At 70.4% G+C, this 56,413-nt stretch carries 50 protein-coding genes and 7 pseudogenes (1 of these 57 cut by a window edge); 19 read left to right on the forward strand and 38 right to left on the reverse strand.

Features of this window, described 5'->3' with window-relative positions:
* A partial coding sequence (locus AB0N06_RS10270) for a hypothetical protein (RefSeq protein WP_366134261.1) occupies positions 1 to 262 on the reverse strand: 262 nt, incomplete at its 3' end.
* A gap of 94 nt (positions 263 to 356) precedes the next feature.
* On the opposite strand from AB0N06_RS10270, the gene AB0N06_RS10275 reads away from it, so the two are divergent.
* A complete protein-coding gene (locus AB0N06_RS10275) occupies positions 357 to 818 on the forward strand; it encodes a universal stress protein (RefSeq protein ID WP_366134263.1) in 462 nt (153 codons plus the stop codon).
* A gap of 40 nt (positions 819 to 858) precedes the next feature.
* On the opposite strand, the gene AB0N06_RS10280 is transcribed toward AB0N06_RS10275, so the two are convergent.
* Complete coding sequence (locus AB0N06_RS10280) at positions 859 to 1,731, reverse strand: hypothetical protein (protein ID WP_366134264.1); 873 nt, start codon at positions 1,729 to 1,731, stop codon at positions 859 to 861.
* Here AB0N06_RS10280 and AB0N06_RS10285 point away from each other — a divergent pair.
* Both AB0N06_RS10285 and AB0N06_RS10290 read left to right on the forward strand, forming a co-directional pair.
* Positions 1,717 to 4,326: a glycoside hydrolase domain-containing protein gene (locus AB0N06_RS10285; protein WP_366134352.1), complete on the forward strand. Its 2,610-nt coding sequence runs from the start codon at positions 1,717 to 1,719 to the stop codon at positions 4,324 to 4,326. The two genes, AB0N06_RS10280 and AB0N06_RS10285, sit on opposite strands and share 15 nt — an antisense overlap.
* 244 nt (positions 4,327 to 4,570) lie before the next feature.
* Entirely contained in the window at positions 4,571 to 5,137 is a 567-nt protein-coding gene (locus tag AB0N06_RS10290; protein ID WP_366134265.1) for a sigma-70 family RNA polymerase sigma factor, read from the forward strand.
* On the opposite strand, the gene AB0N06_RS10295 is transcribed toward AB0N06_RS10290, so the two are convergent.
* Entirely contained in the window at positions 5,071 to 5,268 is a 198-nt protein-coding gene (locus AB0N06_RS10295) for a zf-HC2 domain-containing protein (protein ID WP_366134266.1), read from the reverse strand. The genes AB0N06_RS10290 and AB0N06_RS10295 overlap by 67 nt on opposite strands.
* A 124-nt stretch (positions 5,269 to 5,392) precedes the next feature.
* On the opposite strand from AB0N06_RS10295, the gene AB0N06_RS10300 reads away from it, so the two are divergent.
* Complete coding sequence (locus AB0N06_RS10300) at positions 5,393 to 5,929, forward strand: hypothetical protein (protein WP_366134267.1); 537 nt, start codon at positions 5,393 to 5,395, stop codon at positions 5,927 to 5,929.
* A gap of 22 nt (positions 5,930 to 5,951) precedes the next feature.
* Here the strand turns inward: AB0N06_RS10300 and AB0N06_RS10305 are convergent, their stop codons facing one another.
* From AB0N06_RS10305 to AB0N06_RS10365, 13 genes and pseudogenes are all read right to left on the reverse strand, one after another.
* Positions 5,952 to 7,142, reverse strand: a complete 1,191-nt coding sequence (locus tag AB0N06_RS10305; protein ID WP_366134268.1) for a histidine kinase — start codon at positions 7,140 to 7,142, stop codon at positions 5,952 to 5,954.
* Positions 7,139 to 8,620, reverse strand: a complete 1,482-nt coding sequence (locus AB0N06_RS10310; protein ID WP_366134269.1) for a cation acetate symporter — start codon at positions 8,618 to 8,620, stop codon at positions 7,139 to 7,141. Before AB0N06_RS10310 ends, AB0N06_RS10305 begins: the two co-directional genes overlap by 4 nt.
* Entirely contained in the window at positions 8,617 to 8,979 is a 363-nt protein-coding gene (locus AB0N06_RS10315) for a hypothetical protein (RefSeq protein ID WP_366134270.1), read from the reverse strand. The genes AB0N06_RS10310 and AB0N06_RS10315 overlap by 4 nt, the downstream gene beginning before the upstream one ends.
* 63 nt (positions 8,980 to 9,042) lie before the next feature.
* A complete protein-coding gene (locus AB0N06_RS10320; RefSeq protein WP_366134271.1) occupies positions 9,043 to 9,795 on the reverse strand; it encodes a LytTR family DNA-binding domain-containing protein in 753 nt (250 codons plus the stop codon).
* Positions 9,796 to 10,045: 250 nt separating this feature from the next.
* A complete protein-coding gene (locus AB0N06_RS10325; protein WP_366134272.1) occupies positions 10,046 to 10,906 on the reverse strand; it encodes a DNA-formamidopyrimidine glycosylase family protein in 861 nt (286 codons plus the stop codon).
* Between the two features lie 42 nt (positions 10,907 to 10,948).
* Entirely contained in the window at positions 10,949 to 11,803 is an 855-nt protein-coding gene (locus tag AB0N06_RS10330; RefSeq protein ID WP_366134273.1) for an amidohydrolase family protein, read from the reverse strand.
* A gap of 1 nt (position 11,804) precedes the next feature.
* Positions 11,805 to 12,116, reverse strand: a complete 312-nt coding sequence (locus AB0N06_RS10335; RefSeq protein ID WP_366134274.1) for an L-rhamnose mutarotase — start codon at positions 12,114 to 12,116, stop codon at positions 11,805 to 11,807.
* Positions 12,113 to 13,102 (reverse strand): aldo/keto reductase, encoded by a 990-nt coding sequence (locus AB0N06_RS10340; protein WP_366134275.1) that lies wholly within the window; start codon positions 13,100 to 13,102, stop codon positions 12,113 to 12,115. Before AB0N06_RS10340 ends, AB0N06_RS10335 begins: the two co-directional genes overlap by 4 nt.
* A 121-nt stretch (positions 13,103 to 13,223) precedes the next feature.
* Positions 13,224 to 14,633 carry a wax ester/triacylglycerol synthase family O-acyltransferase gene (locus AB0N06_RS10345; protein ID WP_366134276.1) on the reverse strand — a complete coding sequence of 470 codons (1,410 nt, stop codon included), beginning with the start codon at positions 14,631 to 14,633 and terminating at the stop codon, positions 13,224 to 13,226.
* Between the two features lie 143 nt (positions 14,634 to 14,776).
* Positions 14,777 to 15,049: pseudogene (locus AB0N06_RS10350) on the reverse strand (ATP-binding protein); the annotation flags it as partial.
* Between the two features lie 76 nt (positions 15,050 to 15,125).
* A complete protein-coding gene (locus tag AB0N06_RS10355) occupies positions 15,126 to 15,839 on the reverse strand; it encodes an FAD:protein FMN transferase (protein WP_366134353.1) in 714 nt (237 codons plus the stop codon).
* A 34-nt stretch (positions 15,840 to 15,873) separates the two neighbouring features.
* The gene (locus AB0N06_RS10360) at positions 15,874 to 16,302 is read right to left on the reverse strand and encodes an FMN-binding protein (protein WP_366134277.1); all 429 of its coding nucleotides are present in this window, start codon (positions 16,300 to 16,302) and stop codon (positions 15,874 to 15,876) included.
* Positions 16,303 to 16,325: 23 nt separating this feature from the next.
* Entirely contained in the window at positions 16,326 to 17,678 is a 1,353-nt protein-coding gene (locus AB0N06_RS10365; RefSeq protein ID WP_366134278.1) for a ferric reductase-like transmembrane domain-containing protein, read from the reverse strand.
* A gap of 197 nt (positions 17,679 to 17,875) precedes the next feature.
* Here AB0N06_RS10365 and AB0N06_RS10370 point away from each other — a divergent pair, with 197 nt between their 5' ends.
* Together AB0N06_RS10370 and AB0N06_RS10375 are read left to right on the forward strand one after the other, a co-directional pair.
* The gene (locus AB0N06_RS10370; RefSeq protein WP_366134279.1) at positions 17,876 to 18,610 is read left to right on the forward strand and encodes a response regulator transcription factor; all 735 of its coding nucleotides are present in this window, start codon (positions 17,876 to 17,878) and stop codon (positions 18,608 to 18,610) included.
* Complete coding sequence (locus AB0N06_RS10375; RefSeq protein ID WP_366134280.1) at positions 18,607 to 20,031, forward strand: HAMP domain-containing sensor histidine kinase; 1,425 nt, start codon at positions 18,607 to 18,609, stop codon at positions 20,029 to 20,031. Before AB0N06_RS10370 ends, AB0N06_RS10375 begins: the two co-directional genes overlap by 4 nt.
* Positions 20,032 to 20,054: 23 nt before the next feature.
* Here AB0N06_RS10375 and AB0N06_RS10380 read toward each other — a convergent pair whose 3' ends face one another.
* Positions 20,055 to 20,507, reverse strand: coding sequence for a hypothetical protein (locus AB0N06_RS10380; protein ID WP_366134281.1), 453 nt, complete (start codon positions 20,505 to 20,507; stop codon positions 20,055 to 20,057).
* A gap of 124 nt (positions 20,508 to 20,631) precedes the next feature.
* Between AB0N06_RS10380 and AB0N06_RS10385 the strand changes: the two are divergent.
* From AB0N06_RS10385 to AB0N06_RS10395, 3 genes and pseudogenes are all read left to right on the forward strand, one after another.
* Positions 20,632 to 20,814: pseudogene (locus AB0N06_RS10385) on the forward strand (YndJ family transporter); the annotation flags it as partial.
* Positions 20,815 to 20,944: 130 nt separating this feature from the next.
* On the forward strand, positions 20,945 to 21,454 hold the full coding sequence (locus tag AB0N06_RS10390; protein WP_366134282.1) for a DUF1990 domain-containing protein: 510 nt from the start codon (positions 20,945 to 20,947) through the stop codon (positions 21,452 to 21,454).
* 28 nt (positions 21,455 to 21,482) lie between these two features.
* Positions 21,483 to 22,919, forward strand: coding sequence for a lipase maturation factor family protein (locus tag AB0N06_RS10395; RefSeq protein WP_366134283.1), 1,437 nt, complete (start codon positions 21,483 to 21,485; stop codon positions 22,917 to 22,919).
* 153 nt (positions 22,920 to 23,072) lie between these two features.
* Here AB0N06_RS10395 and AB0N06_RS10400 read toward each other — a convergent pair whose 3' ends face one another.
* The 3 genes from AB0N06_RS10400 to AB0N06_RS10410 form a co-directional block, all read right to left on the reverse strand.
* On the reverse strand, positions 23,073 to 23,246 hold the full coding sequence (locus tag AB0N06_RS10400; protein ID WP_266978285.1) for a hypothetical protein: 174 nt from the start codon (positions 23,244 to 23,246) through the stop codon (positions 23,073 to 23,075).
* Positions 23,247 to 23,522: 276 nt separating this feature from the next.
* Positions 23,523 to 25,007: an SDR family NAD(P)-dependent oxidoreductase gene (locus tag AB0N06_RS10405; RefSeq protein ID WP_358861322.1), complete on the reverse strand. Its 1,485-nt coding sequence runs from the start codon at positions 25,005 to 25,007 to the stop codon at positions 23,523 to 23,525.
* 280 nt (positions 25,008 to 25,287) lie between these two features.
* Positions 25,288 to 26,022 carry a (2Fe-2S)-binding protein gene (locus AB0N06_RS10410; protein ID WP_366134284.1) on the reverse strand — a complete coding sequence of 245 codons (735 nt, stop codon included), beginning with the start codon at positions 26,020 to 26,022 and terminating at the stop codon, positions 25,288 to 25,290.
* Positions 26,023 to 26,231: 209 nt separating this feature from the next.
* Between AB0N06_RS10410 and AB0N06_RS10415 the strand changes: the two genes are divergently transcribed.
* Entirely contained in the window at positions 26,232 to 27,491 is a 1,260-nt protein-coding gene (locus AB0N06_RS10415) for a DMT family transporter (protein ID WP_366134285.1), read from the forward strand.
* Here AB0N06_RS10415 and AB0N06_RS10420 read toward each other — a convergent pair.
* Positions 27,461 to 28,762, reverse strand: a complete 1,302-nt coding sequence (locus tag AB0N06_RS10420; protein WP_366134286.1) for a transglycosylase family protein — start codon at positions 28,760 to 28,762, stop codon at positions 27,461 to 27,463. The genes AB0N06_RS10415 and AB0N06_RS10420 overlap by 31 nt on opposite strands.
* 581 nt (positions 28,763 to 29,343) lie before the next feature.
* Here AB0N06_RS10420 and gndA point away from each other — a divergent pair.
* The 5 genes from gndA to AB0N06_RS10445 all read left to right on the forward strand — a co-directional run bounded on the left by gndA (position 29,344) and on the right by AB0N06_RS10445 (position 36,064).
* Positions 29,344 to 30,786, forward strand: coding sequence for an NADP-dependent phosphogluconate dehydrogenase (gene gndA / locus AB0N06_RS10425; protein ID WP_366134287.1), 1,443 nt, complete (start codon positions 29,344 to 29,346; stop codon positions 30,784 to 30,786).
* Between the two features lie 146 nt (positions 30,787 to 30,932).
* The gene (locus tag AB0N06_RS10430) at positions 30,933 to 32,006 is read left to right on the forward strand and encodes a Dyp-type peroxidase (RefSeq protein WP_366134288.1); all 1,074 of its coding nucleotides are present in this window, start codon (positions 30,933 to 30,935) and stop codon (positions 32,004 to 32,006) included.
* Positions 32,006 to 32,803: a family 1 encapsulin nanocompartment shell protein gene (locus AB0N06_RS10435; protein ID WP_366134289.1), complete on the forward strand. Its 798-nt coding sequence runs from the start codon at positions 32,006 to 32,008 to the stop codon at positions 32,801 to 32,803. Before AB0N06_RS10430 ends, AB0N06_RS10435 begins: the two co-directional genes overlap by 1 nt.
* Before the next feature lie 125 nt (positions 32,804 to 32,928).
* A complete protein-coding gene (locus AB0N06_RS10440) occupies positions 32,929 to 34,575 on the forward strand; it encodes a helix-turn-helix domain-containing protein (RefSeq protein WP_366134290.1) in 1,647 nt (548 codons plus the stop codon).
* Positions 34,576 to 34,681: 106 nt separating this feature from the next.
* The gene (locus tag AB0N06_RS10445; protein WP_366134291.1) at positions 34,682 to 36,064 is read left to right on the forward strand and encodes a diaminopimelate decarboxylase; all 1,383 of its coding nucleotides are present in this window, start codon (positions 34,682 to 34,684) and stop codon (positions 36,062 to 36,064) included.
* Positions 36,065 to 36,428: 364 nt separating this feature from the next.
* On the opposite strand, the pseudogene AB0N06_RS10450 reads toward AB0N06_RS10445, so the two are convergent.
* The 8 genes and pseudogenes from AB0N06_RS10450 to AB0N06_RS10485 form a co-directional block, all read right to left on the reverse strand.
* Positions 36,429 to 36,725: pseudogene (locus tag AB0N06_RS10450) on the reverse strand (arylsulfatase); the annotation flags it as partial.
* Between the two features lie 39 nt (positions 36,726 to 36,764).
* On the reverse strand, positions 36,765 to 37,190 hold the full coding sequence (gene panD / locus AB0N06_RS10455; protein WP_366134292.1) for an aspartate 1-decarboxylase: 426 nt from the start codon (positions 37,188 to 37,190) through the stop codon (positions 36,765 to 36,767).
* Between the two features lie 255 nt (positions 37,191 to 37,445).
* Complete coding sequence (locus tag AB0N06_RS10460; RefSeq protein WP_366134293.1) at positions 37,446 to 37,886, reverse strand: hypothetical protein; 441 nt, start codon at positions 37,884 to 37,886, stop codon at positions 37,446 to 37,448.
* Positions 37,887 to 37,905: 19 nt separating this feature from the next.
* On the reverse strand, positions 37,906 to 38,436 hold the full coding sequence (locus AB0N06_RS10465) for a protease inhibitor I42 family protein (RefSeq protein ID WP_366134294.1): 531 nt from the start codon (positions 38,434 to 38,436) through the stop codon (positions 37,906 to 37,908).
* The gene (locus AB0N06_RS10470; RefSeq protein ID WP_366134295.1) at positions 38,408 to 39,991 is read right to left on the reverse strand and encodes a peptidoglycan-binding protein; all 1,584 of its coding nucleotides are present in this window, start codon (positions 39,989 to 39,991) and stop codon (positions 38,408 to 38,410) included. Before AB0N06_RS10470 ends, AB0N06_RS10465 begins: the two co-directional genes overlap by 29 nt.
* An 11-nt stretch (positions 39,992 to 40,002) precedes the next feature.
* Positions 40,003 to 40,374 carry a hypothetical protein gene (locus AB0N06_RS10475; protein WP_366134296.1) on the reverse strand — a complete coding sequence of 124 codons (372 nt, stop codon included), beginning with the start codon at positions 40,372 to 40,374 and terminating at the stop codon, positions 40,003 to 40,005.
* A gap of 133 nt (positions 40,375 to 40,507) precedes the next feature.
* Positions 40,508 to 40,810 (reverse strand): annotated as a pseudogene (locus AB0N06_RS10480) (aldehyde dehydrogenase family protein); the annotation flags it as partial.
* A 114-nt stretch (positions 40,811 to 40,924) separates the two neighbouring features.
* Positions 40,925 to 42,076 carry a hypothetical protein gene (locus tag AB0N06_RS10485; protein ID WP_366134297.1) on the reverse strand — a complete coding sequence of 384 codons (1,152 nt, stop codon included), beginning with the start codon at positions 42,074 to 42,076 and terminating at the stop codon, positions 40,925 to 40,927.
* 9 nt (positions 42,077 to 42,085) lie between these two features.
* On the opposite strand from AB0N06_RS10485, the gene AB0N06_RS10490 reads away from it, so the two are divergent.
* Positions 42,086 to 42,382: a LuxR C-terminal-related transcriptional regulator gene (locus AB0N06_RS10490; RefSeq protein ID WP_366134298.1), complete on the forward strand. Its 297-nt coding sequence runs from the start codon at positions 42,086 to 42,088 to the stop codon at positions 42,380 to 42,382.
* A gap of 99 nt (positions 42,383 to 42,481) precedes the next feature.
* Positions 42,482 to 42,628, forward strand: a pseudogene (locus tag AB0N06_RS10495) (transposase family protein); the annotation flags it as partial.
* A 107-nt stretch (positions 42,629 to 42,735) separates the two neighbouring features.
* On the opposite strand, the gene AB0N06_RS10500 reads toward AB0N06_RS10495, so the two are convergent.
* Positions 42,736 to 43,155 carry a hotdog domain-containing protein gene (locus tag AB0N06_RS10500; RefSeq protein ID WP_366134299.1) on the reverse strand — a complete coding sequence of 140 codons (420 nt, stop codon included), beginning with the start codon at positions 43,153 to 43,155 and terminating at the stop codon, positions 42,736 to 42,738.
* A gap of 179 nt (positions 43,156 to 43,334) precedes the next feature.
* Positions 43,335 to 43,502, reverse strand: coding sequence for a hypothetical protein (locus AB0N06_RS10505; protein WP_366134300.1), 168 nt, complete (start codon positions 43,500 to 43,502; stop codon positions 43,335 to 43,337).
* Between the two features lie 50 nt (positions 43,503 to 43,552).
* Between AB0N06_RS10505 and AB0N06_RS10510 the strand changes: the two are divergent.
* Positions 43,553 to 43,666 (forward strand): annotated as a pseudogene (locus AB0N06_RS10510) (acyl-CoA dehydrogenase family protein); the annotation flags it as partial.
* Here the strand turns inward: AB0N06_RS10510 and AB0N06_RS10515 are convergent.
* Both AB0N06_RS10515 and AB0N06_RS10520 read right to left on the reverse strand, forming a co-directional pair.
* A complete protein-coding gene (locus tag AB0N06_RS10515; protein WP_366134301.1) occupies positions 43,662 to 44,180 on the reverse strand; it encodes a hypothetical protein in 519 nt (172 codons plus the stop codon). The pseudogene AB0N06_RS10510 and the gene AB0N06_RS10515 overlap by 5 nt on opposite strands.
* Positions 44,177 to 45,313 carry a sugar-binding domain-containing protein gene (locus tag AB0N06_RS10520; RefSeq protein ID WP_366134302.1) on the reverse strand — a complete coding sequence of 379 codons (1,137 nt, stop codon included), beginning with the start codon at positions 45,311 to 45,313 and terminating at the stop codon, positions 44,177 to 44,179. Before AB0N06_RS10520 ends, AB0N06_RS10515 begins: the two co-directional genes overlap by 4 nt.
* 516 nt (positions 45,314 to 45,829) lie before the next feature.
* Between AB0N06_RS10520 and AB0N06_RS10525 the strand changes: the two genes are divergently transcribed.
* Positions 45,830 to 48,226: a ricin-type beta-trefoil lectin domain protein gene (locus AB0N06_RS10525; RefSeq protein WP_366134303.1), complete on the forward strand. Its 2,397-nt coding sequence runs from the start codon at positions 45,830 to 45,832 to the stop codon at positions 48,224 to 48,226.
* A gap of 259 nt (positions 48,227 to 48,485) precedes the next feature.
* Here AB0N06_RS10525 and AB0N06_RS10530 read toward each other — a convergent pair whose 3' ends face one another.
* The 5 genes and pseudogenes from AB0N06_RS10530 to AB0N06_RS10550 all read right to left on the reverse strand — a co-directional run.
* Positions 48,486 to 50,879: a beta-N-acetylglucosaminidase domain-containing protein gene (locus AB0N06_RS10530; RefSeq protein WP_366134304.1), complete on the reverse strand. Its 2,394-nt coding sequence runs from the start codon at positions 50,877 to 50,879 to the stop codon at positions 48,486 to 48,488.
* A 114-nt stretch (positions 50,880 to 50,993) separates the two neighbouring features.
* A complete protein-coding gene (locus AB0N06_RS10535; RefSeq protein WP_366134305.1) occupies positions 50,994 to 53,294 on the reverse strand; it encodes a discoidin domain-containing protein in 2,301 nt (766 codons plus the stop codon).
* Between the two features lie 143 nt (positions 53,295 to 53,437).
* Positions 53,438 to 53,971: pseudogene (locus AB0N06_RS10540) on the reverse strand (IS200/IS605 family accessory protein TnpB-related protein); the annotation flags it as partial.
* Positions 53,972 to 54,256: 285 nt separating this feature from the next.
* The gene (locus tag AB0N06_RS10545; RefSeq protein ID WP_366134306.1) at positions 54,257 to 54,961 is read right to left on the reverse strand and encodes a hypothetical protein; all 705 of its coding nucleotides are present in this window, start codon (positions 54,959 to 54,961) and stop codon (positions 54,257 to 54,259) included.
* Between the two features lie 23 nt (positions 54,962 to 54,984).
* Positions 54,985 to 56,413 carry the 3' portion of a cytochrome bc complex cytochrome b subunit gene (locus AB0N06_RS10550; protein ID WP_366134307.1) on the reverse strand. It continues 263 nt past the right edge of the window, so the window shows 1,429 of its 1,692 coding nt (coding positions 264-1,692); its start codon lies off the right edge, out of view; it ends in the stop codon at positions 54,985 to 54,987.

Below are 56,413 nucleotides of genomic sequence, written 5' to 3' on the forward strand. Positions count from 1 at the left end.
TCACGGGGATCGTCGCGTCGGCCTCTCCCGATCCGCCCTCGCTGCCACCCCCCTCAGGCGTGCTCGCCTGCTTCCCCACCGACGCCACCTTGGACCCGGGGCGACGGGCGTACCGGGCCGGTGGCCGCGTTCGGCCGACCGGATCACGTTCGAGACCTGCTGACCCGGAGGGCCGGTCAGCCGCCGCACGGTCACCGGCGGCGCGGTGCCAAGATCCGGCAGCCTTCTCGACGACACCGGGTGCGAAGGGGGGTGCACCCATTTCGGGGATCACATCTGCGACAACCGGCGGCTCAGGTCAGGGCGGCGGGCAGCCCGGACCTGGTGCGGCGACGGAAGCGGCTAACCTCACTGCCGTGACAGACCAGCAGCCTCACCAGTTCGAACGTGGCACAGACGGTCCGAAAGTGATCGTCGCGGGCCTCGACGGGTCCGATTCCTCGATGCGCGCCGCCGCGTACGCCGCCGGGCTGGCCCGTCGGCAGAACGCCTTGCTCGCTCTCGTCTATGTCCAGCCGGTGATGCCCCCGGGTGCCGCGCTCGGCGCACCGGTCGCCGACACGACCGGCGAGGTCGCAGAGGGCCTGGTCAATGAGATCAGGGCGGCCACGGAGCGGCTCAAGGACATATGGGATGTGCGCTGGGAGTTCCACACCTTCCGCGGTGATGCGTACAACGGTCTGGTCACCGCGGCAGACGAGCTGAAGGCGGATGCCATCGTGGTGGGCGCGTCGGAGTCGGCGGGACACCGGTTCATCGGATCGGTGGCGATCCGGCTGGTGAAGGCGGGGCGCTGGCCCGTCACTGTCGTTCCGTGAACGGTGGGCAGCGTCGGGACGGGCCCCGCCTCCGGGTCCGTCAGGTGTTCTTCTCGATGGACTTCTGGAACTCACGGGCCATCCGGTCCAGGCCCTGGGAGCGCCACTCGGTCCAGAACGGCTTCCACTCGCCGGTCTTCCTGCGGCCGCTGACGATGTCGTTGACCAGGTCCGTGGCCTCGGTCGACATGCGCCCGTAGTGCTCGGTGTACGCGTCGGAGTAGTGGCCCACCGTCGGGTTGGCAATGGCGGTCTCGGTGAGCTTCTGCTCGACGGCGTAGATGTCCTTCACGTCCTGCGGGCCATGGGATCCGGCGAACGCGGAGGGCAGCAGTGCGAACGGGGCGGTCGTCGCGGTGGCCAGTCCGCTGTAGAACCCCTCGACCTGTTGCTTCCCCCGGTCGGTGCGCTGTGGGAAGCCTTGCTTGTCGTAGGTGAAGTCGGCGCCCTCGGTACCGAATTCCAGCAGTTCGCGCTCCTTGGTGCCGAAGGGCGCGGCGAGGTAGTCGAGGACGCCGAGCAGCATCCGTACCCGCTCCTCGCTGCCCTTCTTGATGGCGGTGTAGCCGATGGTGCCCAGGTGGTAGTGGTGGTTGGGCTGCCGGCCGCCCGCTGCGAACGGGATCAGGATCTCGGCGGCGAGCGAGGGGTCGTCGGTACGGAGTTTGGCACGGGCGCCGGACGGGTTGGCATGCACCGTGGCCCCGATGGATCCCTGGGCCATCTTCAGATAGGCGTCGGCCATCTTCGGGTCACCCGGGTAGAAGACCCCGGCCTTCTTGAGCTTCAGTACGAAGTCCAGCGCCGCCAGGTACTCGTCGGTCTCCTGCCAGAAGGTGAGTGAGCCGTCCTTGTTCTGCCGCCACTTGTTCGGGGCTCCGAAGCACTGGCTCTCTATCTGCCGTACGCGCACACGGGCCGTCCCTACTATCCACAGGCCGCCTACCGGCATCCGACGCCGACCGCGGACCCCGACTGGGTGCACCGTTGCGGGCTGCACCGGCCGGACGGGGTCTGGGCGTCGCTGCCGCGCGCGGAGGCGTTCCGGTACGAGGCCGTGAGCGCCGTCGACTCCTTCGCCCCGCTGGGGTTCGCGGCCACGGCCGACGAGTGTGCGGCGCTGACCGCGGCGCATCCGGACGAGCCGTTCCTGCTGTTCGGCGAGGACCGCGACCATCCGCTGGGCCGGTACGACCGGCTGCCCGCCCCCTGGGCCCACGCCGTGCCGTCCGCCCCGTTCACGGGTGCGGCGTCACGCGGTGAGTTCTACGTGCTGCAGGCGGGGGTGTACGCGGTGGAGGCGCTGACGGAGCTCCGTACCGAGGTCCGCGGGCTGCCGTTCCCGGTCCGGTCGCTCAGTGCGGGCGGCACCGACGCACGCGGGGAGCCGTTCGAGAACCGGATCGATGTCGGCAGGGGGCACGTCCACGCGCTCTGGTTCGGCCTGGACATCCCGGAGGCCGAACCCGGCACGTACGAGGGCGAGATCGCCGTTCGCGCCCACGGCACCGGGGAGCGGGTGCTGCCGCTGCGGATCACCGTCGGTCCGCAGACCGTTGCCGACCACGGCGCCGGGGACCCCGCCCGGCTGGCCCGGCTGCGCTGGCTGGACTCGACGCTCGGCCAGGACGACGAGACCGTCCCGCCGTTCACCCCGGTGAAGGCGGCCGGGCACCGCCTGGAAATCCTCGGCCGGGCGGTGGAGATCGGCCCCGCCGGGTTGCCGCAGCGGCTCACCTCCTCGTTCACCTCCGGGGTGACGGGCACGGACGGTCCGGAACGCGATCTGCTCTCCGAACCGGTCGCTTTCACGGTCGGCCACCCGCTCGACCACGGTCCGCTGAGGCTCGACCGGACCGGACCGGCGCGCGTCCGCTGGTCCTGCGAGGCCACCGGCCCGGGTCTCCGGCTGCGCACCGAGGGAGCGTTGGAGGCCGACGGCTTCCTCGTCGTACGGACGACGGTCGAAGCAGTCGACGAGCTCGCCCTCGACGTGCGCCTGGACATGCCGGTCCGGGCGGAGATCGCCCGGTACGCGATGGGCCTCGGGCTGCCGGGGCAGGTCTGCCCGGAGAGGTACGACTGGCAGTGGGACACCCCCGCCCACAACCAGGACGCGCTCTGGCTCGGCTCCCCCGCGGCGGGTGTCCAGCTCTCGCTGCGCGACGAGCACTACGCACGGCCACTGAACACCAACTACTACCGCGAGAAGCCCCTGGTCACGCCTCGCTCCTGGGCCGGCGACGGCAGCGGCGGGGTCCGGCTGCGCACCGAGGACGGGGTGCGGACGGTGAGCGCGTACAGCGGTCCGCTCCGGATGGCCGCCGGGGAGAGCCGCTGCTTCGAACTGCGGCTGCTGCTCACCCCGTTCAAACCGATCAAGCCCGGACTCCAGCTCGCCGAGCGCTACTTCCACGCGTACGCCACCCCCGCCGAGGTCGCCGCGTACGGTGCGAACGTCGTCAACATCCACCACGCGACGCCGCCCAACCCGTACATCAACGACCCGCTGCTGGCCGCCGATGTACTGCGGGACTACACCACCGAGGCACACCGGCTCGGCATCCGCGTCAAGGTGTACGACACCGTGCGTGAACTGACCCGGCACAACCCGGAGCTGCCCGCCCTCGCCTCCCTGGGCAGCGAGGTCCTGGCGCCGGGGCCCGGCGGCGGACACGCCTGGCTGCGCGAGCATCTGGGCACGGACTACGTCCCCGGCTGGGTGGCGCCCGACGTCACCGATGTGGCTGTCGTGACCTCGGGCGACTCGCGCTGGCACAACTCCTATGTGTGCGGCATCGACCGGCTCCGCCGCCGGATCGGGGTCGACGGACTCTACCTCGACGACGTGGCGTACGACCGGACCACCATGAAGCGGGTCCGCAAGACACTGGCCCGGTCCGGCGACACCGCGCCGCTGATCGATCTGCACTCCTGCAACCAGTACCGGGAGCCGGACGGCTTCGCGTCCAGCGCCAATCTGTACGCGGAGCTGATGCCGTACACCGACCGGCTCTGGCTGGGTGAGCTGTTCGACTACGAGGGGACCGACCCCGCGTACTGGCTGGTGGAGCTCTCCGGGATTCCGTTCGGGCTGATGGGCGAGATGCTGGAGGGTGGCGGCAACCCGTGGCGGGGCCTGGTCTTCGGGATGACCGCGCGCGCCCCGATGACCGATGTCCGGCCACTGTGGCGGGCCTTCGACGCGCTGCGACTACCCGAGGCCGGGTTCACGGGATGGTGGGCGGACGAGCCGCCCGTGGCGACCGGCCGGGCCGATGTCCTCGCCTCCAGCTGGCAGGGACCCGGCGGGACGGCGACCGCGATCGCTTCGTGGGCGGCGACTCCGGTGGAGTGCGTGCTGACCAGCTCCGGCGACCCGGTCGCGGCGTACGCACCCGCGATCGAGGGCTTCCAGCCGGAACGCTCGTTCGCGGCGGGCGAGCCCGTCCCGGTCGCGCCGGGCCGGGGGTGGCTGCTGTCCGTACGGCCGTCCGCGCCCCGCTGATCGCCGCCGACCCCGCACTCGGCCACCCGCACGCCCGGCCGAGTGCGGGGTCGCACGCGCCGCACGACGCCCGCTCGTGTCCGTTCACCGTCCGGCCGACCGTTCACCGCACCATTCGCCGCTCCGTGCGACCGCTCGTCGCACGCCTCGGTGCATCTTCTGTTCGTCGCGGCGCCGATGCGTTCGTATACGGCGCAGGCAGCGGCGAGGCAGCAGGGGCCTCCGCGGGAAAGGGGCGTTCACGATGACCACGACGACCGATGAGCGGGCCCTCGCGGAGTTGCAGCGCGAACACGGTCCCGCGCTCCTCCACTTCCTGCTCGGTCTGACCTTCGGCGACCGGCAGCGCGCCGAGGATCTTCTCCAGGAGACGCTGGTACGCGCCTGGCAGCACCCCGAGGCGTTCGACAGTCCGCATGAATCGATGCGGCCCTGGCTCTTCACGGTCGCCCGGCGGCTGGCGATCGACGCGCGCAGGTCCCGCCAGGCCCGGCCGACCGAGGTCAGCGACCTCGTACTGGAGAGCGCCCCGGCGCGGGTGGACACGGCGGAGGCGACCGTCGCCGCGCTCGATGTCCGCGAGGCGGTGCGGACGCTCAGCCCGGAGCACCGTGCGGTGCTGGTCCAGATCTACTTCCGCGGGCTGAGCGTGGGCGAGACGGCGCAGGTGCTGGGCATACCGGCGGGGACGGTCAAGTCCCGTTCCTACTATGCGCTGCGCCTGCTCTCCCGCAACCTGCCCGGCTACTCCAGCAGGTCCTCCTCGCTCAGCAGGCCGAGCAGCGACACCGTCTCCGCGACCTCCACATAGTCGGCGGCGCATCCGTCGCAGTCCTGCAGATGCCGCGAGACGCGCCGGGCCTCCCCGTCGGTGAGCGCATCGAGCACATACGCGCCGAGCAATTGCCGCATGTGCGGTCCCTCCCCGGGATCGGCGGTCATCGCAACCTCATGTCTGTGACGGATCGGGTCGGACGGATCCTGCCCTTCTGGCCACGCGGGGCGCGCTCCCCCGGTTCAATGCTGCGTGTGGCCCGGTGCCGAGATGAGGAAGAGGCGAGACGGGATGCGTCCGGAACATACGGATGGAACCAGCGGGGGCGGGCTGCTGGTCCCGATGGCCTGGATGTACGCCGAGTACATCGCCGATGAACTGCTGCGGACCGGCGATCTGATGGAGCCGTCGACGCTGGAGTACCGCGCGGGGCGCGAGGCGCTCGCCCTGACCATCTTCCTCTCCGACGGGGCGGTGGCCGATGCGCTGCCCGCGACCCGGATGGACGAGCTGCGGCTGCTGACGGCGTACGGGAGCGCCTGGCGCCGCTGGGTCTGCGAACGGCTCGGCACGGCGGCGACCCCGGTCCCCTCGCCGGACGGCGGCCGGAGTGTTCCGGATCCCGATCTGGCGCTGGCCCGTCGTGCATGGCGGTGGCTGGACGAGACCGAGCTGCTCGCGGCCGATCTCGACGCGATAGGACCGCCGCCGTGGGGGCCGCCCGGCACCGAGGGCGACGAGCAGTGGGCGCAGGCATCGGCCCAGGTGTGGACGCCCGCCTGGCAGCTGGGGCTGCCACTGGGGCATCTGGCGATCCATCTGCACTGAGCACGGCGGGTGCCTTCGCTCCTCACGAGCCGTGCACCCCGGCACGGTATTTCGGCAGCCGCACCGTGATCTTCATCCCGGCGCCGATGCCCGTCTCGATGACGAGCCCGTAGTCGTCGCCGTACACCTGGCGTAGCCGCTCGTCGACGTTGAGCAGTCCGATGCCGGTGGAGTGTCCTCCTTCGCCGCGCAGGATGTGCCGCAGCCGTTCCGGGTCCATTCCGATGCCGTCGTCCTCGATGACGACTTCTGCCTCCGAGCCCGCGTCCAGCGCGCTGATGGTGATGCGGCTGCGGGTGACGGCACCTTCGAGTCCGTGCTTGACGGCGTTCTCGACCAGAGGCTGGAGGCACAGAAACGGCAGGGCGACGGGCAGGACTTCGGGGGCGACCTGGAGGGTGACTGCGAGCCGTTCACCGAAGCGAGCCCGGACGAGGGCCAGATACTGGTCGATGGAGTGCAGCTCGTCGGCGAGGGTGGTGAAGTCACCGTGGCTGCGGAACGAGTAGCGGGTGAAGTCGGCGAACTCCAGCAGCAGTTCGCGTGCCTGCTCGGGGTCCGTGCGGACGAACGAGGCGATCGCAGCCAGGGAGTTGAAGATGAAGTGCGGGGAAATCTGGGCACGCAGGGCCCTGATCTCGGCCTCGATGAGCTGCGTGCGGGACCGGTCGAGTTCGGCGAGCTCGAGTTGTACGCAGACCCAGCGGGCCACCTCTCCGGCCGCCCTGGCCAGGACCGCCGACTCGCGCGGTGCGTAGGCGATCAGGGTGCCGAGGACACGGTGGTCCACGGTCAACGGCACGGCGACGGCCCAGCGCAGCGGGCAGTCGAGGTTATCGCAGTCGCTGTGGAAGGCGGTGTCGCGGCCGCTGGCGAGAAGCCCCTGCACCTGGTCCATGACGTGTCTGCCGTGGTGGTCGCCCTCGCCGTCCCAGACGAGGACCCGGTCCCGGTCGGTGAGACAGAGCGCGTCGGTGCCGAGCAGGGAACGCAGTCTGCGGGCTGACTTGCGGGCGCTCTCCTCGGTGAGTCCGGCGCGCAGCGGGGGCGCGGCGAGCGAGGCGGTGTGCAGCGTCTCGAAGGTGGCGTGCTCGACGGGGGTGCCGACGTCACTGGGGCGGACGGGACGGGCGGTGCGGCGGCCGAGCAGGAATCCGACGCCGAGCAGGAGGAGCACGAGCAGGACGAGGACGGCGTACGCGGGCCCTGTCATCGGTGCCTCCCGGGTATCAGGGCCTCCGGCAGATGGAAGCGGGTCATCGCGGCATTCGTGCCGGACGGTATGCGACCGGGCGTGGCGAGCGACACCAGGACCATCGCGAGGAAGCCGACCGGCACCGACCAGACGGCGGGCCAGGCGAGCAGGGTGTGCGGCCAGCCGGGCGGGCGCACCGCACCGCTGACGGTGATCGCGACGGACAGGAACGCGGAGCCGCCGCCGAGCACCAGTCCGGCGATCGCGCCCGGCGGGGTGAGCCGTCGCCACCAGATGCCGAGGACCAGCAGCGGGCAGAAAGACGATGCCGATACGGCGAACGCCATCCCCACGGAGTCCGCCACCGGCACCCGGCTGACCATGAGCGAGCCGGCCAGTGGCACACACATGGCGAGAAGGGTGGCCAGCCGGAAGTGCCGTACGCCGCGCGAGGGCAGGACGTCCTGGGTGATGACGCCGGCGACGGCCATCGTGAGTCCGGATGCGGTCGACAGGAACGCGGCGAAGGCGCCGCCGGCGATGAGTGCGCCGAGCAGCTCCCCGCCGAGCCCGCCTACGACGCGTTCGGGCAGCAGCAGCACGGCGGCGTCCGCGTCCCCGCCGTGGATCAGCTCGGGGGCGTACAGCCTGCCCAGTGCCCCGTACACGGGCGGCAGCAGGTAGAACACGCCGATCAGAGCGAGGACGGCGACGGTGGTGCGGCGGGCGTCGCGGCCGTTCGGGCTGGTGTAGAAGCGGACGACGACATGCGGCAGCCCCATCGTTCCGAGGAACGTCGCGATGATCAGCCCGTAGGTCGCGTAGAGCGGATGGTCGGCCCGGAAGACGGACAGCTGCTCGTCGAAGGTGACCCGTGGCCGCCCGTCGCCCTGCCAGGCCAGCACCAGGAAGATCGCAGGGACCAGAAGCGCCGTCAGTTTCAGCCAGTACTGGAAGACCTGGACGAAGGTGATGGAACGCATGCCGCCCGCCGCGACGGCGACCACGACGACGGATGCTACGAGCACATCGCCGAGCCAGCCGGGCGCCCCGGTCAGGATCTTCAGGGTGAGCCCGGCACCCTGGAGCTGCGGTACGAGGTAGAGCCAGCCCGCCCCCACGACGAGCACGCTCACCAGCCTGCGCACCTGCCGCGATTCGAGCCGCCCCTCCGCGAAATCGGGCAGGGTGTACGCACCCGAGCGGCGCAGCGGAGCGGCGACGAAGACCAGCAGCACCAGATAGCCGGCCGTGTAACCGACCGGGTACCAGAGCATGTCGGGGCCGTGCACGAGCACCAGGCCGGCGATGCCGAGGAAGGAGGCGGCGGAGAGGTACTCGCCGCTGATCGCGGCGGCGTTGAGCCGTGGGCGCACGGTGCGGGAGGCGACGTAGAAGTCCGAGGTGGTACGGGAGATGCGCAGCCCGAAACCGCCGACGAGGACGGTGGCGAGAACGACGGCGGCGACGGACACCACCGCGTACGTGCGGCTCACTGTGCGGGGCGGCCTTCCACGAGCCGGGCGAAGTCGCGCTCGTTGCGCTCGGCCCGCCGCACGTACCACCAGGCGATCAGAGTCAGCGGCGGGTAGGCGGAGAAGCCGAGGACCGTCCAGACGACGGCGGCGCTGTGCAGCGCCGCGAAGACCAGCGGCAGCGTGCCGACGACGACGGCGAGGACGGTGAAAGCGGTGAGTCCGGCGCGCAGCTGGCTGCGCATCAGCGAGCGGACGTAGGCGCCACCCAGCGCGGTCTGCTCGTCGATCTCCGACTGGGTGCGGTAGCGGGGCAGCGGGCGCACCCGCCGGGGCTCCCCCGTCACCACTTCACGCCGGGGCGTCGACTCTGCGGACATGGGCTCGGAGTGTACGCAGCCGGGGACCGCTCTGGGAAGGTTTCGGACCTGGGTAGTCCCTGGTCAGCGGCCCGTCTGCCGCATGAGCAGATCGCGCAGGGCGCGGGCGTGGCGGCGGCTCACGGCAAGCGACGCGGTGCCGATGCGGACGCTCATGCTGCCCGCGTCCAGCCGCAGTTCGTCGATCCGGCCGAGGGCGACGAGGTGGCGGCGGTGAATGCGTACGAAGCCGCGCGAGCGCCAGCGTTCTTCCAGGGTGGTGAGGGGAATCCGGACGAGATGGCTGCCGCCCGCGGTGTGCAGCCGGGCGTAGTCGCCCTGCGCCTCCGCGTACGCGATGTCGTCGATCGGGATGAACCGGATCACTCCGCCCAGTTCGACGGCTATCTGGTCGGCTGCGGTGTCCTGGAGGGAAGCGGAGCGGCCGCCGACCTGTTCGGCGACGCGGCGGACGGCTTCGGCGAGGCGTTCGCGGCGGACGGGCTTGAGGACGTAGTCCACGGCCTTGAGGTCGAAGGCGTGGACGGCGAACCCTTCGTGGGCGGTGACGAAGACGATGAGCGGGGGCGCTGCGAACCCGGCCAGCAGCTGGGCGACATCGAGGCCGGTGAGGCCCGCCATGTGAATGTCGAGGAAGACGACGTCGATGGCGGACGGGTCGTCGGGACCGGCGTCGACGGCGCTGCCGATCCGGCGCAGCGCCTCGGTGGCCCCGGTGGCGCCTTCGGCGCTGCGGATGCGGGGGTCGGCGCGCAGGAGGTAGAGCAGCTCCTCCAGGGCGGGTGCTTCGTCGTCGACGGCGAGTACGCGCAGCATGAGGCCGGAGTGTAGAGCGTGTCCGGAGGTGTTGGCTCGAGACCGACCGGCACATGGGGGGCGGCGTCGCGGGGCTGGGTGCGCACATCTGCGGCGTTGTCGTCGGTCAACAACTCCCCCATGGCCCGAAAGGCATGGGAGGGGCCCCCTCCGCGTTGCCACCCTCCTCCGCCTTGCCTCCCTCCTCCGCCTTGCAGCTGCACACACCCAGCCCCGCTCCTTCACCCACCCCACCTCTGTGCGCGGCCTCTTATTTGAGAAGTCGGGAGAGGCGACGGTCGGCCAGTGGCCTGCCGCCGGTCTGACAGGTCGGGCAGTACTGGAGCGAGAAGTCGCTGAACGAGACCTCCCGGATGATGTCCCCGCAGACGGGGCACGGTTCGCCCGTGCGGCCGTGGACACGCAGCCCGCTCTTCTTCTCCGCCTTGAGCTTGCCGGCCGCCATTCCGCTGGAGCGTGCGACGGCGTCGCGGAGGATGGTGCGCAGGGCCGTGTACAGCCGGGTGATCTCGTCGTCGGTGAGGCTCGCGGTGAGGGTGAACGGTGACATCTTCGCGGCGTGCAGGATCTCGTCGCTGTAGGCGTTGCCGATGCCCGCGATCAGGGACTGGTCGCGGAGGGCGCCCTTGATCCGCCGCCGTTCCCCGGCGAGCAGTGCGGCGAACGCGTCCCGGTCGAAGGAGGCGTCGAGCGGGTCGGGTCCGAGGCGGGCGATGCCGGGCACCTCTGCGGGGTCGTGCACGACGTATACGGCGAGGCGTTTGGTCGTACCCGCCTCGGTGAGGTCGAAGCCGTCCCCGCCGGTGAGTACGGTACGCAGCGCCAGAGGTCCCTTGCCGGGGCGCGGCGGGGCGGCAGGGAAGCTGTCCTTCCAGTGCAGCCAGCCCGCCCGGGCCAGATGGGTGATCAGATGCAGCGGGCCGACGCCGATGTCCAGGAACTTGCCGCGCCGGGCGATGCCGGTGACGGTGCCACCCTCCAGGGCGGCGAGCGGTGGGTCGTACGTCTTCAGCACGCTGACCGCGAGCGGCAGGACGCGGGCGATCTCCTTGCCGGTCAGGTTCTCGTCGAGAAAGACCCGCAGCGCCTCGACCTCCGGTAGTTCGGGCATGGGTCCCAGGATGCCGCAGCCCGCCGGCCCCTGCCACCGCCGTCAGAGGCCGTAGGTCCGCTCCGCGGTGGTCGCGAAGACCGCCGACCGCTCGTCCGCGCCCAGTCCGTCGGTGAGGGCGCGTGCGGCGTCGACGACCTCCGCATAGCTCGCCGCGAGCCGGCAGACCGGCCAGTCGGAGCCGAACATCAGGCGGTCGGGCCCGAAGGCATCGAGGACGGTGTCGGCGTACGGGCGGAGGTCGTCGACCGTCCAGGAGCGCAGGTCGGCCTCGGTCACCAGGCCGGAGAGTTTGCAGACGGTGTTGGGTCGGTCGGCCAGCGCCCGGACGTCTTCCGCCCAGGGGTGCAGGCTCCGGGTGGCGATGGGCGGCTTGCCCGCATGGTCGAGCACGAAGGTGAGTTCCGGCAGCAGCGTGGCGGCCCTGACGGTGGCGGGCAGCTGGTGGGACTGGACGACCAGGTCGTAGACGAGTCCGGCGGCGGCCACGGCGGACAGTCCGCGCTGCACCTCGGGGCGAAGCAGCCACTCGGGGTCGGGTTCGCCCTGGACCTGGTGGCGGATGGCTACGAGCCGGTCGCCACCGGGGAGTTCGCGCAGGGCGGCGAGGGTGTCGGCAATGCCGGGTGCGGTGAGGTCGGTCCAGCCGACGACGCCCGCGACGAGGTCGTTGCCGTCTGCGAGGGCGAGGAACTCGGGGGTCTCCTCGGGGACGGTGACGGTCTGGACGAGGACCGTGGCGTGCACCCCGGCGGCGCGGGCCTCGGGCTCCAGGTCGGCCAGGGTGAAGGTGCGCCGGAGCGGGGCCAGTTCCTCGCCGGTGATCCACTCCTGGTCGCGTACCGACAGGTCCCACACGTGGTGGTGGGCGTCGACTATCCGTTGCGGGCCGGTCATGTCACAGCTCCCAGGCGACGGGGAGACCGGCTTCGGCACCGTCCGACGAGTAGTCGTGCGCCACGTCGAGGAGTTCGTCCATCCGGGCCTGCCAGGCCACGTTGACGGGCAGCTGCTCGAGTTCGGCGAGGAGCCGGGTGTAGTCCTCGCACTCGATGACGTGGAACAGCTCGGTGCCGCTGCGCCAGATCGTCCAGGAGGTGGCGCCCGCGGCGCGGATCGCCGCCGTGAGCTCCGTGGGGACTTCGCGGTGCGCCGCCTCGTACTCCTCGATGCGGTCGGCGCGGACCTTGGTGTGCAGGGCGATTCTCATGGCCGGTGTCCGTCCTCGGTGAGCAGGCCCTCGGCGCGCAGTTCGTCCCAGAGGGCGGCGGGGATCTCGCGGGAGAGCAGGTCGGCGGCGTCGCGTATCTCGTCGGGCGAGCGGGTGCCGACGAGCACCGTGGCGACCGCGTGGTGGGCGAGCGGGTAGTGCAGGGCGGCGGCGCGCAGTGGCACGCCGTGGCCCTCGGCGACGGCCTTGATGCGCAGGGCCCGGTCGAGAAGGGTCAGCGGGGCGGCCGTGTAGTCGTAGGTCGCACCGGGGCGCGGGTCGGCGAGCAGCCCGGAGTTGAAGACTCCGCCGACGACGACGCTGCGGCCGCGTGCGGTCGCCTCGGGCAGCAGCTCGGCGAGCGCGGACTGGTCGAGGAGGGTGTAGCGCCCCGCGCAGAGGACGGTGTCCACGTCGGTGTCGCGGAGGAAGCGGGTGAGCATCGCGGTCTGGTTCATGCCCGCGCCGATGGCTCCGACGACGCCTTCCGAGCGCAGCTTCTCCAGGGCCGGATAGGCCTCGCGGAAGGCGGCTTCGGCGTGGTCGTCCGGGTCGTGCAGATAGGCGATGTCGATGCGGTCGAGACCGAGCCGTTCGAGGCTGTCCTCGATGCTGCGGCGTACACCGTCGGCGCTGAAGTCCCAGCGGCGGCGGTGGATGGCGGGCACGGCGAAGCCTTCGGAGAGGCCGTCGTACGACGTGATCGGGTCGGCCGGGAGGGGGTCGAGCAGCCGGCCGACCTTGGTGGAGACCACGTACGAGTCGCGCGGCCGGTGACGCAGGGCCGCGCCCAGCCTGCGTTCGGAGAGGCCGAGCCCGTAGTGCGGTGCCGTGTCGAAGTAGCGGATGCCCTCGTCCCAGGCGGCGTCCACGGCGGCGGCGGCCTGGGCGGGGTCGACCTCACGGAAGAGGTTGCCGATGGCGGCCGCCCCGAAGGACAGCTCGGTCACCTCGACCGCACTGGTTCCCAGCCTGTTTCGTCGCATGCCGCTGCCGTCCTCACCGATGATCGTTAATTCCTGTCTGACGAATATTCATCGGATCACTTGAACGCGTCAACACCCTCGGCCTCACGAAATGCCGCACGATCACTAAAATCTGTCCGATCTATCGGGACCTCTGGGAAGGTTGACCGACCGGGAGCAGATCGAGCAGCTCGCGCAGCTCGTCCTCGGCGCAACGGGCCAGCCGCTCCAGGTCGGGGACCGCCTTGCCGTCGGCCACCAGGCCGATCTGCACCCGGCCGCCGTACGTGGACAGGGCGATGGCCAGTGACTGCCCGCGCGCCAGCGGCGCCATCGGGTAGACGGCACGCAGCGGGCAGCCGCCCAGCGAGAGCGCCGAGCGCGGCAGGGGCACGCTCGTGACCAGCACGTCGAAGAGCATCCTGGCGGCGCTGCCGGCGAGCGGGGCGCCGAATCGGTGGGCCAGTGAGGGCAGTTGATCGGCGAGCACCGCGACGGCGCCCGCACCCCGCAGTGGTCCTGCGGCCTTGTTGCGGTCCATGGCAGTGCGGACGGTGCGCAGTCGCTCCCACGGGTCGGACTCGGAGACGGGGAGTCCGAGCAGATAGGCGGAGAGCCGGTTTCCGGAAGCCGCGCCGGTGCCGGGCCTGCGCCGGGAGACCGGGACGAGGGCGCGCGGGTCGGCGACGGGCAGCCGCTCGCCGCGCTCCACCATCCACCGGCGGAGCGCTCCGGCGATGACGCCGAGCAGGACGTCGTTGGTGGTCCCGCCCGCGATCCGGCGGATCCGGCGGACGGAATCGCCGTCCAACTCCGCGGTGGCCAGCCGACGGGTGCCACTGGAGATCGCGGTGAGCGCGGGGGCGCCGCGCAGATCGAGGCGGCTGGCCCACACGACGGAAGCACCGACCCCGAACGCCCGCGAGAGGTCCTCGAGCCGGCCCAGCGCGAATCCGGCCACCTGGCGCGGCCCCGGCATCCACGAGCGGGGCGGGACCGGGCGCGCCCGGCGGGCGCTCACACCGCCGCGGGCGCGGGCTCCGAGGGAGGCGATCTCGTCGAAGATCCCGGCACCGATGGCGACGGCGCGCATGCCGTCGGCGAGCGCGTGGTGCAGCTTGACGAGTACGGCGAAGGGCCCCTCGTCCGCGCCGGAGATGACGTACATCTCCCAGGGCGGCAGCCCCCGCTCGAGCGGCCGCTCCATGAGTTCACCGGCGAGCCGGGTGGCCCCGGCCATGAAGCCGCCGTCCGGCGACTCGTCGTCCCGGGGCAGCAGCACGCGCTGGACGTGCCGACCGACGTCGAAGTCCTTGTCGACGGACCAGGCGGCGCCGCCGACCGGCAGCAGGACGTCCCGTACGCGCATCCGCAGCCGGGGGATCGCCGCGGCGCGGGCGCCGAGCAGCTCCACCACGGTGTCCGCGGTGACGCCCGGCGCCGGGGCGGGCGCCGGCGAGAAGACGGCGAGCGCACCGAGGTGCATGGGGTGCGCATCGGTTTCGAGGTGCCAGAAAGCCAGATCGAGAGGTGCCAGTAGTTCAGTGCCCAACGGGTCCTCATGTCATCGAAGGCAAAGATTGCCGGAGTCAACGACTGCCGCAGTCGCAGTCAATCGCTCGCGATCCGTTACGGTCAAGTACTGACATGTTACGTTCTGTTACTACCTGGTAGTACGCATCGCCTTCATCGGTGTCAACCATGGCGACGCCTCGGGACGATGAACTCGCACCACACGCACTTGCCGCTGCCGCGGGATTCCACGCCCCAGGCGTCCGCCGGCCGGTCCACCACCAGCAGCCCACGGCCGGACACGCCGGACTCCCCCGCGTCACGAGGGCGCGGCAGCGCGCTCGACCGGTCCTCGACGTCGACCCGCAGCCGCCGTTCGAGCCCGGCGAGCACCCGGACGGTGACGATCGCCCCGCCGTCGGTGTGGATCAGCGCATTGGTGATCAGTTCATCGGCATTCTGGGCGACATGCTGCCGGAGCCGGCGGCCTGCCGGGCGGACGACGCGACTTTCGAAACACGCCCTGGGAGACCTACCAGCCGAACCCACTGGTGCGCCACTCTCGGCCGTCGGGTGTGATGCCGAGCGCCTCGTACCCGTCCAACGACTCCAGCCAGCCGCGCGCCCCACCGCCCATGGCGAACGCAGCCGTGGCGAAAGCGTCCGTCAGGGTCAGCGCCTGCCCCACCACGGTGATCGACACGAGGCCCAGGGCCGGGGTGCCGGTGTGCGGGTCGAGGATGTGCGCGCCGCGTTCGGCCGTTCCGGAGGTGGCGACCGCCAGATCAGATCCGGACACGACGGTGGCCAGCGCCCCGCGGCGCAGAGGGTGGGCGATACCGATCCGCCAGGGGACGCCGGGGCGCGCCTCGCCGCGCAGCTGAAGGTCGCCGCCGCCGTTCACGCAGGTGTTGGTCGCGCCGCTCTCGTGCAGCAGCTGCGAGGCGGCCTCGACCGCCCACCCCTTGACCAGCCCGGAGGGGTCGAGGGCCCCGCCCGGTGTGGCGCTGAACCAGCCACGGCTGACCCGGGTGACATCGCCGCACAGGTCGAGGACCTCACGGACCTCCGCCGGACAGGTGCCGGGCCCGGACTCGCCACGGCCCAGTCGGCTGATGGCACTGTCCGGACGGTAGGTGGAGAACACCGCGTCGACGTGGTGCAGCCAGCGCACCGCATCGTCGAGGGCGCGGCGGATCGCAGGGGTGGGCCGGTCCCTGATATCGAAGGAGAACACCGTGCCCATCACGTGCTCGACATGGCGCAGCCAGTGCGCGCGATCAGCCACCGGCCCGGTCCAATGCGCTCTGCAGGGACTCCATATAACCCTGACTGGTGTAGCTGGCTCCGGAGACGGAGTCGATGTCCGCGCTCTGGGCACCGAGCGCCTCGCGGGTGAGCCGGGGCAGCGCGAACGCGGCGATCTCCCGGTCACGGCCGTTCTCATCGGGCTCCCGGAGCACCCGCACGGCGGTGAGCCTCCCCTTGGTAAGAGTGGCGGCGACCTGCACCGGTCCGTACCGCGTGTCCACCGGATCACCGTTGAACGTGCCTGTCGGGGCGGCTGCGCCGGTCGACGTAGGCGGGGAGACCGTGGTCGCCGGGCGCCTGCCCGCGTCGAGGAGACTTGGAGCCTGGTGCGGTTTCAGGGACAGCAGGGCCACGACCAGGGCACTGGTGCCGGTGGTGGCGAGAACGGCTCGGCGCATGGTGATTCTCCTCGGGGCACTCATCAGAACGCGAACGATTCGTGGTGGATGCGACGGCGCGGCACTCCGGCGTCGCGCAGGGCGCGGATCGCAGCCTCGGTCATGCCGGGCGGGCCGCAGAGGTAGACGTCGTGCGCGGCCAGGCCGGGGACCAGACGACTGAGGGCGGGTGCGGTCAGTGAGGCATCTCCGTCGACGACGTAGTGGACCGTTGCGCGGCGGTGGGCGGCGATGGCGTCGAGTTCGGCGCGCAGCGCCAGGTCCTCGGTCCGACGGGCGCGGTAGACGAGTGTCACCGGTCCGGGCAGTGTCTCGAACAGGGTCCGCAGCGGAGTGATGCCGACTCCGCCCGCCAGCAGGAGCACCTGGTGTGCGGTACGGCGGCGCGCAGTGAGGCCCCCGTAGGGTCCCTCGGCCCAGACCCGGGTGCCGGGTGCAAGACGGGCGAGCGCGGCGCTGTGGGCGCCGCCGGCCTTGACGGTGATCCGCAGATGGCGGGGGTGGGCGGGCGCGGAGAGCGAGTACGGGTTGGCGGTCCACCACAGGCCTCGGGTGAGGAAGCGCCAGCGGAAGAACTGCCCCGGCTCGGCCCCCAGCTCGTCGAGGCGCTCGCCGGTGAGGTGTACGGAGACGACGCCGGGAGCTTCGGTGTGGACGGCGGTCACCGTCAGCCGGTGCCTCAGGCCGCGGCGTACCGGGACCGCGAACCGGTACCAGACGACCAGGGCGGCGGCACCCAGGTAGAGGGCGTACCACGCCAGCTGCGCGGATCGGTTGCCGACGAAGTCGGCGCCGTCGGAAAGCTGGTGTCCGAAGGCGAGGAAGATCGCCAGATAGGTGGCGAAGTGGAGGTAGTGCCAGGTCTCGTAGCTCATCCTGCGACGGGCGGCGCGGGCGGAAACGGCACCGGTGAAGAGGAGAAGCAGAAAGCCGGCGGTGCCCTTGAGGAGGTCCGGGTAGTGCAGGACCAGGTCGGACGTCTGGCTCACCACGTCCGTGTGAGCGCTGAGGGAGTAGCCCCAGATGACGAGAAGGGTGTGGGCCAGGACCAGGGAAATGGTCCACCGGCCGGTGGCGGCGTGCAGGCGCGCCAGCCGGTCGGTGCCGATGCTGTGGTCCAGCAGGGGGACGCGGGCCATCAGAACCACCAGGACCGCGCAGGTGTACCCGGCCAGCAGCCCGGTGATGCGCCCTGCATTGGTCAGCAGGCCCGTAGTGCCCACGACGGCGGACGTGTCGCTCCACCACAGTGCAAGGACGGCTGCGGCCCCCGCGTAGATGACGGCGAAGACAAGATGCGGGGCGACGCTGCGCGGCGGGCGGCGGTGTCGTGTGCCCTTGCTCGCGCAAGGCGAGGCGGGGGCTGTGGTGGTCATGGGGGCTCCCCTCGTAACGGACCGCTGGGCCGGCTGACGGCGGCAAGCCTCGCAGCACATCCTCTGCGTACCTTCTGAATGGGCGGCGGCCGCCCCGGCCGGCCGGGATTCCGGAGGGAGCGCAGAGACAACTCAGAGGGAACTCACAGGTCCCCGGCGGCCCGCCGCCGTCCGCACTGGGGGATGCTGGACAGACCATGGACAATCACCGCGCACAGCCGCCCCTGCACCGCCCCGACGGGGGCCCGGTCCGGGTGTTGGTCGTCGACGACGAACCCGATCTGACCGAGGTGATGGCCGGAGCACTGACCGGCGAGGGCTGGCAGGTCCGTACCGCGGCGGACGGTGCCTCCGCCCTGGCCGAGGCGCGCGAGTTCCGGCCGGACGCCGTCGTGCTGGACTGGATGCTGCCCGACATGGACGGGCTGCGCGTGCTGCGGGAGCTGCGCCGTGAGGCCCGTGAGGTGTGCGTGCTGTTCCTGACCGCCCGCGACGCGGTGGAGGACCGCATCGCCGGGATCACGGCGGGCGGGGACGACTACGTGACCAAGCCGTTCAGTCTGGAGGAGGTCCTCGCCCGGCTGCGCGGGCTGCTGCGGCGGGCAGGGATGGCCGGTGCGCCGGGCCGGCACCGGCTGACGGTCGGCGAGCTCACCATGGACGAGGAGGCCAGGGAGGTCCGGCGCGGCGGCGCCGTCGTCGAGCTGTCCCGCACCGAGTTCGAGCTGCTGCGCTTCCTGATGCGCAATCCGCGTCGGGTGCTGTCCAAGGAACAGATCCTCGACCGGGTGTGGGCATACGATTTCGGCGGCCGCGCCCATGTCGTCGAGCTGTACATCAGCTATCTCCGCAAAAAGATCGACGCGGGCCGCGCTCCCATGATCCATACGGTGCGCGGAGTGGGGTACGTCCTGAAGCCGGATCCGTCATGAGACGGCCGCCGCCGCACACGCTCCGTGGGCAGCTCACCGCCGGGCTCGTCCTGCTGCTCGCCGCCGCATGTCTCGCGGTCGGACTCACCACCGTCCTCGCCCTCGAGGGCTTCCTGGTGCGCCGCCTGGACCAGCAGCTGACCGCGTCCGGCGGCAGGTTCCCCGCCAGCCTGGAACACGAAACCGCGCCGGACGCCGACAACCGCCCCGACTCGCGGGGCCAGGCCGACTCCACCTTCGGCGCAAGGCTGCAGAACGGCCGGGTGACCCAGGCTGCCGTGGTCGATGAGCAGAACGTCCGCCGGGTGCCGTTGACCGCCGACGACCGGCGCACGCTCGCGGCTGTGCCCGACGACGGGAAGGGCCGCAGCGTACGGCTCTCCGCACTCGGCGGCTACCGGGTCGCGGCCGTCGCCGGCGACGACCGGGACGTGCTGATCACCGGGCTGCCGCTGCACCCCGTGGAAGAGACCCTGCACCGGCTCGAAGCGGTCGAGGGGGTCGTGTTCGGCGCGGCCCTGCTCGCCACCGGGGTCGCCGGAGCCCTGTGGGTGCGGGTCTCCCTGCGCCCCCTGCGACGCGTCACGAAGCAGGCGGTCGGCGTGGCCAGGCTGCCACTGGCCGGCGGCGAGGTCGCCATGCCCGACCCGCTGCCTGTCACCGATCCTCGGACCGAGGTCGGTCAGGTCGGCACCGCGTTGAACCGCATGCTCGGACACATCGGGGACGCGCTCGCCCGGCGGCAGGCGAGCGAGGAACGGCTGCGGCACTTCGCCGCCGACGCCAGCCACGAGCTGCGCACACCCGTCGCCAACATCCGTGGCCACGCCGAACTCGCCCTGCGCCACCACGGCCCCGTACCCGCCGGGGTCCGGCACGCCCTGGAACGCATCCAGTCGGAGTCCGGGCGGATGAGCCACCTGGTCGACGATCTGCTGCTGCTCGCCCGCCTCGACGCGGGGCGCGAACTCAACCACGAACCGGTCGATCTGACCCTCCTCGTGCTCGACGCGACCGACGACGCACGGGCCGCGAGCCCCGGCCACCGCTGGCTCCTCGACCTCCCCGAGGAGCCCGTGACCGTCACCGGCGACGCGCACCGTCTCCAGCAGGTGATCGGCAATCTCCTCGCCAACGCCCGGGTGCACACCCCGGACGGTACGGAGGTGACGGTACGGCTCCGGGCGGAGGCCGCCGACGTCCGGCTGACCGTCACGGACAACGGGCCGGGCATTCCCGACGCGCTGCTGCCGGAGATCTTCGGGCGCTTCGTCCGCACCGACCCCAGTCGCTCAAGGGCCACCGGCAGCACCGGACTCGGCCTGGCCATCGTCCGCGCGGTGGTCACCGCCCACGGCGGCTCGGCCGATGTCGTGAGCCGACCGGGACACACGGCATTCCGGGTGGCCCTCCCGCGCTGACCCAGGGTCCTCGCCCGCCCCCGCTATCCCTCGTCGAAGTAGGCGTACGGCGCCACGGACACGCCCTCTGCGACGGCCCGCTCGTCGTCCTCCGCGGCTGCCGGATCGAGGTCTCCCGCGCTCAGTGAGTGCATGGACCAGACGGCGAAACCGACGTGGAAGTCGTGGCCGATGCTGGAGGGGGTGCTCGTGTATCCCTTGGCGTGGAGCTCGGCAACGACATCATCGAGAAATCGGTGGGTCAGCCGAACGCCGTCGTAGCGGGCTTCGGCATCGTCGATGCCGCCGTGGTGGGCGATCTCCACGAGTTCGACCGTGTCGTCCGCTGCGTAGGTGATCACCAGCGTGGGCGAGGTGGCGTAGACGGCGCGGTCACGACCGGGCCCGTGGTACGGCTGCCCCACGCGTTCCTCGACCTGGGCACGCGGATCACCGATCTTGACGAGGTCGACGCCGCGTCCGGGAATGATCTCCATGCGGGACATCCTGCCTGCGGCGGCGAGCCCTGTCAGTCCCTCCCTCACAGCCGCCTTGAACGCGTTCAAGACGGGGGATGCGGCATGTCCGTACTGGTCGGCACGATCGTGATGCTGGGCATGCCGGGGCACCCGGCTGCTGTTCGCCACCTCGGCCGCCGTCCTCGTGGCGACGACGGTGCTCGCGCCGATCTGGGCGCTCGGTGAGGCGACGGGGCTGCCTCACCCCACGCTGACCTGGATGGCCGCCACGCACGGCCTCGGCAACGCGCTGGGCTTCGCGCTCTGCTCGGTGCTCGCCCGATAGCGACGCCGCTGACAATCGTGGGCGGGGTCGTAAGGCTCCGGAACGGCGCCGGCTCCGCCCGTACTGCCCCGACCCGCACCGTCCCGTTGCTCACCGACCCATTTCTCACCGACCCCGAAGGCAGGACGTCATGAGCACCCTCACGTACCCGGAGATCGGGGCCACCCGGCTCGGCCCGCTCCCCGACGGCTACCACCATCTCCACCACCGGGTCGCGGTGGGCCGCGGCCGGGCCGACTTCGAGACGGCGGGCGCAGCCGTCACCGGCTGGCGCATGCACCGCACCTCCGGCGCCCGGGTGCGGGCGTCGACGGCTCGCGCCGAGCCCGGAACCTCCGTGCGGGTGTCGATCGGGCTCGGTCCGCTCCGGTTCACCGCGCCGTGCGAAGTCGTCTGGACCGCGTACGAGAAGGAACGCATCGGCTTCGCGTACGGGACCCGGCACCGGCACCCCGAGCGCGGTGAGGAGTGCTTCGTGGTGGAGCTGGCCGACGACGGCACGGTGTGGTTCACCGTGCTGGCGTTCTCCCGTCCGGCCCGCTGGTACAGCAGGGTGGCGGGACCTCTCGTACCGGTGCTCCAGCGCTGGTACGCACGCCGGCTCGGCACCGCGCTGGGACGGATCGTGTCGGAGGGCTGAAGCGCCCGCAGCGCCGATACTGGAAGTGATGCAATGGTTCACCGCAGATGGCTACTGGCTCAGCCGGCTGATCTTCCAGCGGGCTCTCGCCTGCATCTACCTGGTCGGGTTTCTCGCCGCCGCCCTCCAGTTCCGGGCGCTGATCGGCGAACGGGGCATGCTGCCCGTGCCCGAGTTCCTGCGGCGAACGGACTGGCGCCTCGCTCCCGGTCTCTTCCGGCTCCACTACTCCGACCGGTTCTTCGCGGTGGTCGCCTGGACCGGCTGCGCCCTCGCGGTCGCGCTGATCGCCGGGGTGGATTCGTACGTTCCGCTCTGGGCCGCCATGCTGATGTGGTTGCTGCCCTGGGCGTTGTATCTGTCGATCGTCCAGGTCGGCCAGGTCTGGTACAGCTTCGGGTGGGAGTCGCTGCTCCTGGAGACGGGCTTCCTCGCCGTCTTTCTCGGTAACGCGGACACGGCTCCGCCCGTGCTGGTGCTGTGGCTACTGCGCTGGGTGCTGTTCCGGGTCGAATTCGGCGCAGGGCTGATCAAGATCCGGGGCGACGAGTGCTGGCGCAAGCTGACCTGCCTGTATTTCCACCACGAGACCCAGCCGATGCCGGGACCGCTGAGCTGGTTCTTCCACCGGCTGCCCCGACCGGTCCACCGGGTGGAGGTGGCGGCCAACCATGTCACCCAACTCCTCGTCCCGATCTTGCTCTTCACCCCGCAGCCGGTGGCGACTGCGGCCGCGGGGCTGATGATCGTCACCCAGTTGTGGCTGGTGCTCTCCGGCAACTTCGCCTGGCTGAACTGGGTGACCATCGCTCTCGCGCTGTCCGCCGTCGACTGGTCACTGGTCGCTGCACAGCCCGCGCAGTCGGCGCCGCCGCTCTGGTACGAGGTGCTGGTCATCGCCGTCACCGCGCTGGTGGTCGCCCTCAGCTACCGTCCGGCACGCAATCTGATCTCCCGCCGCCAGGTGATGAACCGCTCGTTCGACCCGTTGCATCTCGTCAACACATACGGCGCGTTCGGCAGCATCAGCCGGGTCCGGCTGGAGATCGCGGTCGAGGGCACCGACGAGACGGTGCTCCACCCCGGCACCGTCTGGCAGGAGTACGGCTTCCGGGGCAAGCCGGGCGATCCGCGGAGGCTCCCGCGCCAGTTCGCTCCCTATCACCTGCGTCTGGACTGGCTGATGTGGTTCGCGGCGCTCTCTCCCGCGTACGCCCATCCCTGGTTCGGACCCTTCCTGGAACGGCTACTGGAGAACGACCGGGACACGCTGCGGCTGCTGCGCCACAACCCGTTCCCGGGCACCCCGCCCACGCACCTCCGCGCCAGGGTGTACCGCTACCGGTACACGACCTGGCGCGAGCTGCGCGCCACCGGGAACTGGTGGCACCGCACCTATGTGCGGGAATTCATCAGACCGGTTACCCTCGCCCCCGCCCGCATCAGCCCGACCACGCCCCCATGAAGACCCGGGCCCCGGGGCTACCCGGATTTCGCCCGGTGCGGTGACCCGGCCGGGACACGCCGGAGCCCCGGACCTCCGTTGTGTCGGAAGGCCGGGGCTCCCTGGCTGACGGACATCGCGGACGTCGGGCGGGCGCGCTGCCGAGCCCGTCGATCAGTCGATGCCGGGCAGGATGTGCGGCTCGGCGAGATCGTCCTCGTAGCCGGCCAGCCGGATCGGCGCAGATCTGGCCCAGACTTCGAGGTTCTGGAGTTTCTCGGGCCGACGGGCCCGCTCTCCCTGTCGCTCGGCCGGTCGCTTCTCTTGCTTCGTCAGTTCTGGTGTCACCGCGTACTCCTTTGTGTCGCAAAACCCCGGGCGTCGCCGACACTCCGGCCTCATTACCGGAAATCGACCACCCATATGGGGCGGGGCAGGAACAGTTCGGTCGCGGTGGCGCCGGGCATGGGGCGGAACGGCGGCCTGGTTGCAAGCCTGTCCCAGGACGGCCCGGGGATTTTTGTGGACCCCCGGGTGGCGTCTGTTCACCTCAGCCTAACCAAATGAGCGCTTTCGCGCTCGATGGAACGTGTGCGCTCAGTCACTTTCGGACAACGGATCGATCTACCAACCGGCCGGCGCGTAGTCCTTCAGGAAGCAGCCGAACAGGTCCTCTCCCGCTTCGCCCCGCACGATCGGGTCGTAGACCCGGGCAGCGCCGTCGACCAGGTCGAGCGGGGCGTGGAAGCCCTCCTCGGCCAGCCGGATCTTGTCGGGGTGCGGGCGCTCGTCGGTGATCCAACCCGTGTCGACGGCGGTCATCAGGATGCCGTCCTTCTCGAACATCTCCTGGGCGCTGGTGCGGGTGAGCATGTTCAGCGCCGCCTTGGCCATGTTGGTGTGCGGGTGGCCCGCACCCTTGTAGCCGCGACTGAACACACCCTCCATCGCGGAGACGTTGACCACGTAGGCGCGCTTGGCCGCCGTCGCGGCCATCGCGGGACGGAGCCGGCTGATCAGGATGAACGGCGCGGTGGAGTTGCAGAGCTGGACCTCGAGCAGTTCGATCGGCTCGACCTCTTCGACCGTCTGGATCCAGCTGTTCGTGTGGTGCAGGTCCGGCACGAGACCGCCCGCGTCGATCGCGGTGCCCGCAGCGATCCGTTCCAGCGAGGCGGATCCGGTGACCAGGGCCAGTTCCGTGACGTCCTGCGCGCTCAGCCCCTCCTTGCGGGCGGCGGGCAGGGCGGCGACGCGGTCGACCGAGCCGCTGCCAAAGGTGCCGATGACCTCGGCCGCGGGGAGTTCACCCGCGGGCAGCGGTGCGGACTCGGCGCCGAGCAGTTCGCTGTACGCCTGCGGGGAGCGGCGAACCGTCTGCGCAGCGTTGTTGATCAGGATGTCCAGCGGCCCCTCGGCGGCGACCGAGTCGGCGAGCGCGACGACCTGGGCGGGGTCGCGCAGGTCGATGCCGACGATCTTCAGCCGGTGGATCCACTCGTCACTGTCCGGCATCGCCTTGAAGCGGCGGATCGCGTCGTTGGGGAAGCGGGTGGTGATGGTGGTGTGCGCGCCGTCACGCAGCAGCCGCAGTGCGATGTACATGCCAATCTTGGCCCGGCCGCCGGTGAGCAGCGCCCGGCGTCCCGTCAGGTCGGTCCGCGCGTCGCGGCGGGCCCGGTTCTCCTTGGCGCACTGCTGGCAGAGCTGGTGATAAAAGGCGTCCACCTCGACGTACCGGGTCTTGCAGATGTAGCAGGAGCGGGGCCGCTGGAGTATCCCGGCGATCTCGGCAGTGGCCGAGGAGGACGGCAGGACACCCTGGGTCTCGTCGTCGATGCGATCGGCCGAGCCAGTGGCGGTGGCCTCGGTAACAGCCTTGTCGTGCGCGGTCTTGGCGGCCCGGCGCTCCTGACGACGGCGCTGCTTCACGGTCCGGTAAATACCGGCGGTGGCGCGGCGCACGGCGATGGCGTCCGGGTGGTCGACCTCGATGGTGTCGAGTTCGTCGAGCACGCTCAGGCAGACGGCCAGCCGCTCCGGGTCGATACCGGGACCGAACTCCTCGATACCGGGAGCGAACTCCGCGCTGTCCTCTGTCACCGTCATTGCCGTTCCTCTGTCAGTCATGCCGCCGGGATCTCTCGGCGGCCCCGGCGCATTGCCGCACCGGGCTCACGAGGACTGGTATCCACGGGGCTGAGGCCCGGCTGCGGGCTTGCGTGAAGCCGCCGCACTTCGGGCCGAACGCCCCGCTCAAGTCTGCCATGTCCGCCGCGCTGCTCCATCCGGGTGCGCAGGGCGGCGCAGCGGGCCGCGGGAGGAGACGCCAGGGACGCGGACGTCGGCCTGCGACGCCGTCACGACGTCTCTGTCGGCGCGCGGTCGATCACCGGGGGACGGATTCCGCAGGGGATCCCGGTGTGCGGTCGAGGACGCAGTCCCCGCAGAGGCCCCCGCCCGGGCACCGGTAGTAGAGGCAGCAGCTGCGTCTGCGGAACGCGGGGGTGTGCGGCGAGCCGGTGGTGCGCAGATCCGGGTGGTCGAAGAGTTCGGCGACCAGGGCGCGGGCCCGTTGCGCGACGTCCGGGCGGTGGTGGGTCCGCGCCCAGGCGATCAGTTCCCGGAGCGCTCCGGCGAGGGCCGATCCCGCGTTGCCCCAGAGCAGCCGCGGAGCGAGGTGTCCGTCCTGGCGGATCGCCTCCGCCAGGGGTACGAGATGGCCGAACTGGACGACCTCACGGATCCGGTCCGCGGTGCCAGGCAGCGTGGCGACCGGCTCGTGCCACAGGTCGTCGGGGGCGGGGCGCTGCGGGTCCCAGTGGAGCGTGCCGGGGGACAGATCGGGGAAGCGGCCCTCGATCGCCGCCGGTCCCAGGGCGGTCGACCAGAGACGGGCGGCCAGGCCCAGGTGAGCGACGGACGCGGCCACTCGGCGCTCCCGGGTACGGAGCGCGGCCGCGACCGCGTCGATACGGGTGGTGAGCGATGCCGTCTCCCCCGCGTACAGCCGGGCCAGCGGGCGGTGTGCGCCACCGGGCACCGGTGTGCTGCGCAGGGCGAAGAAGCCGCCCACCGAAGCCGCGTCCGCCTGCTCCGAGCGCTGTTCCTGCGTGGGTTCCATCGATCGCTCCTGGTGACATCGCGGCCGTCCCGAGTACCGCGACTCGCCGTTCACCGTATCGCTGCGGGATGATCGTCCTGAGGCTCGTCGGGGTAGTACTACCGTCGGGAGGAGGACACGCGGACCACTGCCGTACTACCAAAGCAGTACGTCGGATCGCAGTCTCAAGGACGACGACTCGGCGGCTTTGAAGGGCCATCGTGGTGCACATGAGTTTCCTCGCACTGTCGGTGCTGCTGTCACTGGTCTCTGCGGTCGCGTACGCGGCCGGGGCAATCGTCCAGGAGCGCGTCGCCGCGGCCGGAGACAGCCGCTCGCTCACCCCTCTGCGCAACCGCGTGTGGTGGGTGGCCGTGGCGTTGAACAGTGTGGGTGCCGTGCTGCACGTGCTGGCACTGGCGTACGGCCCGCTCAGCCTGGTGCAGCCGCTCGGTGCGCTGACGATCGTCTTCGCCCTGCCGATGGCTGCCCTCTTCGTACGCCGCCGGGCCGGGGCGACTGCCTGGCGCGGCGCGATCATGGCGACGGCCGGTCTGGCGGGTCTGCTCGCGCTCACCGGCGGCAGCGAGGCGCACACGCTGGACGGGTCGGAGCAGGTCATGCTCGCGACCGTGACGTTCGGCGCGGTGGCGCTGCTCCTCGTGGTCTCGAAGGGCATGCAGAAGCCGGTGGTACGGAGCGTGGTGCTGGCCGGGGCGGCAGGTGTCGCGTTCGGTATCGCCTCCGTGTTCACGAAGACGGTGGCGATGGTGTGGACCTCGGGTGCCGTGGGCGCGGGGCTGCCCTCGCTCCTGGTGATCGCGGTGCTGGCAGGGGCCGGACTGCTGCTGGCCCAGGCCGCGTACCGGGGCGCCGGCCTCACCGCTCCGCTCGCGACGGTGACCGTCGTGAACCCTGTGATCGCGGCGGCGGTCGGCATCACGCTGTTCGGCGAGGAGTTCCGGTACGGCACGGCGGGCACGGTGCTGGCGCTCGCGTGCGGCGTGGTGGCCGCGGGCGGGCTGATCCTGCTGACCACGGAGCGGATGAGCGCGGAGCAGCGCGAGAATCAGCGGGCCCAGGGCACCGGCGCGGATGTGTCGGAGGTGGATGCCGGAGTTGCCGCGGAGGACATGGAAGGTGCCCCGGAGAGCGCGGAGAACGCCGCCGAGTCCGCTGCTGCGGTGAAGTCCGCCGGTGCGGTCGAGTTCGCGGGGGCATCGGCCGGGCATCAGCCGCAGGCGGAGCCTCCCCGGGGCACGTCCGCCGTGTCCGGCTCGGCCGCTGCGGATTCGATGCCCTCGCTGCTCCCGCCGCCGGTGACAGTGCCGGTGACGCTGAGGAGTCGTCGGGCACGTCGGGTGTGGTTCGGCCCCGCGCCGCTGCCGCGCACCGGTTCGGGACGACGTGCCCTGTCGGCCGCCGATCCCGATGACTCCGCACAACGGCTCGGCGGCGTTCAGACGCTGACGCCGCCTGCCCTGAGGTAGGTCACGGGGTCGATGTCGGAGCCGTAACCGGGGCCGGTACGAATCTCGAAGTGCAGATGCGGTCCGGTGACGTTGCCCGTGGAGCCCGAGCGGGCGATGCGCTGACCGCCGCTGATGTGCTGGCCCTCGCGCACATGGAGCGCGGACAGGTGCGCGTACTGGCTGTACTTGCCGTCGCCGTGCCGGACGACGATCTGGTAGCCGTACGCTCCCGCCCAGCCCGCCGACACGACCGTGCCGGAGGCCACCGCCTTGACCGAAGTGCCGGTGGGGACGGGGAAGTCGATGCCCGTGTGATAGCCACTCGCCCAGGAACCGGCCTGGTGGTAGGAGGTGCCGATGCGGGTCGCCACCACCGGTGCGGTGAGCCCGGAGTGCTTCTCGGCCCGCTCGTCCTTCCTGTGCTGAGTCTTTGCCGCCTGGTGCGGCTTCGCCCCTGCCGTGTGGTGCGGTTTTGCCGCCTGGTGCTGCGGTTCCGCCTGTTCGTGCTTCGGTTCCGCCGGTCGACGCGGCTTCGTCTTCGGCTGCGGCCCGGTGGACGCGCCCGGCTTGAGGCCGGTCTTCGAAGCGGGCTTCGGGGTCCGGGCCGCGTCCAGGGTGAGCCTCTGGCCGGGGAAGATCAGGTCCGGGTCGTCGCCGACCACTGTGCGGTTGGCCGCGTAGATATGCTGCCAACCGCCCCTCACACGCTCGGTGGACGCGATCGCGGAGAGCGAGTCGCCACGCGCAACGGTGTACGACTCGCGCTTGCCGGGCACCATGGTCGGCGTGACGGGTGCGGGTGCCTTATCGGCCTTCGGTATCGCCTTCTTCGGGGTGGGAGTCCCCTTCGAGGAGGTGTCGACGGGACCGCCGGTCGGCTCCGCCTGCGGCTTGACGTCGGGGGCGCCGCCGCCCCGTGTCAGGCCCGCCCGGGTGGAGCAGGTCGGCCACGCACCGGGGCCCTGCGCCTCCAGTACCTTCTCCGCAATGGCTATCTGCTGTGCCTTGGTGGCCAGATCGGCACGCGGCGCGTAGACGGTGCCGCCGTAGGCCGCCCAGGTCGACCGGGTGAACTGCAGCCCGCCGAAGTATCCGTTGCCCGAGTTGATGTGCCAGTTGTCGGTGGACTCGCAGGCGGCGACCTTCTCCCAGACATCCGTCGACGCGGCGCCCGCCGAAGCTGCGCTGATGAGCGGGAGCGCGATGCCCGCACCGCCTGCCGTGACCGTCAGCGAGGCGCGGTTGATGCGGCTGGGCTGGTATTTGCGGTGCCGTCCGTTCGCGGCCATGACTTGGCTCCCCCACTGGCTGTAGGACACGTCGCAAGCGGCCAACTTATGGGCACACAAAGGGTGATGACAAGGGCTCAGCCCAGTACCCACCTGTCACTCATGAAACGGGCGCCTCGGATCGCAGTTCATCGACGGGGGCGACGCCTGCGGAAGACCCGTGCCCGGGTGCCGTCGCGACAGAGCCGGAGCGATGCCGGGCCACCGCGTCCAGCGGCGGGGACGTGCCAGAGCGTGTTTCGAAAGGAGCGTCGTCCGGCCGTAGGGCGGGCCAGGCGGCGTCTGGTGCATGCGATCGCAAGGCGGAGGGTCGCCCCGATACTGGGCGTATCAAGGACGAGCCCGACAACGCAGCGAGCGTGCGTGCCAGGCGTCGCCTGGCAGGCGGGACTTTCGAACCCTAGGCCTGTCCCCCGCGGAAGAGTTCTGTTCCACCGGCCCGGCCCGGCCGGCTCCTCACCCGACCGTACGGGCGTTCTCCTGCGGCGTGAACGGAGCGCGGCGGGGCGAACAGGCCATGCCCGCTTCCCGTATCCATACTGGTCATCCCGGCATCCTCGACAGATTGCAGGAGCACACAGATGAGCGGCACTGCGCAGATCGGCGTCACTGGACTCGCGGTGATGGGCCGCAATCTCGCCCGGAACTTCGCCCGCAACGGCTTTGCGGTGGCGGTGCACAATCGTACGACCGCAAAGACCGATGCCCTGGTCAAGGAGTTCGGCGACGAGGGCACCTTCGTCGCCGCACGCACTCCCGAGGACTTCGTGGCGGCGCTGGAGCGACCGCGTCGGCTGGTCATCATGGTGAAGGCGGGCGATCCGACCGACGCCGTGATCCAGGAGTTCGCCCCGCTGCTCGAGGAGGGCGACGTCATCATCGACGGCGGCAATGCCCACTTCGAGGACACTCGCCGCCGCGAGAAGGACCTGCGGGAGCGCGGGATCCACTTCGTCGGTGTCGGTATCTCCGGCGGCGAGGAGGGGGCGCTGAACGGGCCGAGCATCATGCCGGGCGGCTCCACCCAGTCGTACGAATCCCTGGGGCCGCTCCTGGAGCGGATCGCCGCACAGGCAAAGGACGGCACCCCGTGCACCACGCACATCGGCCCCGACGGCGCCGGGCATTTCGTGAAGATGGTCCACAACGGCATCGAGTACGCGGACATGCAGCTGATCGCGGAGGCGTACGACCTGCTGCGCCGGGTGGCCGGCTACTCCCCCGCGCAGATCGCCGAGACCTTCCGCAGCTGGAACACCGGCCGCCTCGACTCGTATCTGATCGAGATCACCGCCGAGGTCCTCGCCCATACGGACGAGTCGACGGGCAAGCCCTTCGTCGACATCGTGCAGGACCGCGCCGAGCAGAAGGGGACGGGCCGCTGGACCGTGCAGATCGCGCTGGATCTGGGGGTGCCGGTCTCCGGTATCGCGGAGGCGGTGTTCGCCCGTTCCCTGTCGGGCCACGCGGATCTCCGTGAGGCCGCACGGGAGTTGCCGGGGCCGAAGGCCGTCCCCCTCACCGGGGCAGGGGCGGCAGCCTTCGCCGACCAGGTCGAACAGGCGCTGTACGCCTCCAAGATCGTCTCCTACACGCAGGGGTTCCACCAGATCCGGGCGGGCAGCGAGGCGTACGACTGGAACATCGATCTCGGTGGGGTGGCGGCGATCTGGCGGGCCGGATGCATCATCCGGGCCGCATTCCTGGACCGGATCCGCGCGGCGTACGACGCGCGTCCCGGGCTGGTGAGTCTCCTCTCCGACCAGCAGTTCGCTGCCGAGATCGGTGCGGCGCAGGACGACTGGCGGACGGTGGTCGCCGAGGCGGTGCGTCAGGGGGTGCCCACCCCCGGATTCGCCGCCGCGCTCTCGTACTACGACGGGGTGCGCGCCGACCGGCTGCCCGCGGCGCTCACACAGGGGCAGCGGGACTTCTTCGGAGCGCACACCTATCGGCGTACCGACCGTGACGGCTCGTTCCACACGCTCTGGGGCGGCGACCGGTCGGAGGTCTCCACCGGCTGACGGGGGGACGGCCGGTCGCCCGGTCGGGTCGCCGCGGGATGCGGCGGGGCCGCACGTATGGGTAAGTAGCAGCGAGTACCGTCGGCGTCCCGCACCACCGGGATGCCCCAGCCGAGCCGCCGCCACCACCCACTCGGAGCCGCCGCATGCCCGACGCCGTCCCGGCCCCGGCCGCCGCCCAACCCGTCGTCGCGCCGCTGACCACCGCGGCCCTGATCCTGGTGGTCACGATCGAACCCGGTGGTGAGAGCGCCGTACGCGAGGTGCTGCCGGACCTTGCGGCGTTCGCCCGTTCCATCGACTTCCGGGTGCCCGACGCCGGCCTGGCCTGTGTGACCGGATTCGGGTCGGACGCCTGGGACCGGCTGTTCGCGGGGCCGCGGCCGGCCTCGCTCCATCCGTTCCGGGAGCTGCACGGCGCGCGCCACCACGCCCCCGCCACCCCGGGCGATCTGCTGTTCCACATCCGGGGCGAGCGGATGGACGTGTGTTACGAGTGGGCCGCCCGACTGCTCGACCTGCTCGGCGGGGCGGTGACGGTTGTCGACGAGACGCAGGGGTTCCGGTACTTCGACCACCGGGACCTGCTCGGTTTCGTCGACGGGACGGAGAACCCGATCAGCGCCGGTGCGCTGACGGCGGCGCTCGTGGGCTCCGCAGCCGACCCCGCCTTCGCGGGCGGCAGCTATGTCATCGTGCAGAAGTATCTCCACGACCTGGCGTCCTGGAACACGCTGAGCACGGAGGAGCAGGAGCGTGTCATCGGCCGCACCAAGCTGGACGACGTCGAGCTGCCCGACGCCGTCAAACCCCATAACTCCCACGTCGCGTTGAACACCCTCTCAGCGCCGGACGGCACCGCGCGCGAGATCCTGCGCGCCAACATGCCGTTCGGCAGTTTCGAACAGGGCGAGTTCGGCACGTACTTCATCGGTTATGCCGCCGATCCGGACGTGACCGAACAGATGCTCCGCAATATGTTCCTCGGAAATCCGCCGGGCACGTACGACCGCATCCTCGACTTCTCGACCGCCGTCACCGGCACCCTCTTCTACGCCCCCAGCGCCGACTTCTTCGACGCCCCGCCGCCGGCCCCCGTCCTGTCCGGGACCGAATCCCTGTCGCAGCCGGCGTCCGCGCCGGGCGCTCGGATCGCGGTTCCGGCGGATGCGCGGGACGGTTCGCTGCATATCGGCAGCCTGCAAGAAAGCGCCCAGTGATGAACAACCTCCACCGCGAACTCGCCCCCGTCACGGAAGCCGCCTGGGACCAGATCGAGGAGGAGGCCCGGCGCACCTTCAGCCGCCATCTGGCGGGCCGTCGCGTCGTCGATGTGACGGATCCCGAGGGACCGTCGTTCTCGGCGGTCGGTGACGGGCATCTGCGGGAGATCGACCCGCCGACGCCGGATGTCATCGCCAGGGCCCGTACCTCCGTGCCGGTGATCGAGTGGCGGGTGCCGTTCACGGTGACGCGGGCGGCCGTGGACGATGTCGAGCGCGGCTCCGACGACAGTGACTGGCAGCCTGTCAAGGATGCCGCCCGGACCTGTGCGTTCGCCGAGGACATGGCCATCATCGACGGCTACGCGTCGGCCGGCATCACCGGTCTGCGCGACGGTTCCTCGCACGCTCCGCTGCCGCTGCCCGCCGATGCGCGCGACTATCCGGCCACGGTGAGCCAGGCGCTGACCCAGCTGCGGCTGGCCGGTGTGGACGGGCCGTACCGGCTGCTGCTCGGCGCCGACGCGTTCACCGAGGCGACCGAGACGTCCGACCACGGCTATCCGGTGGCCACGCATCTCGCTCGGCTGCTGGACGATCAGATCCTCTGGGCGCCCGCCGTCGCGGGCGGTGTGCTGCTGTCCACCCGCGGTGGCGACTTCGAACTGCTCCTGGGCCAGGACCTGTCCATCGGCTATCGGGACCACGACGCGACGCACATCCGGCTCTACTTCCACCAGTCGTTCACGTTCCGGATGCTGACGCCGGAAGCCGTGGTCCCGATCATCGCCTGACGGCCGGGTCCACGGCTGCTGCCTGCCGGTGCCCGGCCTCTTAACGGACCGGATCGGGCGCCCCTCGCCGGCCGGACACCGGGCGTACTCCTGCCATCGGCCGGTCGCTCGTATGCTCGGTTCCCATGACGAGGCGCGACGTGCCCGAGCCGGAGCGGGAGCCGCAATCCGGGGTCACGCTCCGCGAGATCCTGGCGTTCGACGACGTCGGCATGCTCCGTCTGTTGCTCGCGCCCGCCGACCACGTCGTCGGCGTCCGCGGTGTGGCCGTCGGTGACGAAGAGCAGGCGCAGCCACTCGACCAGCGCATCGTGCTGGCCGTCGGCCCGCCGGCCTCCTCAGCCGATGCAGCGGGCCCGGTCCGTGAGGCCGCCCGGCGCGGCGCCTGCGCCGTAGTGCTCCGCGATACGGAGGGGGTGCCCGCGGCGCCCGACGTACTGGCCGCCGCCGAGGAGTCGGGCATCGCCCTGCTCACCCGTGCGGCCTGGGCCGACTGGACCGACACCGCGACTCTGCTGCGTTCCGCGCTCTCCTACGCCGCGACGGGCCGTGCCGGGGACACGGCCCTCACGGCGGACACCTCAGCCGGCGGGCTGGCAGCCCTCGCCTCGGCCATCGCCGAGAACACCGGGGGCTCCATCACCATCGAGGACACCCGCTTCCGGGTGCTGGCCCACTCCGCCACCCGCCCCGAGGCCGACGGGGTCCGCCGGTCCACGATTCTCGGCGGCAGGGTTCCCGAGTGGCGCGTCGCCGAGCTCCGGCGCAGCGGAATCCTCCGCGCCCTGTGGACCTCCCGGGACGTCATCCACCGGGCCGCCGAAGGCGACAGCCCCGAGCGACTGATCATCGCGGTCCGCAGCGGCTCCGAAGTCCTCGGCTCCATCTGGGCGGCCACGGACGGGCGCGCGCTCTCCGCGCAGGCAGCGGATGCGCTGCGGCGCGGAGCGGAGCTCGCCGCCCCCCACCTGGTGCAGCACCGGCTGCGCGCGAGCGGGGCCGCGCGCCGGAGGAACCATGCGCTGCGCGGCCTGCTGTACGGGTGCGGGGACCGGCGCACCCACGCCTGGTCGCTGGGGCTGCCACCGGACGCGCCGTGCGCGGTCCTGGTGGCCGAACGCGACGGCGCGGCAGGGCCGTCGGCCGACCGCGTCCTCGATGTACTCGCCCTGCACGCATCCTCGTACCGCCCCTCGGCTCGCGTGCTGCGCGACGGGGACCGGCTGCTGGTGCTGCTGCCGGTCGAGCGCGACATGGACAGGGAAGTGCTCGGCCTTGCACACGAGTTGGACGCACTCGCCGTGTCGATGCACGGCTCCGCGCCGGTCCGGGTCGGTGCGGGTCCCGTCGTGCCCACCGCCCTGCGGGCCGCCGCCTCCTGCGAGGAGGCGACGCTGGTCGTACGGGTGCTGCGCAACCGCGCCGCGCGCGGCGGGGAGCCTGAGCCGCTGCAGTACGCCGGGGCAGCCGATGTCGGTCCGTCCCTGGACGTCCTGCGGGTCCTGGACGCCGTACGGCCGGTCTGGGAAGCGGGCCGCGGACCGGTGCACGACCTCGTACGGTCCGACCTGGCGACCGGGGGCGAGCTGGTCCGCTCACTCGCCGCCTACTTCGACGCGTCGGGCGACATCGGCCGGGCCGCCCGGCAGCTCGTCGTGCACCCCAACACGCTGCGGTACCGGCTGCGCCGCGCCCGGGAGCGGTACGGCGTCGATCTCGACGACCCCGACACCCGGCTGCTCATCACCCTCGCCGTCCGGCTGAACGGCTAGATTTGTCCCCGATTCGTACGGTCGTTGGCCCTGCGGCCAAGGTCCGGCACCGATCCTGTTCTGCTCGACAGAGACCTGCGGGGCTCCCATCACCGACTCTCGCCGTATGCCTCTCACCACGCCCGCTCCGGGCCCTTCGTCCTCCGCGCGTGTCGCCGCCGCGGTCCGCCACGCCGTCGGCACCGGTTTGCTCGGCGAGGGCCGGCCCGTCGCCGGGTTCATCGACACCGACGGCGTGCGCAACTCCATCGCCGCCCTCCATGGCGCGTTCACCGACACGCCCGCCACCGTGCTGCACACCTTCGCCGCCAAGGCCGCGGCCCTCGTCCCCGTGCTGAGGCTGCTCGCCGACTGCGGCATGGGATGCGAGGTCGCCAGCCCCGGTGAGCTGAGGCTCGCCCTCGACGCCGGATTCGCACCCTCGGCGATCGTCCTCGACTCCCCCGCCAAGACGCGCGACGAGATCCGTCAGGCGCTCGCGCTCGGTGTGGCACTCAATGCCGACAGCCTCGACGAGGTGCGGCGCATCGCCTCGCTGCGGCCCCGGAGCTCGGCCTCCGTCATCGGACTGCGCATCAACCCGCAGGTGGGCGGAGGCTCCATCAGCGCGATGAGCACCGCCACCCCGACCTCCAAGTTCGGCGTGGCGCTGCACGACCCCGGCGCGCGCGAGAGTGTCGTCCGGGCGTTCGCCGAACACTCCTGGCTGACCCGGCTGCATTCCCATGTCGGCTCCCAGGGCTGTTCGTTGGAGCTGATCGCGACCGGGGTCGCGGAGACGTACCGACTCGCCGAGGAGATCAACGAGACCCTCGGTGCCCGGCAGATCACCAGCATCGACCTCGGCGGCGGACTGCCCGTCAACTTCGCGGACGATTCCGTACGACCCACCTTTTCCGCGTATGTGGCGGCGCTGCGCGGGGCGGCGCCGGGGCTCTTCGACGGCCGGTACGGGCTGGTCACGGAGTTCGGCCGGTCGCTGCTCGCGAAGAACGGCTTCATCGGGGCACTGGTGGAGTACACGAAGGACGCGGGCTCCCGCCGTATCGCGCTCACCCACGCGGGCGCCCAGATCGCCACCCGTACCGTCTTCATGCCCGAGTCCTGGCCGCTGCGGGTCGGGGCGTTCGACGCCGAGGGACGCCCCAAGGACGGACCGTCGCTGGTCCAGGACATCGCGGGACCGTGCTGTTTCGCCGGGGACGTCGTGGCACACGCCCGGGAACTGCCAGAGCTGCGAGAGGGCGACTTCGTGGTGTTGTACGACACCGGCGCGTACTACTTCTCGACCCCCTGGTCGTACAACAGTCTGCCGAGGCCCGCCGTATACGGATTCAGCACGGTCGGCGCCGGGAGCGACAGCTCGGGCGAGGAAGCCGTTCGATTCGCGCCGGTGCGTGACGCCCAGTCGCTGGAGTCGATCGCCGAGGAGAGCGGGGCGGGACACGCCGACTCCCTCCTCGGAATCGGCCCCCAGCACACGGAGTAGCTGTCCGGCCGTGACTCGTCATTCGGCGGGGCGGGGCGTTGGCTCCGGCTCCGGCACCGGTTCGGGGTTGGGCGACGGCGGCTGGGGAATCGGGTCCGGCGACGGACCGGGCGGCACCGGACCGGGTACGGGCGGGGCAGGTGTCGGCCCCGGCAGCGGCGAGGGAGGCCCGGGCATGGGTCCGGGCGTCGGCGCGGGCGGCACGGGGTCGGGAGGCGGCACAGGTTCGGGATACGGGTTGGTCATCTCGGGCTCCAGAAGTGCGGGCGGATCTCCTGTCCACCGTCTCCCGGAGCAGGTGCCCGCGCCTGCCGAGAGCATACGTACGGGTTCCGTGCCACCGGACGAGAACCCGTACGGCGGCTCAGCGCGCTGCCGCGGCAGTGGCAGCAAGCCCGGGCCGGGGACTGGAGAGGACCGGAATCCGCGTGACCGTCCGGGTGACGGCATCGGCCATGGACGCCTGGGCCAACACGATCACATCGGCGTCCGTCACCCGGTCGGCGGCAGCGGCCACCAGCTCCAGACAGCCGTCACGGTCGCCGGCTTCGAACCGCGCCCATGCCCCCTCGACCAGGACCGTACGGATGTCCGCGGCCCGATCACCCGCCTCCTCGGCCAGCAGGGCCAGGGTCGGTGCCAGGGTCTCCGCAAGAGCGGCGGACTCGGCGACCCCAAAGATCGTCGAACAGGTGCGGAGTCAGTTGGCGGAGGGCACGGCGTACGGGCTCCGCTCGGTGGCGGTGCCCGGCACGGGCGCGGAGGCGTCGGCGCCGAGCGCGACAATCCGGTTGTCCGCGTCGACGTGGACGATGCTCGGGGTCAGCGTGCGGGCCTCGGCGTCGTCGACCTGAGCGTAGCTGATCAGGATCACGAGGTCGCCGGGGTGGACGAGGTGGGCGGCGGCGCCATTGATACCGATGACGCCGGAACCGCGTTCACCCTCGATGACGTACGTCTCCAGCCGGGCACCGTTGTCGATGTCGACGATGTGCACGAGCTCGCCGGGCAGAAGATCCGCGGCTTCCATGAGTGCGGCGTCCACGGTGACGGAACCGACGTAGTGCAGGTCGGCCTGGGTCACGGTGGCACGGTGGATCTTGGACTTGAACATGGTACGAAACACGGAGAAACTCCCGATTTGTCTGCTCCCTGCCTGCTTTCTGCAGGTCAAGGGCGTCTCCGGAGCCTACAACGATTCGCATGTGCGGCCATCTGTCACCAGGTGTTTCAGGACTCACGCTGACACGTTGCTGACTTTCGTGATGGGTGATCAGGTAAGGACCGGACTGGTCCAACCTGCGACGCCGATCCCGAGGGCGGTGGCGCAAGGCAAGCGTCGGGGCTCGCGCGTGCGGACGCCCCAGCCGCACCAGTCACATCACGTACTCCGGCCCCGCGCCCGGGTCAGCTGCTTCAGTTCGATGATGGTCGCGACGGCGCGCAGCCAGGTGGCCGCGGTGTCGTCGGCGGCGATCCCGCCCACGAGTTCGGTGCCGGCCCGCAGCCACTCCCGTACGAGGGCGGCCGCCTCCCGGCGGGGCAGGGGCTCGGGCAGCTCCGCGGCGCGGGCGAGTCCGCCGGCGCGCACGGTGTCGGCGAGGAAGGCGACCGAGCGCGGCTCGGTGCCGAGGCGGTCGAGGATGACGGCTGCGGCCGCGGCGCCGTCGCCGAACAGGGCGGTGCGCCGGGTGCCGGGCTCGGCGGTGAGGCCATAACGCAGGAGGACGGTGATGTCGAGCCGGGCCAGCTCGTCGTCCGTGCGGTCCGGCGGGTACGGGGCGTCGTCGTTCATGGCGGGGCCTCGGGTGTCTCGTCTCATGTGACTGGTCCGCTGCGGTTCAGTTGACGGTGACGGTGTAGGTGATGCGCTCGGGCGCCGGGGAGGGGGAGGCAGCCCCCGTGGTCGGGGTGGCGGAGGGTCCGGTCGTCTCGGGGGGCAGCGTGGAGGTGTTGCCCTGGCAAGTGGTGAAGGTACAGTGCAGCAGCGTGAACCGGGTGGTCCCCTTGCCCTTGGCCTCGAAGGTGAAGGTGAGCCGGCCGCCGGCACCGTCCACCGGCTCGTCGCCGGAGTCCGACGCGTAGTTCTGGCCGCGGCTGACCAGCACCGAGCTGTCGGGCGCGGGGTCGACCAGGTACCAGTACTCGCGGGTGGAGGCGTTCTGGTCGACGGTGAGCGTGAAGCGCTCGCCCGGCTCGGCAGTGACGCTGGTGTCCTTCACCGGGTGGCTCGTCGGGCGGCTCGCGGTTCTCGTGGAGCCGCCGGTCGGATCGTCGGTGCCCGAGCCGCAGCCCGTGGCGAGAGCGAGGAGCGCGGCCGCCGAGATCGCGGCACCGCCCCTGCTACCGCGGAAGATAGACGCTGTACGCATTGGGGAGATCACTGTTGGAAGCCTTGCCCATGTGGCCGTTGATGAAGTCGTCCTCGCTGACCCAAGTGGTCGAGCCCCAGGGGTTGTACACCTGAAGCATGTCACCCTCCTGGGCGATGATGGTCATCGCGTGGGCGCCCTCCTTGCCCGAGACGTCGACCGGCACCGGCCGCCCCTCCGCCACCGACTTCTCGACTTCGGTGAGGACCGCCCTGCGGTCGGCGGCGCTGTCCAGGTCCTGGCGCTGGTAGTCACTGCCGGTGGCACTGCCGACGGCGGCGTCATTGATCCGTTCCTGCCCCTCGGACCCCATGCCGCCCCAGTTCTCGCCGCCGTCACCTTCGGTATGCAGCCGGTGCTGTTCGGCCACCAGCCGCTGCTTGAAGGCGTCGGGGTCGTCCTGCTGCCCGTCGGGGCCGCCGGTGAGGTCGAGCGCGTACAGCGGGTCGACCATGGCGCGGGACGTGACGGTGGACGAGGCCACGCAGGTGCCCTCGGAGCCGTCGCCGCCTTGGATCCACCGCTGGCCGTCGAACGTGACGTCGTCCTTGTTGTTGTTCGAGCCGTCCGGCGCCAGGCCCTCGTCGTTCATGCTGTCCGCGGCGGTGACCACCGGAGTGAGGTGTCGGCGCAGCCAGTCGGGGTCCTTGCCGTGGATCTTGTCCTGGAACGTGCCGATCTCGTCGACGCTGTGGCCGGCGGCCAGGGCCTTCATCAGGTAGGCCCGCTCCTGCGGGGTGTCCGACTTCGCGAGCATCCGCTCCATGGCCATCTCGTCGTCGAGGCTCAGCCGGTCCATACGCGTCGACGCGCGCGCCAGGTCGCCGGAGGTGAGGATCTCGTTCAGCTCGGTGTCGGCGCCCGCGACGCCGGTATCGGCGAGCATCAGCTTGTCGACGGCGGTCAGTTCGCTGGTCTCCATCTTCCCGGCCCGTGCCTCGGCGGCCCACTTGTTCAGGTCCCGGGCCGCGACGCGGCTGGCCTCCTGCGCGTCGGAGACGGCGGCGTGCATCAGGTCGACCGCGTAGGAGCCGAAGTGGGCGGCGTTCTTACGGTCCCACTCCTCCTCGTCGTTCTCGTGCAGGTCGTCGAAGAAGCCGTCCCTGCCGCCGAGCATCTTCTTCTGCTCCAACAGCCGTCCACGGCCCTGCTCGTCCTTGCGCTGCGCGGCGCCGATCGCGTCGGCCAGCGTCAGCAGCGCCGACGCGCCTCCCTGGAACGCCTCGCTCATCTGGGTCACGGCCCGCCCGGCGGCGTTCACCGCGTTGGAGGCGAGGATGCCCGTGTCGCCGACCCACACCTCCGGAAGACCCTTGCGGCCCACCCGGTCGACCTGGTCGAAGACGCTGCCGACGTGGTCGACCTGACCACGGTAGAGGTTTGCCAGGCCCTCCAGAAGGCCTTGGTCCCCACCCGGTGCGGGCACCGAGAGGGCGTCGTCGATCAGGTCGAGAACCTCGTTCTTGCTCCCAGCACCGAGCATCTTCTTGGACAGCCCGGCGAGCCACGCGAGGCGGAAGGAAGGGGAGTCGAAGGGAGAGGAAAAGAAAGACACCGGCCCGTTCCTCAGTAGCTCGACAGGACCGAGCCGCGCCCGCCGTGCGTCGATGTGTCGGTGAGACCGCTCGTGCCGCCGACGGAGACACTGTCCACGCGTGTCTCCACCAGGCCGTCGGTGCCGTGGTAGGTCTTCTTGGCCAACTGCACCTTGCCACCGAGCTCGTGCAACGCCGACGCCAGCGTCTTGGCCTCCGCCTCCCATGCCTTGACGAACGCGTTGAGCGCCGACGCGGCGTCATTGCCGCCGGCATCGTCGTACGAGTAACTCGTACGGGACTTGACGGCCGAGCTGACGCCGTCCATGTCCGTACCGGCGTCGTCGAGTTGCCGGGCCTGGCCGGTCATACCTGCCTTGATCTGGTAGCCGTCGAAGCCCACCGCGCCTCCCCCGTATGCATTCGATCACGACCGCGGGCAGGCTAACACTCAATGCTTATATGAAGGATCACATGTCCTCCGCCACACACGCCTCCTTCACATCACCCGCCCCACGCCACGCCTGAGCGCTCATCCCGGCCCAGGCCATCGGCTGCAACTCGCCGTAGGCGTGCAGCGCGTACGAGCTGACGCCGCGGCCCACCCCGCTCTTCCTCACACCCCGAATTGGCGCCTCCACGTTGCAGCTGGCCGTGTTCCAGCCGACGCCGCCTGCCCGCGGCCACCGGGCTACGCGGAAGGCCGCAGCGCCCTGCCTCGCCACGATCGCGGCTCTGGCTGACGTGTATGCGCTGCGCCGGGACGTTATCCGTGCGAAGGCGTGCTCAAGGGAGGCTCGGACCTTGGGGCGGGAGGAACTGCGTTCTGTGGAGGAGATCGGCGCATATCTGCGTCAGGCACTCGACCCTTCCTCAGTCCGAGAACGCCGAATTGTTCGCCGTCCTCAGGCATGAAGGATGGCGAACAATTCGGCGGATCTGTCTCAGCCGGTTCAGCCGGCCGTGTCGGGCTTGACGATGTCGGGGAGCTTGGCCTCAAAGAGCTCGTCGAGCTTGAGCGAGGGCAGGACGTGGCCCTGGTTGGCGGCGCCGTCGGCGATGCTCGCACCCCAGGAAGAGGCTGCGAAACGCTGGTTGGGCGTCCCGTGGTGGCCAGGGCTGGTGTAGCCGCAGTCGCCGACCTCGTAGAAGGACTTCTCGGAGCCCAGCACCCGCTTGGCGTTGAGGGCCTCGCCCCGGGAGTGGGTGAGGTAGTAGGTGCCGAAGGCGTCGGCCATCAACTCGGCGCGGCGGCTGCCTTCCGGGCCGGTGAGCGTCGTGTTTCTGAGCAGCCCGTCCTCGAACTGCACGTGGTGGCCGAACTCGTGGGCGAGGATGGCGCGGGGCGCGGTGTCGGCCAGGCCGAGGGCCTCCACGGCCTGCAGGACGCCGTCGCCCACGACGATGCGGTCGGAGACCCCCATCGGCTGCGGTTCGTCCGACTCGCTGTAGGCGAACGCGTTGAGGCTGAACAGCGGGCTGGCGCCCTGCTCGAGGCTGGGCTCGGAGTCGATGAGCTGGATGATCAGCTTGGCGACGTCCAGGCTGTTCTCCGCGGGCGCGCCGTAGAGCCTTTCGACGAGGCGGGCGAGGCGTTCCGGGGAGGAGAAGAGATCGGCGCCGTGCATCGGGACGAGCTGGATGTCGTCGGAGGAGATGTCCCAGAAGTTCTTCAGGTCCTTCATCTCGGACGTGAACTGCTGGGTGTACTCGCCGTTGACGCCGAATCTGTTGGACTTCGACTCGCTGCCGAACAGCATGGCTTCGTAGCCGGGCAGGTCGAACACGCCCGCGAGCTGGTAGACGATGTAGGGGTTCTGGGCCTTGGCGACCAGGCCCTGGACGTAGGTGGTCAGACCCGAGGTCTGGCACTGGTAGTCGGCCGGGTTGATGACGCCGTTGCGTATCTGGGCCAGCTGGCTGTCGTTGATGTCATACCTGGCGGCGGCGGCATGGAGGTGCTCCTGCCAGTCGGCGGGCAGCTTGGCCAGGAGGGCGTCGGCGATCGCCTTGGACTGCGGGGTGAGGCCGGAAGTGTCGAGCGCGGCGGCGGTGGACGCCGTGGCCGCGGTCGGCGCGTCGGTGGCGGCTCCAACAGCCGTCACAACATCGTGGTGCAGCGGTCGGATCTCCTCTACGGGCTGATCGACCTCTTCGAGTCGTTCTGGCAGATGGCCGTCCCGCTGTCCGCCCAAGGCGAGCCGACGGACGACGCAGGTCCGGACCCCACCCAGGAAACCCGGCAGCTCCTGACCTATCTCAGCGGCGGCCTCACCGACGGGGCGATCGCCCGCGAACTCGGCGTCAGCGAACGCACGGTGGCCCGCCGCATCACCCGCCTCCAGGAAGTCCTCGGCGCCCGGACCCGCTTCCAACTCGGCATCCAGGCCACCCGCCACGGCTGGATCTGACGCGCCCGGCGGGCGGGGCCGCACCGCGGCTCGCCGGCGCGGGCGGGGCTCGTACATCCGCCCACAGGGCCTCGTCGTCGATTCCGGGTCAGGTACCACACCCGGGAAGTGCCCCTGCCGCGCCCGGGATGCGGTGTCGAAACGGCGCACGTCCAAGCGTGGTGCGAGCGGACCGTGGCCGATGTGCCGGTCGACGGACGGCGGGTCGTCGTGAGCGTGCGTGTACGGCGACTCGCGTGTCGCGCATGATGGTGTTCCCGCAGGACGTTCCGCGAACAGGTACCTGGTGTTCTGGCGCGCAGCACTGGGTGACGCGGCCGGCCGGTGACCTCCTCGGTGGTGAACGTGTGCCGTTACGTCGCCGCCGTGCCGTGCGCTGCGGCCGCCAGGCGCGCGGTGTCCACCCGCACGAACACCGAATCGCCGACGACGGTCAGCACGTCCCCGGCGTACACCTCACAGACCACCCGGCTCTTACGGGCCACCTCGCCTTCGACGCGTGCCCTCAGGGTGAGCGGCACGCCCATCGGTGTCGGCTTGAGGTACTTCACGCCGAGCTCCCCGGTCACGCAGTCGATGCGCGGCAGGCTGCCCGGCTCACGCCCCTCGGCGCGGTAGTGGTACGCCATCGCCGTCCAGTTGGAGTGGCAGTCGACGAGCATCGCGATCAGCCCGCCGTACACGAGTCCGGGCCAGCCTGTGAAGCCGGGATCCGGCAGGTGCGTGCACACCAGATGGACCGCGTCCGCGTCCCAGTGGCTGCTGATGCGCAAACCGCTCGGATGCGCGCTACCGCATCCGTAGCAGACACCGTCCGGATCGGCCAGGTTTTGCAGGGGCGTATCTACCACAGGGACCTCCGTCGTGAACAGCGACCTTCCTCAAGGTCAGGCCACTTATAGAGCCCCGGCCGGTGACTTGTCTCCGTGATCCGGATCTCAGTCGGCTCCCTTCAGCGCGCCAGGCCGTGCAACAGCAGCTCCGCGAGGCGCGCGTACGCCCCCGCGTCGCTCAGACCGGCTGCGGCCGCAACCTGGCGACGCTGGACACGGACCATCACCGAGGAGATGACGTCGGCGGCGAAAGCAACGTGCACCTCGTGGAAGGCAACCGCGGTCATGCCCTCGTCGTCGTAGACCTCGGCAGCCGGCTCGAATGCCGCGACGTCGCTACGGCTGCACCCGAGACTTCTCCGTCGAGCGCTACATGCGCGGAGCGAAGATCATGCAGATCTTCGAGGGCACCAACCAGATCCAGAGGCTCGTCATCAGCCGTGCACTCACCCACCGTAGGTGCCCGAGCCGAGGAAGCCGAGCCTGCTGCCCTGTCCGGACAGGCGGATCACCTGGCCCGTACTGGCCACGTTGTCCTTGGAGCCCGGAGGCACGTCGGGCCAGGTGAACGTTGCGTCGCCGAAGGTGACGCGGGCGTCGCGGGTAATACCGAGCGTGGCCAGGGCCTGGGCGGAGTAACTCCTGCCGCTGCTGGTAAAGGTGCCGGCGGTGGGGTTGGAGTCGGCGGTGACGCCGACGTTGTTGAAGGCGGCGGCGAGCGATGCGTACGGAACGGCGACCTGCAGCAGTCGCGGCTGGGCCTCGGTCTCGGCATCGAAGACGGCCCGGACTCGGCCCGCGGCACCGCCGGTTGTCGCCGTGCCGGTGAGCCGGATCGGCACAGTGGCGGCGCCCCCGGGGGAGAGCGTGAACGGCACCTCGGTGCGGTCGGCGCTCATACCCTCCGGCGGGGTGACCACCAGAGTGCCCCGGGCAGTGCGGCCGCGGATCTCGCGTACCGTCACCCGGGCACCCTGAGGGTCACGGCCTCCGAGACGGCGTCGACGCCGTCCGCGGGCAGGGTGAAGCCGACACGGGTCGGGGCGTGCACGACCTTGCCGGCGGCGTCGGTGACGGTGACGGTGGTGCTCACCTGTCGCGGCTGTCCGGTGGTGTTGAGACCCGAGGCGTGCAGCACCAGGGTGCCGTCGGCGGCACCCTGCGCGGTGACAGAGGTGACGGCGGCCGGCGGGAGCCGGTCCAGATGGACGCTTTCCTGCAGACCGCCCCAGTTCCAGTACAGGGTGGGCTGCAGCGGGAACTCCTTGGAGGCCCGGTTGTCGACGATCACGGCGATGAGGTTGTCGCCCTTGGTGACGGCGTCGGTGATGTCGAAGCGCTCCGGGAGGTATCCGCCCCGGGCGCTGCCGACCGGCTTGCCGTTGACGAAGACACGGCAGGAGAAGTAGACCGATTCGAAGGTGAGGACGGTCCGCTGGTCCTGCTCGGGTGCGGGCAGCCGGACCGATCGCCGGTACAGGGATACCGTGCCGGCCCAGGCTCTCCACTTGTCGCGTACGGTGCCGAAGGAGCTGGGCACCAGGATAGTCGTCATCGCGGACTCGTCGAAGTCCGGCCGCACGGCGGGGGGCAGGTCTCCGTCCAGCGCCCCGGCGGGCAGCTCCGCCTGCACCGCAAACTGCCACGCCCCGTCGAGGACGGTGCGCCCCGGGCCCTCCGGTCCTCTCACGGTGGTGACGGCCAACTGTGCCGTCACGGTGCCGTCCGGGGTGTCGGCCTCGGCGGTGAGGGTATGGCGGCCGTTGGGGAACCAGGACGCGTCCGTGGCGGTACGCCACACCGGGTCGGTCTGTGTCCCCTTGGCGTACAGATCGGTCAGCTCGGCGAAGGCGATGCCGTCCATGCTGAACCGCACTGCCGTGGTCCCGGCCGGGGCAGCCACCTCGATGTCGGTGAGCCCGCGCAGCATGTTCGCCGCCGGTGAGGTGAACCGCAGTTCCACCTCGGCCTGGGTCTGTAATGCCGTAGCGGCCGAGGCGGGCGGTGCACCCCATGGCAGGGCAACGGCGGCGGAAGCGGCCAGTGCTCCGGCCACAACGCTGCGGCGGGACGGATGAGACGGGGGGATGTCGTTCATGGCCGCTCCTGGGAATGTCGAGACCTGACGCGTACATGCGCACGTCGCACAGCGAGGCAACCTATCCACGGCCCCGGGGCGCAAGAATGGACAATTTCCGGTACCCACTTGGACTTTCCTCGGAGCACGAGCACGAGCACGGAACGGAACGCCACCTCGGATCCGGAAGGCCTTCAACGACGCCTTCCAGCACATGGGTTGTCGTATCTCGGGCACCGGAGTGGCTCGGCATGCCGGAGGTCCCGCTGCGCACGGAGGGCCTCAATGCCTCCTGACCCGTGGTGGCCGACCTGGCGCCTGTCTTCCCTCCAGGCTCGGGTGTCGAGATCTGCGCTACCGCCGCCCTGCCCCCCACATCCGAACAAGATGGCGTGCGATTCAGTTCAGGCATGTTGACCTGTGTGCGCATAGCCCCCATATTTGCCACGTTCGATCAGCAACGGCCCCGCCTCCGTCACTGAGCGTGCGCGGGGTGTCAACCGCCCAGTAATCCACCGATTCCCGCAAGGAGTCACCATGTCCCGGGCGCCAGCCTGCCGCACCGCCCTCGTCGCGGCCCTGCTCCTGCTGTTAAGCGCACTGATGAACGTGGCGGTGCCACCCTCCGCCCGTGCAGACACCATCTCCACCGCCATCACGATCAAGGGCGCCAAGTCCAGCGGCCTGACCTTCGACGGGGTCGGCGCCATCTCGGGTGGCGGCGGCAACTCGCGCCTCCTGGCCGACTATCCCGAGCCGCAGCGCAGCGAGTTGCTCGACTACCTGTTCAAGCCCGGCTACGGCGCCTCGCTCCAGCTGCTCAAGCTGGAGATCGGTGGTGACACCAACTCCACCGACGGCGCCGAGCCGAGCATCGAGCACACCCGCGGCGCCGTCGACTGCAACAACGGCTACCAGTGGTGGCTGGCCGAGCAGGCCAAGGCCCGCAATCCCGAAATCAAGTTCTCCGCCCTGTCCTGGGGCGCGCCGGGCTGGATCGGCGGCGGAAACTTCTGGTCCCAGGACACGATCGACTACCTGATGGCATGGATGGGCTGCGCGGCCAAGCACGGTCTCACCGTCGAGTACCTCGGCGGGTGGAACGAGCGCGGCTTCGACAAGACCTGGTACCAGGACCTCAAGAGCGCGCTCGTGTCGCACGGATACACCACCACCAAGGTGGTCGCCTCGGACAGCGGCTGGGATGTGGCCGACGCCATGGCCCAGGACCCGGCGTTCAACGCCGCCGTGGACGTCGTCGGCGTCCACTACCCCTGTGGCTACCTCGGCGCCTACACCAAGTGCCCCAGCACCCCCACCGCCCAGGGGCTGGGCAAGCCGCTGTCGGCGAGTGAGAACGGGTCCCAGGACACCAACACAGGCGCGGCCGCAGTGGCCCGGTCGATCAACCGCGACTACCTCGACGGGAAGATGACCTCCTCCTACAACTGGCCGGTCATCGCCGCGCTTTACCCGAACCTGCACTTCTCCACCGACGGCATGTCGATCGCCAATCAGCCCTGGTCCGGTAACTACACCATCGGCAAGACCACCTGGGTCACCGCACACACCACGCAGTTCACCCAGCCCGGCTGGCAGTACATCGACTCCGCCGGCGGCTACCTCGGCGGTGACCGCGTCAACGGCAGCTACGTCACGCTGAAGTCGACCCATCACAAGGACTACAGCACAGTCATCGAGACCATGGACGCCACCGCCGAGCAGACCGCCAACTTCAGCATCGGCCGCGGCCTGTCCAAAGGCCAGGTCCACGTGTGGGCCACCAACGTCAAGTCGGCCGACTCCGCGGAGTGGTTCGTCCACCAGGAGGACATCACCCCGTCCTCCGGCCAGTACACCCTCACCCTCAAGCCCGGCTACGTCTACACCGTGACCACCACCACCGGCCAGGGCAAGGGCACCGCCACCCCGCCGGCCCGCGCCGCACTCACCCTGCCCTACGCGGACGACTTCGAGACCCCCGCCACCACCACCTCGCCCAAGTACTTCTCCGACATGAACGGCGCCTTCCAGACCGTGCCCTGCGCCGGCAACCGCTCCGGTACCTGCGTGCGCCAGATGGCCGACACCACCCCGATCCGCTGGACCGACGAGCCCTACCACGCCCCGTACACCTTCCTGGGCGAAGGAAGCTGGAGCAACTACACCGTCACCGCCGACACCCTCTTCGAGGAATCCGGCACCGTCGAACTGCTGGGCCGGGTCAACCAGCAGGCCAAGAACAACAACGGCCAGAACGCCTACCACCTGCGTGTCAGCGACACCGGCGCCTGGTCCATCGACAAGAGCGACACCAAGTGGACGTTCACCACTCTCGCCAGCGGCACCACCACCGAACTCGGCACCGGCAGCTGGCACACCGTCGCCTTCACTCTCCAGGGCACCACCCTCACGGCCACCATTGACGGCAAGGACGTCGGCAGCGCCACCGACGCCAGCTTCACCAACGGCCAGCCCGGCCTCGGCGTCACCGGCTACCAGACCCACCAGTTCGACAACCTCAAGCTGACCCCCGGCGAACCCACTTCCTCGCACACCGGCCCGATCACCTCGGCCCTGCCGGGCAAGTGCGTCGAAGTGAAGGACAACTCCGACACCAACGGCGCCCCGGTGCAGCTCGCGGACTGCAACAGCAGCCCCGCACAGGAATGGACCTGGGCCAACGGCATCCTCACGCACAACGGCAAGTGCATGGACGTCTACAGCCGAGGCACCACCAACGGCACCAAGGTCATACAGTGGGACTGCAACGGCGGCACCAACCAGCAGTGGAGCCCTCAGCAGGACGGCACACTCAAGGGCGCACAGTCGGGCCGCTGCCTCGACGTCCCGGCCGCCGGCACCACCAACGACGCCCAGCTGCAGATCTGGGACTGCAACGGCGGCACCAACCAACGCTGGACGCTGCCCTAGGGTTTGTTTCGAAAGCAGCGTCGTCCGCCCGTAGGGCGGGCCAGGCGGCGTCCGGTGCGTGCGATCGCAAGGCGGAGGCTCGCCCCGATACTGGGTGTATCGGGGCGAGCCCGACAACGCGGCGAGTGTGCGTGCCAGACGTCGCCTGGCAGGCGGGACTTTCGAAGGCAGGACGTGGCCCTGGTCGGCGGCGCCGTCGGCGATGCTCGGAGAGGGCCGGGCGTCATCCTCGGCCCTCTCCTACCCAGTCCGACCCGGGTCAGGACACAGGGGATCCGTAGATGCCGATCTCGTAGATCGAGTACCCCCATGTCGTCTTGCGCTGCACACCCTGCATGCGGACGTACTGCACGGGCTCGTCCGCGGTGATCCGGACGACGTCGTTGCCGCACGTGTCCGGGCGCTGGGTGGAGACGGTGGTCCAGTTGGTGCCGTCGGCGGAAGTCTGGATCCTGTACTCCGTCGCGCAGGCACCCTCCCAGGCGAGGGTCACTGCCGCAACCTTCGCCGGGGCGGCGAGCTTGACCTGCACCCACTCGTTGTCGGAGTAGCCGGAGGCCCAGCGGGTGCCCATCAGACCGTCGTTGACATACCGAGCGGCAAGCCGGTCGAGGCCCTGCTCCACGCTCGACGCGGTCGCCGTGCCGTCCACGGCGAGGTTCTTGCCGCCGCCGGCGATGTCCCACAGCTGGAGCCGGACATCGGCCTGGACCAGGAAGACGTCGAGGACCCCGTCGCCGACCTTGGGCTGGACCGAGCCCCAGGTGTTACGCGGCGGAGCGACCCGGACGGCGCGGGCCTGCTGCTGCAGATCCCGCGAATCGGCGAGCAGCGCTTCGGCCTTGGCCTTGTCCCCGGCCTGCCGAGCCTCGAACGCGTCGAGCATGGCGACCATCGACCTGCCCCACAGCTCGGTGGCGTTCAGCCAGGGCGCGGCGTCGTCGGTGAATCCCTTGTCCACCGCTCCGCCGCGAATGGTGGCCGGGGCGGCGGCGATGGCGTCCGCGTATGCGCGCAGCGCGGTGAGCGCATCGTCGCGTCGCCCGTCGTCCCACGCCTGCCAGAACTCGGCGACACGCGAATTGAGTTCGGGTGCCTGGGGCTGCCAAGGAGTGCTGCCGAAGGTCGGGGCCATGTGCTCGAGGTCTCCGAAGACGAGCAGTGCCTCGGTGGCCGCGCGGTCTCCGCCCGCGAGATAGGCCATCGCGCGCGGCCAGCTCGTCTTCGCGTCGTACGCCTTGTCGTTCCAGGTGAAGTCCGCGGTGCCGAAGACCGCGACCTTGCTCGCGTACGGCTGGTTCATCGGGTTGGCCACGATGCCGGACAGGTGCGCCGAAAGACCGGCCTCACGCTTGTCGTACGGCGCGAGCAGCAGTCGCCCGCTGGTGTTGCCGAAGTCGTTGACCGGGTAGTTGTCCCAGACGAAGACCTTGCGACCGAACAGCGCCGACACCTTGTCGGCCTGCACGTTGGTGATCTCCGGGGGAACGACGTCGGTGCCGGTCCACATCACCACGACCGCAGGGTCGAGGGTGGCCCGCATGGTCTGCTTGTAGGCGGTGTCGGTCAGATCGCCGTACTCCGTGGGCACCATCTGCAGCGGCTGTGCGCCGTCGTGGGTGGCGACGAAGTTCCGCTGCACGTCGTTGAGCAGGTCGACCTGGGCCTTCGCCGCCGCGGCGCGTCCGGGCGCGCCGAACGCCGCCTGGTCCGCCGCGCAGTTCCAGCGGGTGTAGCTGATGTCGTCCAGCGGGATGGAAAAGGACCGGGTGCCCAGGTCGTAGAGCGCCTGGAGCTTCTGCTTGAGGGCCTTGCGGTCCGCGGCATCGGAGTAGCAGATCGACTCGCCTGGCGAGACGGCGAACGTGAAGTGCACATGATTGGCCGCGGCCCGTGTCACCAGCTCGCCCAGCTCGGTCAGCTTGTCCGCCGGGTAGGGGTCGCGCCACTTGCCGCGGTGATAGGGGTCGTCCTTGGGCGCGTACACATAGGTGTTGGCCTTGACGTCTCCGTAGAAGTCCATCTGGTCGAGGCGGTCGGCGTGCGTCCACGGCTTGCCGTAGAAGCCTTCAATGGTGCCGCGCAGAGGCATGGACGGGAAGTCGCTGACCTGTGCGCCGGCCACCTTCCAGCCGTCGTCGGACGGGACGAACAACTGACGCAGCGTCTGCACCGCATAGAACTGGCCTGCCGCGTCTCTGCCGCCGAGAGCGATCTCCGCATGCGGTTTGACGCCCGAGACCCGCAAGCCGTATCCCTCGGCCTTGTCCGGGACGGCCGTGGCGCCGAGCGCTTGCGCGATGTCCGGGCGTGCGGACGGGCCGAGGCGCACCGTGAGCAGGCCGGCCGCGGCCACGGGAATGGTGTCAGGGCTGACGATGTCCACCCGGTCCGCGCCGTGGGCCTTCAGCTCCCGGACAAGGCGGTCGCGAGCCGCGGGGTCGGTCTCCTCGTCGGCGACCACGAGCACCCGGCCGGTGACGACGGCGGCGTCACCGCTGCCGACGAGCGACTGCGGGGTCGGCGACACCGAGGGAACAGCCGCTTTCGAAGCGTCGGCGGAATGGGCCGCGGGCACGGGCAGGAGCGCCCCGATTCCGAGGGTCGCGGCCAGCGCGAGGCAGGCTCTGGACGTGATCTTGCGATTTCTCATGAGCTCTCCGTGGTCCGGACCGGCAGCGATCAGCACGCCACTGCCGGTGGTGTACCTGTCAAGAGGGGGGAAACGGAAGGGACTGGGGCGAACTACCGGCGCACTGCATGCGCGCTATGCGGGGTCGGGCTCCGGGCTCATGGAACGAACCTCCAGGCGCCACAGCGAGTAGCCGAAGCCGCTCGCCCGCTTGATGCCTTGCATGCGGACGTACCGGGCGGTCGCCGGGCCGAAGGTGAGTTCGTCTACGCGGGCGCCGGCCGGCTTGCCCCGAACCGAGGCCACCGTCTTCCAGTTGGCGGCGTCGTCGGAGACCTGAATGTCGTAGTCACGACCGGAGGCGTTCTCCCAGTCGAGCAGGACACGCCGGACGGTCTGCGGGGAGCCGAGGTCGACCTGGATCCATTCACCGTCGCGGTAGGCACTGGCCCACCGGGTCTTGCCGTCACCGTCGGTGGCGTTCTCCGGTCCCAGGCTCGCCACTTCGGACGAGGACGCCGTCGTCGGCCGGTGCAGCGCCAGGTCCGGCACCTCGAAGACACGCATGCTCCACAGGGCGTACCCGTTCTGCTTCGTGCCCGCCTGCGTGCCGACGAGCCGTACATGCCGTGCCGTGACCGGATCGAACGTCAGAGTGTCAACTCCCGCGGCCTCGCGGCCGGTACGGCTCGCGACGGTGGTCCAGCTCTCGCCGTCCCGTGACACCTGGATCTCGTAGTCGCGCCCGTGGGCGGGCGCCCAGTCCAGCTCGACCTTGCTGATCGCCACCGGCTTGCCGAGGTCGACCCGCAGCCATGCCTCGTCTCCTGAACCGCTGGCCCATTGGGTGGTGCGCACCCCGTCGAAGGCGGCGGCCGCCTCACCGGCGGAGGCGGTCGCCTCCTTGCCCAGGCTCACCTCTCCCGACGCCGACGCGGCGAGTGTCGTTGCGACCTTCGTCAGCCCGGTGCCCACGCCGAGCTTGCGGACCGTGTCGAGGAAGGCGCTGTACGGTACTCCGGCCTTGGTCCCGCTCCACATCTTCTGCGCAAGCGTGCCGAACGTGGGCTCGACCAGCCCGTGCACGTCCAGCTCCGAGTAATTATCCAGGGTCAGGTCGTTCCACACCGCCGACATGGCTCCGAGCAGCTGCGGGTCACGGGGGGCCACGCTCTGCCCGCCGGGGAAGACATTCGGCTCCCACTGGTCGTAGAGGTACTTACCGTCCAGCCCGTGGCCGTGGTAGTAGTTCGCGAACGGGACGATGTAGAGCAGGGCGTCATTGGTGTTGATGAAGGAGTAGCCGTCCTTCTTGAGCGCCTGCGGCCCGTACCAGCCGTTGTTCCAGCTGTTCATGGTCACGTCGCGGTCGTAACCGTCGCTGTTGGCCGCCATGGCCGACAGGCTGCCCCAGGCCCGCGGCTGCTTGCCGAGCGAGCGGATGTGGGCGGCCATCTCGTTGAAGTAGTCCTTGTAGCGGGGCTTGTCCACCGTGTACTCGTCGGCGCCGAAGTGCACGTCCGGGCTGCGGAACCAGGGCACGAACTCGTCGAACACCGACTTCATGAACGCGGTGGTCTCAGGCTTGGACAGATCGAGGTGGTCGGAATCGCCGTTGTTGAGGCCGATCGACGGGCGGAACCGTGTGAACGCCAGCGAGTGGGCGGGCGCGTCGAACTCGGGGATGATGGTGACGCCGTTCGCGGCGGCGGTGTCCTCGAAGGAGTCCCAGTCCGCGCGGTCATAGGCCCCGTCCTGGGAGGCCAGCCCGGCCAGTTCGGGGTTGTCGGTCTTGAGCCGGAAGCCGGCCTCGACCTGGCTCCAGGGCCTGCCGCGCGGGAAGCCGTTGTCATTGAGGTGAATCTGCAGCTCGTTGAGCTTGAACCAGCCCATCACCTGCAGGTAGTCGCGGATGTAGTCCGCGGTGAAGGACCGCCGCCCGACGTCCAGCATGAACCCGCGGACCTTGTAGTTGGGCCAGTCCACGGCTGTGCCCACGGGGACCGAATCGCGGCCGTCGTCGAGCAGCAGGACTTGCAGAAGGCTGCGGGTGCCGTAGTAGACACCCTTCGCGGTCGGCGCGGTGATCGTCACGTTGCGATCGGTGGCCGTGAGGGTGTAGCCCTCCTCGGCGAACCGGGCGCCACCCGTCGCATCCGTGAGGGAGGGATCGATCGACAGGACGATGTCGCCGTCCTGCGGGATCCGGGGGGAGACGTCCAGCCGGCGCCCTGTCACCTGTGCTATCTCGGTGGAGAGTTGCTCGCCCTGGTCGTCCAGTTCGTCGACCTGCTTCTTGGCCAGCACGATCCGGCTGTGCTCGCGCAGCTCGAACGAACCCGTTCCGCCCTCCCACTGCTGAAGAGCGGGCACCACAGCGGGCCGGGCATTGACCTCGGTAGTTGCGGGGACGGGTTCGGCACCTGCTGACGGCACAGCCAGAAGGGGCACGAACAACGCGAGTGCTATCGCTCTGACCAGTCGAGCTGCATGGCTATTTTTGCGCACTCCAACCTCCGTTCGAGCGGAATTGAACAACGTATACCCGAGTTTCGAGGTGAGGTCTAGACCACTCGCACGGTGAGGTACCAGCGGCCGCGGTCCACGTCGAGGTGGATGCGGTAGGCGACGGCCCGGTTCGCTTCGATGCGGTCGGCCCACTCCGCACCCCGGTGCGCGAACGCGATCCGGGAGGCGAGTACGTACCGGCCGTGCCCGGCATTGGCCAGGCGCGCGAGCGGAGCAGGCAGCTTGATGCTGACCTCGCCGTCCGGGGTGACACGGATCGTCTCGTTCCCGAACCGCTTCCCCGACTCACCATCCGCAGCGAGAAACCAGCGCCCCGCCTCCCACCGTGCCCGCCACTGCTCCTCGGTGAGCCGGGCCTGGGCGAGGTGGTGGCGGGTGTTGAGCAGACGTCTGCCGCCCCGTACCACCCGCACCCGCCCTGCCTGCCACTCACGAATCGCAGCGGCATGCCGGTCTCCCGGGGCCGCGAACCGGCGAGATGTGCGAAACCACTCACTCTTCGACCGGTAGCCGCCCGCCGCGCGCTTGGTGCCCTTCTCCCCGACCGGGAGGGACAGGCGGTGCCGCAGCATGTTGATCCCGGCACTAGCGTGAAGGCGAGCCCGACCACGCTCGCGCCGTGCGTGTCCACGTAGTTGAACTCGATCTCGGCCCCGGCACACGTTCACGGACGCGCACCGGGGCACGGGGGCTGCAGGCGTCAGGCGCGCCGCGCCGGCGTCGCGGCCGACGCGGTGTCACCCGCGTCCTCGGATGCGGCATCCGAGAGGTCCCACCCACCGGGTCTCCCGGGCGCGGGTCGGCCGGGTTCCGCCCGCCGCGCCCACGCCGTACAAAGTCGGCAAGGGCGCGGCGCCGCGGCCCTCCGCTCAGCGAGCCAGGCGTCTTGCGTGCCCGAGCTGTGAGCTTGTGACCATTACCGGTTCACCCCAGCGGATCCGACGTGTGTGGCGGGCTCCGAACCACCGGTGGGCGAGCCGGACAGCGGGCGGGAACAGCTGGCGGATCGCCTGCTGCCGGTCGGGCGGTGTGCCGTCGATGAGCCAGGCGCACAGCGCCACTCCGCTTCTGAGTCCGAGGGGGTGGCGTTGTGCGGCGTCGAAATCCGCCCATTCACTGGTGGTGATGCAGGTCGCGACAAGCGGCAGGACGACCGACTGCTCGTAGTCGAGGTATGCCGTCAGTGCGGTGTCCAGCCGGGTCATGTACTCGGCCGTACGGCTCCCGGGTCCACGGCCGGTCAGACAGTCGTCGACGGTCGCCGCGAGTAGGGTGACGCGGCGACGCGCCTGTGCCATCTTGGCCGCGGCGCGCTCGAGGTCGGGACCGGAACGGTTCCTGCCGAGGAGGACCTGCCTCAACAGGTCGGCGTCGGCGTCGAGGTAGGTGGTGAGGTAGCGCATGAAGTCGATCCAGCCCGAGGTGACGACCGGAAGGCAGGTGCGCGACCAGGTGACGAGTCGGTACACATCTCTGCGCAAGGCGTCGTGGACGGCGTGGACCAGCAGGAGGTCGATTCGCGGATCACCGGCAGGACCGTCGTCGCGTGGACCCCTGGGCGCGGTCGAGCGCATGTCGAGGCCTCCCCGGTCGCGTCTCATGCGTGCGGCCCGTGTTCGGCGGAGATCTCGCCGCGGTGGTCCGGGGCCGGGGCGCCGACCAGGGCCTGTGCAGCGGTCGGCTTGCGGATCTGGTCGGCGAAGTACCAGCGGGACAGGCGGACACGCAGCCGCTGTCCGGGGGTGGCTTTGCGGGTAACCCCGTTGTCGTCTACGGGCGGTGGGAGTTCGAGGGGCTCGTACTGCTCGTGGGCGGTCAGGATGTGGCGCGCCGCGGGGTCCAGGGGTTCGTGGCGTTCGACGAACCCGCCGCTCGGGAGTTTCTTGATGATGCCGGTTTCTCGACCGTGGAGGACCTTGTCGCGGTCGCGGAGTTGCAAGCCCTTGCACCAGCGCACGGTGACCATATAGGCGAGTACCGGAGCGATGAAGAAGGCGACGCGTCCCGCCCAGGTGATCGTGTTGATCGACAGGTGGAGGTGGGTGGCGAGGATGTCGTTGCCGCCGCACGCCCACAGCACGCCGTAGGCCGCGATCCAGGCGGCCCCGAGTCCGGTGCGGACCGGCATGTTCCGCGGCCTGTCCAGGAGATGGTGCTCGCGTGTGTCGCCGGTGATCCACGCCTCGATCCACGGGTACGCACCGAGCAGGATGAACAAGATGCCCGGGACGATCAAGGCAGGGATCAGGAGACTGAAGCTGATGGTGTGGCCGAAGGCGCTCCATTCCCAGTCGGGCATGATGCGCAGGGATCCCTCCAGGAACCCGAGGTACCAGTCGGGTTGGGATCCCGCGGCGACCCGCTCCGGTCGGTACGGCCCGTACGACCAGATCGGGTTGATCTGGGCCAGGCCACCGAGCACTGCGGTGGTGCCGAAGATGAGGAAGAAGAAGCCGCCCGCCTTGGCGACGTAGACCGGCATGAACGGCTGGCCGACGACGTTGCGTTCGGTGCGCCCGGGTCCGGGGAACTGCGTGTGCTTGTGGTAGAAGACGTAGATGAGGTGGACCGCCACCAGACCGACCATGAGGGCGGGCACCAGCAGGACGTGCACGGTGAACAGCCGCGGGATGGCGTCGTCGCCCGGGAACTGCCCGCCGAAGAAGAAGAATTGGAGATAGGTCCCGACCAGGGGGATCGCAAGGACAACGCCGTCGGCGATGCGCAGACCGGTGCCGGAGAGCAGGTCGTCGGGGAGCGAGTACCCGGCGAAGCCGTTGAGCATCGCCAGCACCAGCAGGAGGAACCCGAAGAGCCAGTTGATCTCGCGCGGTTTGCGGAACGATCCGGTGAAGAAGTGTCGGAACATGTGCACGAACAAGGCCGCGATGAAGATCAGAGCCGCCCAGTGATGGACCTGACGGATCAACAATCCGCCGCGGACGTCGAAGCTGATGTCCAGCGTCGAGGCGTACGCCTGCGACATGTGAACACCCTGCAGCGGCACGTGGGAGCCGTTGTAGACG

It is taken from the genome of Streptomyces sp. NPDC051020 (genome assembly GCF_040683105.1).
GTDB lineage: Bacteria > Actinomycetota > Actinomycetes > Streptomycetales > Streptomycetaceae > Streptomyces.

Coding starts and splice junctions, on each gene's coding strand:
- AB0N06_RS10290 (WP_366134265.1), top strand. CDS start 4,571: ATGACCACGACGACCGATGAGCGGGCCCTCGCGGAGTTGCAGCGCGAA.
- AB0N06_RS10295 (WP_366134266.1), bottom strand. CDS start 5,268: ATGACCGCCGATCCCGGGGAGGGACCGCACATGCGGCAATTGCTCGGC.
- AB0N06_RS10300 (WP_366134267.1), top strand. CDS start 5,393: ATGCGTCCGGAACATACGGATGGAACCAGCGGGGGCGGGCTGCTGGTC.
- AB0N06_RS10305 (WP_366134268.1), bottom strand. CDS start 7,142: ATGACAGGGCCCGCGTACGCCGTCCTCGTCCTGCTCGTGCTCCTCCTG.
- AB0N06_RS10315 (WP_366134270.1), bottom strand. CDS start 8,979: ATGTCCGCAGAGTCGACGCCCCGGCGTGAAGTGGTGACGGGGGAGCCC.
- AB0N06_RS10320 (WP_366134271.1), bottom strand. CDS start 9,795: ATGCTGCGCGTACTCGCCGTCGACGACGAAGCACCCGCCCTGGAGGAG.
- AB0N06_RS10325 (WP_366134272.1), bottom strand. CDS start 10,906: ATGCCCGAACTACCGGAGGTCGAGGCGCTGCGGGTCTTTCTCGACGAG.
- AB0N06_RS10330 (WP_366134273.1), bottom strand. CDS start 11,803: ATGACCGGCCCGCAACGGATAGTCGACGCCCACCACCACGTGTGGGAC.
- AB0N06_RS10335 (WP_366134274.1), bottom strand. CDS start 12,116: ATGAGAATCGCCCTGCACACCAAGGTCCGCGCCGACCGCATCGAGGAG.
- AB0N06_RS10340 (WP_366134275.1), bottom strand. CDS start 13,102: ATGCGACGAAACAGGCTGGGAACCAGTGCGGTCGAGGTGACCGAGCTG.
- AB0N06_RS10355 (WP_366134353.1), bottom strand. CDS start 15,839: ATGGGCACGGTGTTCTCCTTCGATATCAGGGACCGGCCCACCCCTGCG.
- AB0N06_RS10360 (WP_366134277.1), bottom strand. CDS start 16,302: ATGCGCCGAGCCGTTCTCGCCACCACCGGCACCAGTGCCCTGGTCGTG.
- AB0N06_RS10365 (WP_366134278.1), bottom strand. CDS start 17,678: ATGACCACCACAGCCCCCGCCTCGCCTTGCGCGAGCAAGGGCACACGA.
- AB0N06_RS10370 (WP_366134279.1), top strand. CDS start 17,876: ATGGACAATCACCGCGCACAGCCGCCCCTGCACCGCCCCGACGGGGGC.
- AB0N06_RS10375 (WP_366134280.1), top strand. CDS start 18,607: ATGAGACGGCCGCCGCCGCACACGCTCCGTGGGCAGCTCACCGCCGGG.
- AB0N06_RS10380 (WP_366134281.1), bottom strand. CDS start 20,507: ATGGAGATCATTCCCGGACGCGGCGTCGACCTCGTCAAGATCGGTGAT.
- AB0N06_RS10390 (WP_366134282.1), top strand. CDS start 20,945: ATGAGCACCCTCACGTACCCGGAGATCGGGGCCACCCGGCTCGGCCCG.
- AB0N06_RS10395 (WP_366134283.1), top strand. CDS start 21,483: ATGCAATGGTTCACCGCAGATGGCTACTGGCTCAGCCGGCTGATCTTC.
- AB0N06_RS10405 (WP_358861322.1), bottom strand. CDS start 25,007: ATGACGGTGACAGAGGACAGCGCGGAGTTCGCTCCCGGTATCGAGGAG.
- AB0N06_RS10410 (WP_366134284.1), bottom strand. CDS start 26,022: ATGGAACCCACGCAGGAACAGCGCTCGGAGCAGGCGGACGCGGCTTCG.
- AB0N06_RS10415 (WP_366134285.1), top strand. CDS start 26,232: ATGAGTTTCCTCGCACTGTCGGTGCTGCTGTCACTGGTCTCTGCGGTC.
- AB0N06_RS10420 (WP_366134286.1), bottom strand. CDS start 28,762: ATGGCCGCGAACGGACGGCACCGCAAATACCAGCCCAGCCGCATCAAC.
- gndA (WP_366134287.1), top strand. CDS start 29,344: ATGAGCGGCACTGCGCAGATCGGCGTCACTGGACTCGCGGTGATGGGC.
- AB0N06_RS10430 (WP_366134288.1), top strand. CDS start 30,933: ATGCCCGACGCCGTCCCGGCCCCGGCCGCCGCCCAACCCGTCGTCGCG.
- AB0N06_RS10435 (WP_366134289.1), top strand. CDS start 32,006: ATGAACAACCTCCACCGCGAACTCGCCCCCGTCACGGAAGCCGCCTGG.
- AB0N06_RS10440 (WP_366134290.1), top strand. CDS start 32,929: ATGACGAGGCGCGACGTGCCCGAGCCGGAGCGGGAGCCGCAATCCGGG.
- AB0N06_RS10445 (WP_366134291.1), top strand. CDS start 34,682: ATGCCTCTCACCACGCCCGCTCCGGGCCCTTCGTCCTCCGCGCGTGTC.
- AB0N06_RS10460 (WP_366134293.1), bottom strand. CDS start 37,886: ATGAGACGAGACACCCGAGGCCCCGCCATGAACGACGACGCCCCGTAC.
- AB0N06_RS10465 (WP_366134294.1), bottom strand. CDS start 38,436: ATGCGTACAGCGTCTATCTTCCGCGGTAGCAGGGGCGGTGCCGCGATC.
- AB0N06_RS10505 (WP_366134300.1), bottom strand. CDS start 43,502: ATGACCGCGGTTGCCTTCCACGAGGTGCACGTTGCTTTCGCCGCCGAC.
- AB0N06_RS10520 (WP_366134302.1), bottom strand. CDS start 45,313: ATGAACGACATCCCCCCGTCTCATCCGTCCCGCCGCAGCGTTGTGGCC.
- AB0N06_RS10525 (WP_366134303.1), top strand. CDS start 45,830: ATGTCCCGGGCGCCAGCCTGCCGCACCGCCCTCGTCGCGGCCCTGCTC.
- AB0N06_RS10530 (WP_366134304.1), bottom strand. CDS start 50,879: ATGAGAAATCGCAAGATCACGTCCAGAGCCTGCCTCGCGCTGGCCGCG.
- AB0N06_RS10545 (WP_366134306.1), bottom strand. CDS start 54,961: ATGCGCTCGACCGCGCCCAGGGGTCCACGCGACGACGGTCCTGCCGGT.